Origin of the sequence: Frankia sp. AiPa1, from assembly GCF_023243075.1 — a bacterium.
Lineage (GTDB): Bacteria > Actinomycetota > Actinomycetes > Frankiales > Frankiaceae > Frankia.
Genome location: NZ_JALKFZ020000185.1, coordinates 1 through 57,671, shown reverse-complemented (window position 1 = coordinate 57,671; position 57,671 = coordinate 1). Strand labels below are relative to the sequence as shown.

Genomic DNA, 57,671 nt, shown 5'->3' with positions numbered 1-57,671 from the left:
AGGGCGGGACGATCAGGGAGACCGACTGGCCCCGCGAGGCCGGTGCGATCCCGTCAGCGGGGGGTGAAGGCGGCGAGGACGTCGTCGGCCAGGAGCTGTTGGAGGTCCTCGGTGGTGGGGCGCTCCAGGGCGCGCAGCCGTCCGGCCTGGCGGACGATGACGCGGTCGAGCACCTGGCGGGCGTACCGTCCGTTGCCGAAGGTCTCGCCGCGGTTGACCTCGCCGAAGTGGCGGCGCAGCAGCTCCAGAGCCTGGCCGTGTGGCTCGTAGCCGCCGGCACCGGCCAGCCGCTCGAAGATCGCGACGAGCTCGTCGGGGGCGTAGGACGCGAAGGTGATCTGGTGGCTGAACCGCGAGGCCAGGCCCGCGTTGCTGGCCAGGAAGCGGACCATGTCGCCGGTGTAGCCGGCCGCGATGACGACGATGTCGTCGCGGTGGTCCTCCATCAGCTTGACCAGGGTGTCGATCGCCTCCCGCCCAAAGTCGTGGCCCTGCCCGGTGCCGGACAGCGTGTAGGCCTCGTCGATGAACAGCACGCCGCCGCGGGCCTTCTCGAACACCTCGGTGGTCTTCACCGCGGTGTGCCCGACGTACTGGCCGACGAGATCGGCGCGGGCGACCTCGACGAGCTGGCCGGAGCGCAGCACGCCGAGCGCGCCGAGCAGCTCGCCGTAGAGGCGGGCCACCGTCGTCTTGCCGGTGCCGGGCGGCCCGGCGAAGACCAGGTGGCGGGACAGTGACGGCGCGGGCAGGCCCGCCTCGACGCGCGCCTTGGCCGAGGCGATGAGGTCGACGAGGTCCGCGACCTCCCGCTTCACCTCGGACAGTCCGATCATGGTGTCCAGCCGGGCCAGCAGCCCGTCGACGGTCCGACGCTGCTCGTCGCCCGCGTCCCGCCCGCCGTGCCCATCCGCTCCCCCACCCGGACCACCCGCGCCGCTGGCGCCACCCCCGAAACCTGGAGCACCCGCGAAGCCAGCGCCGCCCGAACCGCCGGACCTGGCTGAGCCGTTGCGTCGGGTGACGCCGAGATCCTCGGGCAGCAACCGGGCGAGTTCGAGTTCCGGCACGTCGGGGACGGCCGCCAGCCGGTACGCCTGCCGGCCGAGCATCTCCTCGAACACCTGCCGGGCCACCCGGGCGTTGCCGAACGTCTCCGACCGGGCCAGGGACGCGAAGTGGCCAAGCAGCTCGAGCTGCGTCTCGTACTCCAGGGCGTAGTGGTGGTTTCGACACAGCCGCTCGACGATCGTGACCAGCTCCTCATCCGAGTAGCTGTCGAACTCGATGGTCCGGGCGAACCGGGAGCCGAGGCCGGGGTTCGCCGTGAGGAACGAGCGCATCTGCGGCGAGTAGCCGGCGACCACGACGACGATCTCGTCCCGGTGGTCCTCCATCAGCTTGACCAGGGTGTCGATCGCCTCCCGGCCGAAGCCGTCCCCGCTGTCGCGGGTCAAGGTGTAGGCCTCGTCGATGAACAGCACCCCACCGAGCGCCTCGTTGAACCGCGCGGTCGTCTTGACCGCGGTGCCGCCGACGTGCTCGGCGACGAGGTCCGCGCGGGCGACCTCGACCATCGTCCCGGCGGACAGCACCCCCAGAGCGGCGAGGATCCGCCCGAACAGCCGGGCCACCGTCGTCTTGCCGGTACCGGGCGGCCCGGCGAACACGAGATGGCGTGACATCGGCGGCACGCTCAGGCGTGCCTCCCGGCGTCGCTTGGCCACCTGGTGTAGCCCGACCAGGGTGGCGACCTCGTGTTTGACCCCGTCGAGGCCGACGAGTGCGTGCAGTTCGGCCAGCAGCGCCGCCACCGTGTCCGTTCCCCCGGCCGGACCGGCTCCGCCGGGTGACGACGGTGCGGGGCCCTCGGGCGAGGAGGGCGCGCCCCCCCAGGACTCGTGCGGGGCGGGTGCGGCCGAACCCGGCCGGTCCGGCGACTGCCCGGTCACCGACCCGTGCCCGGGCGATCCGAACCGGTCGGACGGATGGTCCGCCGTACGCCCGGGGGACGCCGGGTGCGGCCACGGCGCGCCGCCAGACGCGGGCGGGAAGCCGGACGCGGGCGGGAAGCCGGACGCGGGCGGGAAGGACGACGGACCCGCCGCGGACCCCGAGCCGGGAGAGCCGGGAGCGGAGCCGGGCGACTCGACGGAGGGGCGCGGCGCGGATGGGGCGAACGGCGCGGGCGGCGCGGCCGATGAGGACGGTCCGGCAAAGGATGACGGTCCGGATGAGCCAGACGAGGCGGACGCGGCGGGGGATACTGACGGCGCCGCCCGCGACTGTCCGGCGGCGGCGGCCGGGGCCGGGGCAAGCGAACCAGCGTCAGCATGTGCCGGGGGGACGTCCCGGTATCCCACCGTGATGTTGTTGTGCCCGGTGTCGACGCCGATGATCCGCAGCCGGTTCGTCGGCACCGTCACCTCGACGGCCTCGCCGCCGTTGCCCCGCACCATGCCGCCGGAGATCGACACGTCCTCGGTGGTCTCGACGAGGATGCCGGCGCCGTGGTTGCCGACCACCTCGACCTCGGTGATCGTGGCCCTGCTGCCGGGGCCGAGGACCAGGCCCGCCCTGGCGCCGTCGTGGGCGCGGATGCCGGCCACCTGCGCCCAGGCGCGGTCACGCACGAGCATCCCGGCGTCCCGGGCGCCGTTGACCTGCACGGCGCGCAGCCGCGGCGTGGCCCGTTCGGCGATCTCGATGCCGACCCGGCCACCGGTGACCCACACGTTGTCGACCTGTGTCGCCGCGTCCCCCGCAAGGCGGATCCCGGCCCGGCGGACGTCGTGCACGGCGCTGTCCGCGATCCGCCCGGCGCCGCCGGTGGCGTGCACCCCGTAGGTGACGCCGTCGATGGACAGGCCGCTCAGGACGGGCGCCGCGGACCCCTCGATCGTGATCGCGACCGGGCTGTCACTCAGCCGCACGCCGTCCAGGTGTGCCGCCGACTCGCCGAGCAGCAGCACCGCGACGTCACCGCAGCCCACGACGGCGCCGGCGTGCAGCACCGGGCCGGCGTGCTCGTCCGCGACGACACCGGCCGCCCGGCTGGCGTTCACCTCGCAGCGTTCCAGCACCGGCGCGGACCGGCCGGCCGCGTGCAGGCCGTGGCCGGCGGGTGCCTCGATCGTGCAGTCGACCAGTCGCGGAACCGCCCGGTCGCGGGTGACCACGCCGTGGCCCGCCGCCTCGCGCAGCAGGCAGTGGTCGAGCACAGGGGCGGCGGAGTCGGTCACCAGCAGGCCGGCCTGACCCCCGCGGATCTCCGTGCCGGCGATCCGCAGCCGTGACTGCTGCTGGGCCAGGACGGCGACGCCGAGGGCCGGACCCACCTGGCAGCCCTCGAGCATCGGCGATCCGCTGCCGGCCGCGACCACCGTGACGCCGTCGTCGCTGCGGATCGTGCAGCCGCGCAGCACGGGCGCGGCCTCGCCGCCGACGGTGAGGGCGGGCCCGCCGGAGGCGTCCAGCGCCACGTCGGTGAGCTCCGCCCCGGCCCGTCCGTCCGCGACCAGCGCGGCACCCGCACCGTTGGTGATGCTCCCGCCCCGCACCGATGCCCAGCCACCCCGCAGGTGCACGGCGGCCGCCCCGTCCGCCCGGATCTCGCAGCCCTCCATTCGCAGCCGCCCGCCGGCGACCTGCAGCAGGGGGTAGTCGCCGTCGCCGCCGCGCAGTTCGAGGTCGCGCAGCCACACCTCGCCGCCGGCGACGAGCAGGGCGCTGCCCGCGGGCACCTCGATGACGACGCTACCCGGCCCCTCCTCGGCGACCAGGATGACGTCGCGGGTGAACACCAGCGGTTCCCGGTACCGCCCGGGGCGCACCGCCACCGTGTCGCCGGCGGCGGCGGTGACCAGGGCCCGGGCGATGCCGGTCACGCAGTCGGCGTCCGTCGCGGAGACGGACAGGACGGACGCGCTCATCACGGTCTCCTCCGGGAAAGCGTCAGGCGGGAACAGGCCGGGCGGCGGGGCAGACCCCGACGGGCAGCGCGGGGACGACCACCCCGGCACGGGACTCCCCGGCGACGGCCGCCCCGGCGACGGGCACCGCCCAAGCGGGTGATGCCACGACGGGAGCCGTACGGGCGGGTCATGGGGTCGGGCCCGGTTCGACGTCGGGTGCCGGTCGGGCACCGTCCGGGTCGAACAGTCTGCCGTCGGCGCTGATGCCGATGGCGGCCCGCGAGGCCCACGGCCGCGGGCCGGCGGCGTCGTCACCGTGATCCGCGCTGACGGGGGCGTCCCGCGTACCGGCGGGGGCGGTGTCGGCTCTGGTCTCCCGCAGCCGCCCCAGGATCCGCTCGTCCAGGCCGGGGTCGGCACGACGGCCCGCGAGCACCTCGCGCAGCAGCACCGTCACACCGCCGGTCTGCGCCGGGCCGGGCTCCACGGCGAGGACGACGAAACAGGTGCCGGCGCCGAGCAGGGCGTCCGGGGCGTCCGGACCGCGTCCGGCGAGATCAGCGGAAAGCAGACCGGTCCGCCGGGCCGTGGACGACCAGATGACGTAGCGCACCGTGCCCGGGATAGCCCCCACGGGGGGCGGCCCCGCGGACGGCGCGGTGGGCACACCGGGCGGCATACCTGGTGCCCCGGATGGCGCGGTGGGCACACCGGGCGACATGCTGGGCGCACCGGACAGCGTGGTCGACACCTCGAGGAACGCGGGCTCGGTGAGCAGCTCGCCGGGCCGGTAGTGCCTGATCACGGCAAGGTCGGGGACCGCGTCGTGGTACACCGCGCCGACGACCGCGGGCAGTCGGGCCAGGCCCACGGCCGCGCAGCGGGCGATCAGGAAGGCCTCGGCAGGTGTGGAACCATCGCCTCGCAGCGCCAGGTCCACCGCCCGTTCGGCCTCCGTCGGCGTGTCGTGCGCGTCGGCCCGGCCCGCGCCGGCCGCCGGGACGTGCGCTGCCAGGTAGGCACGCGTGCAGACCAGGCCGGTCAGGATCTCCGGCGAGCTGCCTGCGGACCGCAGGCCCGGGTGGAGGGCGAGCGTGCCGAGGACCGCGCGGGCGTGGGCCTCATAGCGCCAGCCGAACTGGGTCCGCAACCGGTCCCGGTCGGTCGGGGTGATCCGCGGCCGCACCTGCCACCAGCTGCGGCGGCCTCCCGGCCTTGGCACCGACACCGACTCGGGCTCTGGCTGCGACGGCGATGGTGCCCCTGGCCTCGCGACCGCGACCGCGACCGGCGCTGGCACCGGCATCGGCATCGGCATCGGTTCAATCACCGCTCCCGAGGCCGCCCATGGGATGGGCTCGGGCGCCGCACCCGCCCAGGGCATGTGCTCATGGATGGGCGGGACAGGCCGCACGGGCGGCACAGGCGGCACGACCTGGCCATTACGCATGCCTGGATGCGAGGGCCCAGCAGGGACCGAGGCCGGCGCTCCCCCCATCGGGCTGGGGGGCAGCGACCGGCCGCCCTCACCCGGCCTGGACTCCGGCGCTCCCATCCCGTAGCCCGGCGACGCTTGCCCGTGGCCGGATACCGCCGCCGTCCGAGCCGCGCCGTCCGCTCGCAAGGGGATAGCGTCCGGCTCGCCCGGCGCCTCTGCCTCGAAATCCGGCCAACCCGATGCCGGCGGCCAGTCGGAGTTTCGCGGCCAACTGGACGACCGCGGCGGATGAGCGCGCCACGCCTGAGGGTGGACTGTGTCCCGCTCGCCCGATTCGCCCGGTTCACCCGGACCGGGCGCCCCTGCCGAGGTAGCTGGGGCTGGGCCATGACCATGTCCGTGCGGAGACGGTGCCTGCGGAGACGGTGCCTGCCCGCGCTCGCCGCTGTCAGTCGGCCAAGGGTCGCTGGAGGTGTGCCGATCGGCGTCCGTCCGGCCTTCGTCGGCTGGCGCCGTCTCAGAGCCGTCCGCGTGCGGACCGCCGCGAGCCGCACCTCGCGGGCGTCGGATCGCCCAGCGCCGCGCCCGCCGTCCCGGTCGCCCGCGTCGCGTGGAGTCCCGTGCACCCGCATCGGACGGGCGTGCACCTGGCGAATCAGCATCCTCCGGATCCGCGCCGTCCTCTCGCTCCGCGGGCGGAGGCTGGTGGGGCTCCGGGGGCTGCGCGTGGAAGCCGAGTTGGGCGAGCAGATCGATCTGGTCCTGTGGTCCGGTCTGCGCCGGGTCCTCGCCATGGGCGGGTCCTGGGCCTGCGGCCGACGGCATCGACGGTGGTGGCCACGGCAGGTCAGGCGGCAGGCCCCGGCGCACCACCGCGGGCATGGACTCGAGCGGACGCGGGACCCACACGCCGTGCGACGGCACCGGCACCGGCACCGGCACCGGCACCGGCACCGGCGGAAGGGTGGCGCCCGGGGTGGTAGTGGCGGGAGGGGCGAAGGCACCAGCCGTGGTGGGGGTGGCCGATGTCGGGGCGATGGTCCCGCTGGTGGTGGCAGAGGCAGAGGCAGAGGCAGAGGCGGCGGCAGAGGCGGCGGTGGCGCTGGTGGCGGCGGCGGTGCTGGTGCTGGTGGCAGTGGTAGCGGTAGCGGCGGCGATGGTGGTGGTGCCAGCGGCCACGAGAAGGGTGCCGGTGGCGGGATACGGCGCGGGGGCCGCGGAGCGACGGCGGCGAGCGATGCCAACCCGCGGCCGGGCGGGGGCGGCTGTGGGCCGCGGCAGCCATGGGCCGACATCCAGGGCGACTGGCCCGCCGTTCGGGGCACGTTCCAGATGCCAGCGTCGGAAGGTGCCTCCGGTGAACACGCTGCCGGGCAGCATCCAGACACCCGCGTCCGCGGTGTGGATGGGCACCCGCAGGTCAGCGAGCAAGGCATGCACGAGCCAGGCGAGTCGCTCCGGCGCGGGCTGCGGCCGGGGCAGCAGCAGCAGCGGACGTCCCCGCCATTCCGGGCAGGCGCGGATCAGCCGGGCGAGGGTTGCCGGGGGCACCGGCCGTCCACCCGCCTGGAAACCAGCGACACCACTGCCGAGATGCACGACGAAAAGGCCGCACGGCGCGGCGGGCAGCCGGTCGGGGGCGGCCCAGGGATCGTGCAGGAACCGTCCGGCGACAGTGTTGATGCTCCCGGCAAGCAGCCGCCGCACGATGGGGTCGGCCGACGCCGGCGACCGGGTGGCACGTTTTGGCGTCCGTGGCTGCCCCGCCCGGCCCTCGGGCCGCTGGACGACCCGCGGCCATGGCCGGGGCCGACCATCGGGCGTCCAAGCCGCTCCCGCGCAGGTCGCTCCCCTCGGCTGGTCCTCACGTTCGGGACGAACCGCCGCCACACCCGCCGGACGGGCCAGGGACGCGGCCATCGACCGGGGCGGTCCTACACCCTCCGGATGGGCGGTGGGGGCTTGCGGCGGAAGGCCGGGGCGTGCCAGCCATCCGCTGTCGTCCGGCGGGATCCCCGGCCCATGGTCCACCGCCCGACGCGGGGCCGACGCGGGGTCAGCGGGGTCGGGCCAGGCCACGGCGCCCGAGGCCGGGGAAGCGGCCCGCGGACCGCCGAGGCGGACCGGCATCGCCGCGGGAAGGATCACGGTCATCCGTTCTCCGCAGGCCGCTGACCGCGCGCGGCGAGAGGCTCGGGCGCGGCGGGAGGCGTGTCCGGGACGCGCGGCCCGGCCGCGGCGTGGGACCCGTCCGGCCCATGTGACTCGTCCAGTGTCTGGGCACCGTCCGGGACGTGGGCACCGTCCGGGAGGTGGGGCCCGATGGGGCCATCCGTCCTGCCGGGAGTGGGTGTGCTGCCAGGGCTGTCCGGGACGGGCGGGGAAGACATCTGCGGCACGACCCAGACCGGCTCCTCGGTGGGCAGGCCGAGAAGCTGGGCGAGCACGCGGTGCAGAACCACCTCGTCGGCGAGACCGACCGCGGGACGCGCGGTGAGGTGCTCCACCAGCTCCGGGTCGGGAAGGACGCCGTGCTGGTCCAGGTAGTACGCGCAGGTGTCCGTCCACACCCAGGACCCGTCGGTGCGGAACGTCATCGGGACGACCTCGCCACGGTCCGGGTCGAGAATGTCCGTCATCCGAGCGGAGGTACCCAGGACGGGGGTACCGGCGTTGAGCCGGGCCAGCAGGTCCGCACAGGCCAGGGGGTCTGCCAGTCGGGGCCGGTCAGCGGCGAACCGCGGGCCCGAATCCGGATCGACCTCGTCGAAGACCCGGGCGACCGACGCCTCGACGCCGGGATCGCGCGCCCACAGCAAGGCCCCGCAGATCCGGGCGTTGACCTGGTATGACGGCGGCTCGACGCCAGCCGGGCACACCTCGACCTGCGGATCCGGTTCGCCCGCCTCCGCCAACGTCTCCCCCAGCCGGGCCGCGACGGCGACCGGCCCGGATGCGGGCGAGAACGCCGAGTGCGCCGGTGAGGAGATGAGGGCCGCGGCGGAGACGGTGACCACGTACACACGTTTCGGCGGTGGCCACGGAGCGCCACCAGCCGGTATCCGCCAGGATCGCCACAGGCCGACAGCGGTGGGCTCGGCACCGACCGCGGCCACCAGTGCCCGGTCGGGCGGGTCGAATCCCTCGGCGTGCCCAGACAAGGTCAGGTCGACGGGGATGGCGGCGCCCGGCCCGCTGTCCGACGGTTCCACCGGGTGGAACTGCCAGGCCGCCGGTGTCATCGGGTCAGGTCCGACCTCCTCGACGGCCTCGGCCTGGCCGGCGCCGTCAGGACCAGTGGGACCGAGGAGGCCGGCGTGGGCACCGAGTGCGGCGGCCAGATCGTCGTCACCGCCCGCGGCCAGCAACTCATCGCGGACCAGGCGCAGCTCGTCCCGTCCGCCACCGCCCTGGCCCGCGGTCACGGCGAAGGCGATGGCCTGTGCGACGTCGAGCCGCAGGCCCGCGGCGAGCCACGCTCGCGCCTCGCTGACGAGCTCGTCGGGAAGCCGTCCCGCCAGGCCCAGCAACGCCCAGTGCCACCGTTCCAGCGCGTCGAGATTCGCGTCGTCACCGGTCACGGGAGCGCCAGCGCCAGCACCAGCACCGATTGTCTGGGAGACCGAGCTTGGCCCGGTCAGCGTGGGGACGGCCGCCGCGTCGATGGGCGCGGGCATCGCGGCCGCACCGACATACGCGCTCGCGGCATCGGTCACTGCCCACTCCCTCCGTCTGGGCGCCCGCCGACCTGCGGTGGACGCCGCGGCCATGGCGGCTGGCGCCGGGTCCACCAGGTCCACCGGGCCCCTCGCTGCCTGCACGCGTCGGGGGGACCGGAAAGTTCACCACCGCGTCGTCGGGAACCACCGTGTCGTCGGGAACCACCGTGTCGTCTGGAAGGGTGTGGCCCCGGCTACGGGTTGCCGGTGCCCTTGGCGCCGCTTTCGGCGATCACCTCCGCGAGGGCGTCGGCCAAGGCATCGAGGGCGGGATCGGTCGCGGCTTCGGCGGGGACGGGCGGGAGGGCCGCGTAGGCCGGGGGGATCACGCCGGCCGCGTGGAGGGGAGCGGTGGTGTTGCCACCGGCACCCTGCACGTTCGCGGGGGTGGAGGCGCGGACGCCGATGCTGCGCAGGAACACCAGGGCGATGGAGCGTTCGGCCACCCGGATCACGAAGGACAGCAGGAGGTCGGCCGGGCCGGCGCGGTGGAAGTAGCGGCCGGAGCTGAGCTGCAGGATGACTGTACGCATGGCGCCCAGCACGATCCCGGACACCAGCGTGCCGGCCCCGGCGATCGCCCCGGCCGCGGCGGCGTCCCGCCCGTGCAGCTGGATGTACTTCGGCGAGATTCCGTAGGCGGCCGAGGTGCTGGCCGTGGCCGCGAAGGAGGCGAGGAATCCCACCAGCAGCGTCGCCTGGAAGTAGTCGTACAGGGTGGCCCGCCAGCGGGGCGGGTTCTCCGGGCCGGCCCACTCGTTGTCCCAGTGCTTGTCGTGGTTGGCCGGGTAGCGGGTGTAGTGCTTGCCGGAGTCGATGTTGGCGATGCCGTCCCGCCAGGCCTTCAGCGGGCTGCCCTGGATGTCGTGCAGGAGGGTGTTGCCGGTCTTGACGACCGAGGTGATCGCCGCGGCCGTGATGATGCGTTCGAAGTCGAGTTTCTGCAGTTGGCCGTAGTTGACGCCGGTGGCCGCCAGCATCCGGGCGGAGGTGTCGGTGAGGAACTCGATGCCGAAGTCGATGGCGAGACGCTGGGCGACCTGCCCCGGTCGGGCGGCGAACGTGCCGGCGAGACCGTCGGTCGCGGTGTACTCCAGGCGGTTGGACTCGCGCCACGACCGACTGTAGCCCCGGAACTGATTGAAGGTGCTGCGGTATTCCCACTCACGGCCGGCCTGGGTGTCAATAGCCCCGGTGAGGATCTGCCAGCGGCCGATCGGGCCACGCTCCCACACATTTCCCGACAGGGTGCGGAAACGCAGCAGATTCCCGCGGGCGTCCGTTTCCCGCCACTGCTTGTAGAATTTCTCCGTCTCCCGGAAAACGCCCGAGCCGGCAGGGGTTTCGACGCGTGCCCGGAAAACGTCGCCGTGGTCGTACTCCTGCCAGTTTCCGGTACCGCTCTTGTGGTCGGTGTGCCTCGGCGTCGTGGTGTATTCCCGGACCCGCCCGTCCACCAGTTCGCGCAGGACCGCCTGCCCATTGGTGGGAATGACGTCACGCCAGTCGGTGGCTGCGGTTCCCGGGGGAATATTTGCTTGCCAGCCGTTCCCATCCGGGGAACGCCATTCTCGCCGGGCCGTGGAATTCGCGACCGGGGCGCCGGTGGCGTCGCGCTTCTCGGACTGCCACGTGCCCGCCGCGTTCCGCCAGGCGAACAGTCCCGATCCCTTGGCAAGCGCGTACATGTCGCGGACACGCACCGTATTCCCACCGACGGTCTGGTAGTCGCGGAACGAGTCGTCCCAGCTCCCCTTCCACACTTGGTTGCGGCTGCTGACCCGCTTGCCGGTGTTCGTGCCGTCGGTCCAGGTCCAGTCCTTTCCACGATCGACGCTGCCCTGCCCGGTGACGGTGACGATCCCGCCCGTCGCCACGGCGACAGTGGGCCCGGTGGCGGCGGTGGCGGCGGTGGCGGCGAGCGCGCCGAGGGCGGCGGAGGTGGCGGGGGCCGAGGTGGCAGGGAACCGGTCGGTGCGGGCTACGATCTGGCCCATGGGGGTGCGGGTGATCGTGGTCTCGGCGCCGGTCGGGGTGGGACCCGGGATCCCGGCCTGGCTGAATCGGGGCAGGTTCGCGTCCAGATAGGACACGATGTTGCCGTCCGGATCGGTGTGCCGGACGACGAACTTCGGGGTAGAGGCGCCACCGGGCTGCACGGTGTCGATCCACGCGTGACCGCCACCGAGCATGTGCCGCTCGCCGGTGGTGCTGGTGCCGCTCTCCGTCCAGGGGAGGGTCCGCGGCGCGGCGGTGGGCTGGTTCCCGTCGAGCCCCTGCCAGCCCGTCGGCGTCTTCCCGATCGTCACGGTGTTGCCGTTGTCGAGTTTCACCTCTCCGCGGACGAACCACCCGTCGGTGCTGAAGTCGAAGAAGGAGTTGTCCGGCGCCACCAACCGGACTCCGCGTACGGCCGTGGCGGCCGTGGCGGCCAGACCACGTCGTTCCTTCCAGCGGAATACCTGGTAGCGGGAATCGCCGAACCAGACGCCGGACTGCGGGAAGTCGATCTGACCCCATTTCGCACCGAAGAAACGGGCGATCTGCCGATACGCGATGTTCGACACCGCCTCGGGGGTCTGCCAGAGCATCTGCGGCGGCTTCTGCTCGGCGTAGCGGGTGATTTTCAGGTAGTTCCCGTTCGCGACCGGCTCCAGCCGACCGGTCTCCTTGCCCTGCGGGGAGAACTCCTGGTAGGTGGGGCCGATAGTGGTGTTACCCGCGCCGTCGGTGAGGAGGCTGTACTCCCGGTAGTGCAGAGCGTGCTTGAACGAGTTCACCGCCGTGTAGTAACGCTGGGCGAACTTCACGGGGCCGGGATTACCGGGTGGTACCAGGTCCTTGACATGCCGACTGTCGTAGGTGCGCACGCCCTGCGTCATCAGGCGGCCGTCCTTGTTGTACCGGAACCATCGCCAGCTGCTGTCGGCCTGTTTCTCGGCGCGGACCTGGCCCTTGTCCAGCGCGGTTCGGCCCTCCCGGACGACGACGTCGCGGATCGTGCCGTGGGCGTGGTCGGTCCAGACCGCGCCGTCGGACTCGACCCCGAACGTCCGGGTGCCCCGGGCCACGTGCGCGCCGAGCAGGCCGGTGGGACCGGCGTTCCATTCGTGCCAGTAGCGCTGCCCGTCCACGGCCCGTAGCACCTCCAGCACGTGCCCGCCGCCGAGCACCTCCCGGGAGTAGAAGGGGCTGCCGTCCGCGCCGATCAGCCGCAGGCTGCCGTCCTGCATGACCGTCGCCGTGCCGGTGCTGTTGTAGGCCGCACGGGTGGTGCCGTCGGGAAGGGTGCTGGTGAACCGGCCGGCCGCGCCGTGGCGGGTCCATGACGGCCTCGCGGCGCTCAGGTCGACCCGCAGGTGCGTGCCGTCCGCATTGCCCCTGCGGTCCAGGACGGAGATCTGCTCGCCGACGAGGCGGCCGTCCGGGGTGACCTTCTGCCAGTCACTGCGGCCGCTTCGCCCGCCGGCCCCGCTGATCCGGTAGTAGCCGCCCGCGCGGCGCACGGTGACCGCCACCCTGGTGCCACCGCGCAGGTTCAGCGAGAACGGCCTGGTCGTGAAGGCCCGGTGGTTGAGGTGCAGGTAGCGGCCGTCCAGGACGGCCCCGCCGGGAGTGCGCAGTGGGATGTCCTGTTCGAGCAGGTTGTTGCGGCTGTCGAACGTCCAGCGTTCGTGGTTGCCGGGGCCGGACAGCCGGAATCTGCCGCCCCCGGTCGGGGTGACCGTCCACGCGCGGGTGGTGATCATCAGGTCGGTGCTGGTGGCCGTGTGCGTCGTCCAGTCGATCTCGACGTGGCCCATGTCCCGCTGGGCTGGGGTCGGATGGGTGGCGTGCGTCATCCGGACGCGTTCGGCGACCAGGGTCCCGCCCGCGTCGTAGGTCGGCCCGTCGCCGCGTGGGTCGCGCAGCTCGATGGCGCCGCTCGCGGTACGGGTCAGCGTCCACACGGCCGGGGCCGGAGCTGGGAATGGGAATGGCCCGGCGGCACCGGCGGGCGGGCCGGGGGGGTGGAGGGTGGCGGTGCCCGCGGCCCAGTCCAGGACGACGTTGCCGGAGGCCCGTCCGGGCCGCGCCCTGGTCCCGGCGGGGGGTGCCGGGTCGCTCAGGGTGAGCTGTTCGAGCACCAGCGTGCCGTGGGTGTCATAGCGGCGGTGGTCACCGGCCCGCCCGGGGGTGGTGTCCCGTACCTCGTAGCCACTCTGACGAGCCACGACGGTTCGTCCCGCCACCGGTGCGCCGCCACGGCGCAGGGTGTAGTGGCCGGCGAGTCCGACGGTCAGATCTGCGACGATCTCGTCCCCGGCGGTCTGGGCCCCGGTGGGGTCACGCGGGACGACGGTCTGGTGCGTCAGGGTGCCGTCGGGGGCGAACACCTGGCTTTCGGGACCGTCGTCGAGGCGCACCCCACCGCCGCCGCCGCTGGCCCGCCACGCGCGGGTCACTCCCAGCGGGTCGACGGTCGTCGCCGTGGACGTCGTCCAGTCGACGTCGAGGTGGCCGAGGGCGCGCAGCACGGCGGGGCGCAGCGGATGGGTGAGATCGAACCCCTCGCCGACGAGCCGCCCACTCGCGTCGAACCGCTGATAGCGCCCGCCGGGGCCATCCATCCGAAACCCGCCCCCGGACGTCGGGGTGAACGCCCGGGGCGGCGCGGGCAGCGTCGTGGGCGCGGCACCACCCATCGGGACGGTCCCGCCGACGGTGCTCGGGCCGGCGACGGTCGTGGTCACGGTGATCGCGGTGCCGGTGTGCCAGTCGAGGTCCACGTGGGTCAGGGTGCGTGCCGCCGGGTGGGGATGGGTCAGGTTCGCCGCGTCCAGCACCCGCCGTTCGGTGCGCAGCCGGCCATCCGAGCCGAACGTGCGGCGCAGCCCGCCCCGGCCGAGCAGGTGGAAACCCGTGCCGTCCACCCGCGCCTGCCAGGTGCGGGTGCTGCCCGACGGGTCGACGGTCGTCGCCGTGCCGATCGACCAGTCAATCTCGACGTGACCGAGCGGCACCGGCGCCAGGGACACCCCCGGTGCCGACGCCGTCGTCGCCGGGCCGCGCGGGACGGTCCCGACCGCGGCGGCGGGTCCGGTCAGGGGCAGCCGCTGGGCGACCAGCTCCCCGTCGACGTCGAGTGTCAGCACGTGCCCGCCGGGGCCGGTCACCGTCGTCCCACCGTCGGATTCCGGCGTGACCCGCACCGGTACCTGGGTGCCGTCCGTCCGGATCAGCGTCGCGGTGCCGGCGACGTGATCCGTCACCAGCCGCCCCCGGGGCCCGCCCGCCAGCCCGATCCCAAGGTCCGTCGCGAGCCGAGCGCCGTCGGCGCCATAGGTGCGGAAGTTCCCGCCGGGCCCGTCGACGCGCACCCCGCCATCCGGCTGATGGTGCACCGTCCCCCGCAGCACCGGCTGCCCGCCCGCGTCGACGATGACACCCCGCGGCGGCCGTCCGCTGCTGGCCGGGAACAGCGTCGCCCGCAGCCGCTCTCCGCCGCCCAGCGCCACCTCGTACGGGATGTCGCCGGCGCGGTCGGCGTCCCGCAGCATGCTGGGGTCGACCCCGGGCGGCAGGACGAAGCCCGCCGGCGGACCCGACGGCACCGGCGCACCGGACGGGCCCGCGACCACGGCCCCCGCTGTCGGATCGACGGGCACCTCGGTGGACGACCCCTCGGAGGGCACAAGGGTGGACGGCACGGCGGTGACGGGCGGCAGCGGAGGAGCTGCCTGTACCCCGATGCCAGACGCAACGGGCTGCACGGACTGCGGCGTCGGGGGGACGGCTGGCGCCGTCACACCCGTCGTCACGGCCATCGGGGTGACCGTCGAGGTAGCCGTCGGGATGGCCGGCCCGCTGGCGGGTCGGGGCCGCGATCCCCAACCGAACCATCCCCCGCCCCTGGCTCGTCCACCGCCGTTGAGCAGGGAGAGCAGCAGCCCACGCGCGCCGGGACCCTGCAGCTGCGCCTGCGGCACGGTGAACGTCCCGGTCGCGGTCGAGGGAAGCGGCAGGGAGTTGGCCAGCGACATTCCCGTCGTCGTGAACGTCGCGGCGGCTGGGGTCATGACGGCCGGCGCCACCGCCGCGCGCGGCGGCGAGACCGACCGGGCCAACCGGACCGGACGCGTCGTGACGGGCGCCGCTGCACCGACGACGTTGGACGATCCCGCCATCACGGTCGTGGAGGATTCGGCTCCGGTGAGGTTCGCGGAACTGGCGTCGGTGATGGTCGCCGACTCGGTCCCGCCAAGGTTCGCCGGGGCACCGACAAGGTTCGCCGGATCAGTGCCGCCGAGGTTCGCCGACTGGACCCCGGGAACGGGCGTCGACTCGTCCTCGGAGTCGGTCGCGGTGTTCGGCGGCTCGGGCTGGGGGCGCTGGGACGACTCGTCCGCGCCGCCTCCCAGCCTGCCCGGCGGCGCCCCCCGCAGAACGGTGGCGACCATGGGCGCCAGGGTGCGGGTCAGCGTCGACCGGAACCGCTGGTCGGCGCGAAGACCCTGGTAGGCGGCGAGGATCTGCTCGTCGGTGAACTCTGCCTGGCCGTCCGCGGGTTCGGGCAGCTCGCGGCGCACCCAGCGCAGCAGGTCCTGCTCCTGCTCGGACCGGATCGGAGGGGAACCCACGTCGGTGTCGGTGTGCTCCGGCTCCGGGCTCGCCGCGGACGACGCCGACGCCGACGGCCACGGGGCTGGCGAGATGTCCAGGTCGTCGGCCTCGGCCGCGCGTACGGCGGTCGGGGCGGGAGCGGGGAGGTCCGCCAACCGGACTCCCCGCACGTCGAAGGTCTGCTGCCGACCGTCGGGAGCCGTCAGGTGAAAGCCACCCTCGTCGCCTCGGGTCACGGCCCAGTCCCGCGTCACGCCGGACGCGTCGACGGTGCGCGCGGTGCCGGCCGTCCAGTCGATCTCCGCGGTACCCAGCGTCTCGGGACCGACCGAGGTGGTGGGAGCCGCGGACAGCCCGCCGCCGACCGGAGGTGGCCCGGTGAGCGTGATCCGCTGGTTCAGGTTCAGCCCGGTGCGGTCGACGTCCCGGTAGTCCCCGCGGTCAGGTCGGTCGCCGGTGACGGTGATCCGATAGCCGTCACCCTGCGGGGTCGCCTCGAGGTCGGGTGCCGCCTCCCCGTCGATGAGCAGCGTGAGCGGCTGGGTCTGCGCGGTGGGAACGTAGTTGTGCCGCACGACCATGTCCGCGTCGTTGTCGACTCCGGGTCCGTAGAGCTCGACGTCCTCCTCGTTCAGCTGCCCGTGCATCGAGTACAGCCGCTCACCGGCGCCACGCAGCCGGATGTCACCGTTGTCCTCGATCCAGAACGACCAGTCGCGCACGCCCCCGGCCGGATCGATGGTGGTGGCCTGCCCGGTGGTCCAGTCCAGGATGAGCCTGCCGGCGGACCGCTGTGGGTTGGACGACTGCCAGCTGTCCACGTCGTCGCGTGGCCCGGGGGCGGCTACGGGTTCGTAGGCGTTCATCTCATCGGCGAGCAGGGTGCCGTCCAGGCCGAGGCGCAGTACCCGCCCGTCCGGACCAGACAGCGTCATCCCGGTGGCGGTGCGGACCACCTCGGCATCGACCATGCGCCTGTCGGGATGCTCGATCACCGCCCGGTCCGGCGAGTCCTCGTCGAACGCGACGTGCCCCCAGGTCCAGGAGGGATCGTCGCGCTGCTCCGGGATCTGGATGGCACTGGCGACCAGCCGACCCGAACCGTCGTAGTCCTGGTAGGCGCCACGGCGGTCCTCGACGCGGAATCCCCCGTCGGGGCGATGCTCCACGATTCCAGAGATGATCGGCATGCCGGCACCGTCCTCGACGACGCCATGCGGCGGACCGGAATTCTCTGTACCGGCCGGGATGGGCCGCAGCCACCAGCCGTCGGACAGCTCACGGGTGTCAACGGGCCCCCGGGAGCGGGAGGGATCGCCGGCCTGCTCCGGGACCGGGGCGGCGCTGGCGACCAGGCGGCCGACACCGTCGTACTCCTGGTAGCCGCCACGGCGATCCTCGATCCGGAATCCCCCGTCGGGGCTATGCTCCACCGTTCCGGTGATGATCGGCGTGCCGTCGCCGTCCTCGACGACACCGCGCGGCGGATCAGGGCTCCCCAGCGCGGCCAGGACGCCCCGCAGCCGCCGGTCGTCGGTCAGCCCGCGGGCGTAGGGGACCTGGCCCAGCACGTTCGGCAGGCCGAGCTCGCCGATGTCGACGCCGGGCGGGAGCGCGACGTCGACCAGGCGGTCGAGCTGGCGGAGATCGGCCTGGTGCTCGAGCAGGTCGGCCTGCTCGCCCGAGGCCACGGCGAGCGCGTTCCCCGCATCGGCGAAGATCAGCCGGGTGCCGTCGAGCTGGGTGCGGGCGAGCTCGGCGGACAGCCCGAGCCCGCCCGTGGGGGCGTTCTGGGCTCGCCGGTACTGGCTGATCGCACGCACGTAGAACTGCCGGGCCTCGTTCAGGTGGTCGGCGGCCTGCTCGATCGGATGGGTCGACATTCGCGGGCGGGGTGGGCGGGCAGCGAAGGTGTCTTCGACCAGGCTCATCCCCGAGCTGAACGAGGGTGCCGGCTGCGGGCGGAGGGCCTGCGAGCCGGGAGCGAACGGACCGCGAAGAATGGTTTCCCACCGGCCTTGCCCGCTGCTGTCCGGCTCCGGCGGGGGATCCACGGCGGACGTGCTCGCCGGGGCCGTGGCCGACACAGGAGCCGTGACCGACGCAGGGCTCGTGACCGGCACCGAGGCGGAATCGTAGGGGGGCGGGGGGGCGGACGGACGCCGGTCGAACGGCTCCGCGACTTCCACCGGGACACCGAGGTGGTCCGAGAGCAGGCTGGCCGTGTTCGCCAGGTGCCGCCGCAGCGCCGGTTCCGGCACGGCTCCCCGGATCCCGGCCCGGACGTACCGGCTCCTCGACGTGTCGACGACGACCCAACCACCGTCCGGTCCGCGCATCAGCTCGCCGTGGGACCGCACCGGCCGGGCCACCGTGCCACCCAGCTCGTCGAAGCCGACCGCCACTGTCGGCAGCCCCTGTCCGGACAGGCCCGCGACGAACTCCGCCCGGCTGGGCACCGGCTCGCCCTGGTTCTCCCGCGCGCTCGCGGCCCAGTGATACAGCTCGTCGATCGCGTCGGGAGGCAGCAGCGACTGGGGGTCGGAGCTGCCGAGCAGGACCTCGCTGTCCCCGACCACCGCGAAGGTGAACACCGCGCCGGCCGGCGCGCCCTCGAGATGCTTGGCGGAGAAGTCCGCGAGCGGCGTCCAGAACGGGTTGATCCGGACGAACCCTCGGTCGTCATGCTCGCCGTCGCGGATCCACGGCGGGTACTCCTGCGTACCGAACCGCTCGTCCAGCTCGATCTCCCAGGGCCGCGCGTTCGGCGCGGGCGTGTATCCCGGCGGCGGTGAGTCCGGTCTGGGGGGCGGCACCAGCGGGTTCGGCGGCGCGGCGGCGGGCTCGCCCCCGGGCGCGGCGGCCGGTTGGAGCGTGGGCTGAGGAGCCGGCTGCTGCCCACCGCCCGCGTCGGTCGGCAGTTCGGGCTCGTCCTCCAGCGGCCCGTCGCTCGGGCGCGTGGACCCGAACGGCGCCCGACCGCCGTAGGTACCCGGATTCTGCCGCCGCCACTGACCCATCGCCTCCTCGTAGACCGAGCGCACGGTCTCCACCCGCGACGGCCTGCCGGTCACCTCCCCCAACTCGGGGAGGTCGGCGAGCGCGGCCCGCGCGTCCTCGAGATCACGCTGGGCGTCCGCCAGGGCGGCGGTGCTCTCCCGCTGTCGGGGGGTCTGCGGTTCCTTGCCGCGCCCGGCCGCCGCCGAGCTGGACGCGCCGTCCGGGCCGACCCGCGGAAAGGCCCCGTCATACCGCGCCTGGGCCTTCGACATCTCGAACTCGGCCCGCAGCACCTGGGCCAGTGCCTCATCGACCACCGCCACCTGCGCCGGCTCGGTGATCCCGAGCCGGCTCGCCCAGAACGACGCCGGCATGTGGCCCGGCAGGATCAGCGGATCCGTCTCCTGGGGCTGTGCCGTGTCCTGGTTGGTCGAGGCAGGGGTGTAGGGCGGTGGAGCTTGTTCCTGGGGATCCGGCGTTTCGAACAGTGCGTCAGCGGCCGGCACGACCCGCGGTGCCGGCTCGGGCTGCTCCGCCGGCGGCTCGGGAACCCAGGCAGGCCCGGCGGACGGACGGGCACCGCCATAGGTACCCGGATGATCCTTTTTCCATTGCGTGAGCGCCTGCTCGTAAGCCGATCGCACGGTGTCGATGCGTAACTGTGTATCGTCAAAACCGTGTAGCGCCGGAAGATCATAAAGGCGGTCCACCGCCTCGTTCACGTCGACCAGAGCGAGGGCCTGGGCGGCGATCGCCTCCAGCTGACGGCGCGTCAGCGGTTCCTTACCCAGACCGAAAGCCGCGGCGGTGGACGTCCCGTCCGCACCGATCCGCGGATGCGCCCTCACCGCCTCCTCATTGGCCTGGCGCAGCGCCTCCTCGGCCCGAAGCATCTGCGCCCAGGCCGCATCGATCGCCGCCACCGAGGCATCGTCGGTCACACCGAGACCACCCACCCAGTACCGCGGCGGCATCGTCCCGGGCAACTCCAGCACATCCCGCGTGGCCACCGCCGGACCGGCCGCCAGCTCGGCCACCCCGTCGCCAGGCCGCGTCGCCGTCTGCTCGGCGAGTGGGGCCAGCTCGGCGGGTGGGAGAGACGCCTGTCCGGGTGGGAGGGCGGCCTGTTCGGGGGGTGGCTGGGGTGGTGCGTAGGGCGGCGGGTCAGAGGTGACGGGATCCGCGGGTCCGGGCGGGGGCGGAGCCGGGGCGTGTTTGAGCATCTCGTAGACCACCGGCCGGCCGAACCGCTCACTGAGCCGTCGGGTCACCTCCTCCATCCACCGGGTCAGATCCTCCGTCGAGACGTTCTTGCGAACCTTCACGCTCATGTACCGGCCGGACTTGTCGTTGATGACCAGCACGCCATCCGGCCGCAACCGCAGCTCACCGCTCAGCCGCCCATCCCGCTGGACCGCCACCCCCGACTTGTCGAACCCAAGTGCGATCGTCGGATGACCCAACCCCGTCAAGGACCCCGTGAAACTCTCCAACGACTCGGTCTTCCCCGCATGAAAACTCTCCGCCGCCTCACCCAGCAACTCCCGCAGCGTCTCCACCTGCTCCCGCCCGACCACCACAGGAGAACCCTCGGCACCCTCCACCGGACTCGCGGGCAACGTGTCATAGAACGCCGCCAGATCCACCCCCCTCGCCGCCGCCTGCGCGATCGACTCACTAGCACGCACCGCCGCCAGCTTCTGCATGTCCTGAAGCTCACCCGCGGAAAGAACCACCGAATTCCCACCAGCAGCCAGCAGATCCGACAGCTTCGCCACCGCCGCGTCCGCCGCCGCGGCCTTGTCCGCACGCGCCCCGATAATCGTCTGGTGCAGGTCCGCGAACCTGTTCGGCTCAAGAACCGTCTCCGGCTCCTCGCTACCCAGATAGATCAATCCATTGTCCGCCACCGCATACTGCCACAACATATCCTGTGCGGCACCCTCGAGATGCTTGGGTGAGAAGTCCCGCAGCGCGGTCCACAGTGGATTGACCCGAAGCATCCCCTCCGGGTCCTTCTCTTTATCCTTCACCCCCTTCGCCTCCAGCGACGCACCAAGCGCGGTCGTATAACGCTCCGGCTGACCCGGCAGCCAGTCCGCCGGGGTCATCATGTTCCGCACCAACGGCCCAGCCACCTGCTCATACGATGGCGGCGCGTCGGTCATCACGACGTCATCCGCCGGCACATTCTGGGACTGGGTCTGGGCAGCGGTGGCAGGATTCGGGGCTGCGGGCTGAGTCTGGGTCACGGTGGCCGCCGGGGTGACGTACTTGAGCATCTCGTAGATCACCGGCCGACCGAGCTGCTCACTGAGCCGACGCGCCACCTCCTCCATCCACCGGGTCAGATCCTCCTCCATGATCTTCCCACGAACCTTCGGGCTCATATACCGACCCGACTTCTCATTGATCACCACCACACCATCCGCCCGCACCCGCAGCTCACCACTCATCCGCGTATCCCGCGACACCGCCGTACCCGACTCGTCGAACCCAAGTGCGATCGTCGGATGGCCCAACCCCGTCAAAGATGCCTTGAAATTCTCCAACGACTCGGTCTTCCCCGCATGAAAACTCTCCGCCGCCTCGCCCAGCAACTCCCGCAGCGTCTCCACCTGCTCCCGCCCGACCACCACAGGAGAACCCTCGGCGCCCTCCACCGGACCCGCGGGCAACGTGTCATAGAACGCCGCCAGATCCACCCCCCTCGCCGCCGCCTGCGCGATCGACTCACTAGCACGCACCGCCGCCAGCTTCTGCATGTCCTGAAGCTCACCCGCGGAAAGAACCACCGAATTCCCACCAGCAGCCAGCAGATCCGACAGCTTCGCCACCGCCGCGTCCGCCGCCGCGGCCTTGTCCACCCGCGACGTCACGATCTCCCGGTGCAACTCCTCAAGCTGACCCGGTGCGAGCACCTCCTCCGGCTTCTCACTACCGAGATAGATATTCCCGTTGTCCGCCACCGAATACGGCCACAGCGTGTCCTCCGACGACGCCTCGAGATGTTTCGGAGAGAAATCCCGCAACGACGTCCACAACGGATTCACCCGAATCACCCCCTCCGCGTCCTTCTCCGCGTCCTTCACATGCTTCGAGGTCAACGACGCACCAAGAGCAGTCGAGAAGCGCTCCGCCTGACCCGGCAACCAGTCCTCCGCCGACAGCGCGTTCCCCACCACCCGTCCCGCCCTCTGCTCAGCCGACGTCGGCGCATCGGCCATCACCACGTCCGCGGCCGGAGCGGCGGGCACGGCCGGAGCGGCAGGCACTGCGGGCTGTATCGCCGGGGCGAGATCGGGATTCCCCGTGACCTCGGGGCCCGGTCCGGCCATGCCCGGCTCGCGGGTGGTCGCGGCAAAGACGCTGGCACTCGCCGTGCTCACCGCGGGCAGAGCGGCGAACTGACCCTGGGGCGCGGTCAGACCGGTAGTGGTCAGACCGGTATCGGCGGCGACCCCACGGGCGTCCGGACCGGCCACCAGAACCCGCAGATCGACTGGCCGCAACGGCGGCCGGTGCAACGGCAGCACACGGTGCGTGCCGTCGAGCTGCGTCTCCAACCACACGAGACGATCACCGACGTTGAGTAGCCCCACCCCGTGCCGGGCAAGATCCGGCGGCCCCGCGACCAGAAACGCCGCCGCACCCGGACCGAGCTCCCGCACCTGATCAAGCACACCGTGCCAGTTCGGGATCCGCTGCCAGGTGCTGCCCACCAGCCCGGCGAGTTGCTGCCCGGGCCCGGTCGTGTCATCGCTGGACCGGCCCGTCGCGGTGATGCTGGGCTGGCCCGTTCCGGTGATACCCGCACCAGGGGCCCGCACCGGCCCCCACCAGGCGCGGGCCGCCTGGACCAGACGGACCATGCAGTCGGCGACGGCGCTGGGCCCGTCACCGAAGGATGCCTGTAGCGCCATGAGCACCGGCTCGACCCGCGCCTGCTCGGCCGCCGGTAGCTCATGCGCGCGGGTTGGTTGCGCGATCGGCGTCGGATACAGCTCGGGAAACAGCGTGGGGTCGACGACGCTCGGCAGGCTGTGACCCGGCGATGGCACCGAGGCGGTCAGCGTGGCGCTGCCCGCCCCGACCGGCACGGGCAGGGGGTGGCCGGCCGCGGAGAAGGAAGCCGTCACCACCGGCCCGGTGGACAGGAATGGCGCGTTGCCATTCCTGTCCACGTCAACACCAGATCTCGGCAGCACGGACCCCGCGTGCTGCTGAGTCTGATCCCAGGGCAAGCCGTGATCCACGCCGATGCTGTGGTTCGCCTGCGACGGGTGCACGGGCTGGAGCCCGGGATGCGGCTGGACCGCGGGATTCGGTTGGGCGGCGTGGGTCGGCTGGACGGCGGGATTCGACGCAACGGCGGAGGAGACCGCGGCGGACGGGTCGGGTTGGAGGAGCGGATCCGCCAACGGGTCGAGCGTCTGGACCGGCTGGGCGGTCACCCGCACGGGCAGGCCGGAGTTGGCCCCCGGCACTGGCTGCGCCGTTCCTGGCACTGGGTTGCCCTCGGCCGCCGGAGCGGGCGGGCTCACCGAGTGCGCCGGCATGGGCGCCGACACAGATGAGGACGCCGGAACGGGCGCCGCAACCGGGGGGGACGCGGTCGAGGACGCCGGGACAGGCTCCGGAAGAGGCGCCGGAACCGGTGCGGGCACCGACGAGGAACTTGGGACAGGCGCCGGAATCGGAACCGGCGGATTGGCCGGCGCCGACGGGGTGAGCGAGGCCGGCGCCGCGGCGGGCAGAGCCGGCCCGGTGGGTTTGGGTGTACCGGCCAGGACAGGCTGGCCATTCGGGCCCGTCACGCCGGTGAAGGCACCCGCCGCGACGTTCGGGCCCTCGGCGTCGAGCTCCCCCGTTCGGGCGATGTTGGGGTCCGTCGCAGCGGTGTAAGAGGTGTCCACGGTTTGGACGCTGAACTGCGATGCGTCATCCCGGATCGAGTTGGTCTCGGACCAGGACTCGTCAGGTCCCGCGTGGCCGTCGATGACTGAGTGCGCGTGCAGGTCGGCGCCGGGGAAGGCGCCCAGGTCGGGCAGGTCCCGGCTGGAGAAGACATAGGCCGGCGGCGCCTCGACCGGGACGTCGGGAACGTTCAGATCCGGCGCATGGCTCGCCGACGGCGCGGCCGCGGAAACGGGAACGGGGGGGATGGCCGGCGCCTCACGCCCGGGGACCGGTGGGACGGCAGAAGTCGCGGGAACAGGAACGGCCGGCGCCTCACGCCCGGGGACCGGTGGGGCCGCGGGGACGGTGGCCGCGGGGACGGGGACAGCTGGCGTCTCACGCGCGGGGACCGCGGGAATGGCCGGCGCCTCGAACTCGGGAACGGGAACGGCGGAGACGGGGACGGGGACGGCCGGGGAGCTCAGGGCGGGGGCCTTGAGCTCGGGAACCGTGGTGTCCTCGGCCGCGACGTCCGGGGCCGTGAGGGTCGAGGCGGCGATGGTCGGGGCCGTGAAGGTGGGGGCGTCGAACGTCTTCGGGTCGGGCACGCTGATCGTGATCGACGAGACGTCGTCGGTCTCGTCGATCTGGATCGATCCCGAGGCGCCCGTGGCCGAGGACTTTCCCCCTGCGCCGATCACCGTGCTCGTGCCGCCCGACGCCTTCGAGGCGCCGCCGGTACCGGAGTCAGAGTCGAAACCGCCGTCGTCGTCGACGTTCACCGTCGTCGCCGGGTCGGGCAGCGTCGGCACGTTCGGGAGGTCAGGTGGGATGATCCCGATGGCCTGGGCACCTTTGCGACCACCTCGGCCGAGGCCTCCCGCGGCGTGTTCGGTGCTGCCCTCGACGGCGCCGGAGATGGCGTCGTCGACCACCGAACTGAACCCCCACTGCCCGTCGACCACTCCGGCGGCGAAGATGCCGCCCCCGACCTCCAGCACGACGGAGAACGCCGTGCCGATCGCCATGCCCGCGATGGGGTTGCCCGCGCCCTCGCCGATGCCGATGGTCTTGAAGAATGCGTCGGCCTTGCCCATGAACGCCTTCATGCCGGGCAGGGCGAGCAGGCTCGACGCGCTGGCGGCCAGGCCGTACTTGACCATGTGGGCGAGCTCGCCGCCATCGATGCCGCCGCGCAGGCCCTGCAGGATCTGCCAGGCCTGCGCGACCAGCGACGAGCCGGGCATGAACAGCATCTGCATCGCCACGATGTGCGACGCCGTCTTCGCCGTCTCCTTCGAGAGCACCCGCTGGATGATCGTGCGGGTGGTGATGATCCGTTCGGCCGCCTCCTCCACCTGGCCGAACGCCGCCTCGATCGCCGCGATCGCCAGCTCGATCTGCATGAAGATGAACATCACGAAACCCTGCTTGCGGGTGTAGTCCATCTGCAGGTGCTGGCGACGCAGCAGTTCCGCCGCGGCCCGCAGCAGCATGCCGCCCTGCAGCAGCAGCTTCGGATCCTCGACGACGAACTGGGAGGTCTGCTCGACGAACTTCTTGCCGGGCACGCCGCCGACCGTGGCCTTGACCGAGCGGATGATCTGTTCGAGCTCGACGGCGAGCTGGTGGATGACCTGGTCGGCACCGGAGTCGAGGTCGTCGGCGAGCGACCGCATCACCGGGAGGCGCGCGCCCGGCAGGCGCATCCCGGTGAAGGAGTAGATCGCCTCGTCCATCGACTTCGACATGAGCTCAGCCCTTGGCCCCGCCAGACCAGCCGCTGGCGTGCGACGAGGCGCCGCTCTCGGTCTGGTCGCCGATCTGGCGGACGGCGTCGAGCCGGTCGCCCTGGACGCCGATCGCCGTACCGAGACTGGTGTAGATCTTCCCGAAGGCCGTCATGATCTGGTGGAAGGTGGCCTTCGCGTACAGCGTCGCCTCGTCCTTCGCGTCGCCGGCGAAATCGACGCCGGCGATGCGCGCGAGCCACGTGCCGAACGTGCCGTAGTCCCCCTGGAGGGTCTTGATCGCCGGCACCTTCGCCGCGATCTCGTCGCCGTCCTGCCGGATGAGGCGGTCACTCACGGCCGCTCCCGCCGCTCATCGCCACGCCCCGGGCTCGGCCGGCGGCACGGGCGGCTGGCCGTCGTCGGGCATGTTGCGGACGAACATGCCGGTCAGCTCGTCGACCAACTCGTCGATGGAGGCCATGTCGGCGAGCCGGCCGATGGGGGGCAGGCCGCGCATGAGCTCCTGCATGCCGGCGAGCGCCCGTGCCCGCGCCCCCTGACGGGCCTGTTCGAAGGTCTTCACCAGCAGGTCGGCGAGCTCGGCCGGGGCGAGCTCGCGGTAGGCGTCCCCGCGGAACCTCAGTTCACGGATCTCGCCCTGGCCACCGACGGTCACCGACAGCAGCTTGTTGCGATCGGTGGCCTGGAAGCTGACCTCGGCGCCCTCGGTGCGGATCCGCGCCGTGATCTCCTCGGTGCGGGCCAGTTCCGCGAGGGCCGACTCCATGAAGCTGTCGTCGAACATCGCCATCCGGTTACTCCTTTCTCTTGTCCCTGTTCGTCTGTTCCTTTTTTGTCGATGTCGTCGGCGTCGTCGATGTCGTCGGCGTGCCTGTCCTTCGATGGCCGTGGGAGGTCACCCGCGCCGACGGGTGTGGTCGCGGGACGGTGAGGTGGGGGACACGGGCGGGCTGTGGGGCGCCTCGGGGTCGCCGGCGGCCGGGCCGTCGCCACGTCCGATGACGGCGGGGGCGCATTCGGGGTCGGTGCCCCAGACGTCCTCGTCCTCGGTCAGCCAGGTGTTGCGCTGGCGTTCCCGGGACTGGCCCTGGGCGGCCTGGCCCATGCCGCCGCCCATCCCGCCCATGGGCATGAACGGCATTCCGCCGCCGGACGCGCCCGCACTGCCCGATCCGGACGCGCCCAGCGCGGACGAGGTGCCGGCGGCCCCCGCGGCGCCGGGCAGCCCCGCGCCGAGACCGCCGCCCAGCGAGCCGAGGCCCGCGAGTCCCGCCTGGGTGGCGACGCGGGCCGCCCCGTCGGGCATGCCGGCGGTGCCGAACGCGCCACCACCGCCGCCCGGGACGGTCTGGATCAGCGGCTGGCGGATGTCGCCGACGTTCACGCCGCCCGTGCCCCCGCCACTCAGGCCGCCCGGCCCGCCGACGTCGACCCCGTCGATCGTGGTGGGGAACGCGGTACTGGGCACCGAGGTGCCCGACAGATCGGACAGGCCCGACAGCCCCGCGCCGGAGGCGCCGGTGCCGCTGGTGGCGTTGGGGCTGAGCAGCCCGGCCTGCTGCAGGACGGCCTGCTCCTGCGGCGTGATCGGGATCGAGTCGAGCTGGCCGGTCTTCGCCAGATCGGCGAGCTGGGTGGGGCTGAGGTCGCCGAGCGAGTGGATGCCCTCGGCGCTCGGCCCGAGCAGCCCGTCGTGGCGCAGCTGATCGAGTTGCGCGCCGGTGACCGGCACGTTGTCCAGCGCGCCGGCCGAGTCCAGGGCGGACAGCTGCGCCGGGCTCAGATCGCCCAGATCGTTCAGCGCGCCGCTGGTCGAACCGAGCATCCCCGCCTTGTCCAGGGTGGAGAGGTCCTGCGCGGACAGCGGGACGTTGTTCAGCAGCCCGTCCTTCTGCAGGGTCTCGAGCTGCTGGGGCGTCAGGTCACCGAGGCTGCTGCCCGCCGCCGCGGGCATACCGGCCTGCTGCAGCGCTGCCGCCTGCTCGGCACTGAGCGGTAGGCCATCGAGCGCACCGGCCTGCTGCAGAGCCGACAGCTGCTGCGGGCTGAGGTCCCCGAGCGTCTTCGGCGTGCTTGCGCCCAGGCCGCCGCCCAGCCCGTCCAGGCCGGACGTCCCGGAGCCCGAGGTGCCGGTGCCCAGCCCACCCAGCCCACCCAGCCCACCCGGTCCGGCGAGTCCGGCCACGCCGCCACCGCCGTCCAGGCCGCCCAGGCCATTCAGGCCGCCGAGTCCGCCGAGGTCGCCGCCGAGACCACTGAGGCCACCGCCCAGGCCGTTGAGCCCCTCGCCAAGACTGCCACCCAGACCGTTCAGGCCATTACCCAGATCACCACCCAGACCGCTCAGGCTGCCGCCGAGACCGTTCAGCCCGCCGCCCAGCCCGTTCAGGCCATTGCCGAGGTCACCACCCAGACCGCTCAGGCCGCCGCCGAGACCGTTCAGCCCGTTACCCAGATCGCCACCCAGGCCGTTGAGTCCACCGCCGAGGCCGTTGAGCCCGTTGCCGATCCCGTTGAATCCGTTGCCGAGCCCCTCGCCGAGACCGTTCAGCCCGCCGCCCAGCCCGTTGAGCCCGTTGCCCAGCCCGTTGAAACCGTTGCCGATGCTGTTCACGAGGCTGTTCCAGTCGTCACCGCCGAGGCCACCACCACCCAGGTCGGTCGGGGGCGGCTGACGGGGAGGCGGCGGGGGTGGCATCTTGGCGAGCTTCATCGCCCCGCGGGCATCCCCGAACGCCTTGACCAGGTCGCCCGCCGCCGTCACCGACGGGGCGAAGGCGCTCTGCACGTGATCGGCCCACTGTTTGCGTACGGCGGCGTCGACGAGCAGCCAGGACGGCGGGCGCAGGACCGCGAAGTCGCCGGTGACCCCGCTCCAGGCCGGAAAGGTGATCATCATTTCCTGCCAGGTGCCGTCGTAGTTCTCCCCCAGCTCGCCGCGGATCCGGCCGGCCTCCCACAGCCCGCCGCTGTGGTTGAGGTCGGGGTCCGTCCCCTCGGTGTCCCACACCTTGGCCCCGTCGAACATGGCGACGATCAGGTTGAACGGATGCACCCACACGCCGGCCGGGCCGGGCAGGGCGGGCCTCGTCTCGCCCTGCGCCGGCTCGCCCAGCCAGTAGGCGTTGTCCTGCTGCAGCTTCGTCACGAACGTGCGCGCGGCCGTGACGGCCTTGTCCAGCGGCCCCTTCCACGTCGCGGCCGCCTCGGGAACGCCCTTGAGCCCGCTCTCGGTCGCGACGACCTGGTCGCGGAACGCCTGCGCGGCCGAGCCCTGGAACGCCGCCGCCTTCGTGTCGATGCCGGTGACGTCCTGGTCGAGGCTGGTCAGCACGCCGCCGGCCCAGGTGCCGATGCCCGCGAGCGCCTCGTTGACCCCTTCCAGGGTGTCGGGGTCGAAGGCGTAGCCCGGGCCGACCAGGCCCTTCGCGATCGCGCCGGCCGCGTTGGTCCACGCCGATCCCAGGGCCATCAGCGGGTTCGACGCCGCCGTGGCCGTGCCGGCCTGTTCGTCGGGGGTGGTCGAGTTGTGGTTGTCGTCTTCGGTGCCGCCCCGGGCACCGACCCACAGGGTCAGCCACTCGTAGTTGCTCATGGAGTCGCTGGACATCCAACGCCAGAACGTCAGCGCGCCCTTCTTGAAGCCGGGCTTCCCGCTGCCGAGCGTCGAGTAATGCTCCTGCCGCTTGTCGGGGATCAGCCACAGCGGCGCCGCGGCGCTGCGCACCGTGTCCGGGCGCAACTGCGCGTCGGTGCCGGCGCCGGTGTAGGAGCCCGCCCCGTTCTGGCTTCCCTGCCCCTGGTCCTGGCCCTGGCCGCTGTTGACCACGCCTCCGGTCGTGCCCAGGGTGTAGCCGAGCAGAGTGCTCAGCACGTCCTCGATCTTGTCGGTCGGCACCTGTCAGCTCCCCGTCTGGCCGCCGCTGCCCTCGGTGGCCGAGGTGGTCGAGACCGGGATGAACGACTGGAACTCCTGCGCCGACATCGTGGTCAGGTGCTCGACGGCGTCGGTGTCCTGGAGCAGGTACTCCAGGCCCCACCGCAGGTTCGTGGCGTCGGAGTAGGTGGAGTCGACCCGACCGGCGAGTTTCTCGCGGATCTTCCCGAGGTCCTTCGCCAGGCCCACCGCCTCGACGAAGTCGGCACCGCCGAGGCGCAGCGTGAACTCGTCACCCAGCGAGAGCCGCGAGTCCGGGTTGGTGCCCCACTGGTAGTCCGTCATCCTCGTGTCGATGTCGTCGAGCAGGCCCTGGTACTTGTTGCGCAGACCGATGAGGGTCGGCTCGTCGATGACGATGTTCTCGGCCACCGTGGTCTCCTGTCGCTGCCGTCGCCGGGTGGGAGGGGGGCGGTGCTGCCGCCGGGTGCGGTGGGACGACCGCCGGCGGGTGGACAGCGGCTGCGACCGCCACGGCCGGACGGCGCCGCGGGTGGAGGGGATCACCACGCGGTACCGCCCGGCCGCCGCCACGGCCGTCGCCGGGATGCCCGGCGTGGGGCGCCGGGCGCTCGGCCTAGATGAGCTGGCCGAAGACGCTCGCCCCGCGGTTGTCCCCCAGGACGTACTCGTTGTGGATCTCCTCGAGCCGCTGCTTGCCCAGGGCGAGGGCGGCGTTCATCTCGGTCTGGCCCTTGTTCCACTGGATCTGGGCCAGCCCGTAGTTCTCCGGCGCCTGGCCGGAGTTCGCGGCGGTGAAGGCGTTGACCTTCGCCACCAGGTCCGACAGCGAGTTCTCCAGCTTCGTGTTGACGAACTCGAGCTCGGAGGCGGTGTCCAGTGCGCCGTTCGGGCTGAACTGGTAGGTAGCCATCGATGTGCCTCGTTCCCTGAATCAGGTGTCGTCGGCGGGCCGGGTCATCAGGCGGGCGGCTCAGGTCAGGCCGGTGGCCCAGTTCGAGCCGAGCATCGCGGTGTTGTCCTCGGTCGACGTCGTGATCTTGGCGTAGCTGGCCATCGACTCGTTGATCATGTTCAGGCCGGCGCGGACGTCGTTGAAGCCCTGCTGCCAGGCGGCGATGGCATCGCGGTACTTGCCCGCGGCGACGCCGCCCCAGGTGGCGAGCAGCTGGGTGACGGCGCCGTCGATGGTCCGCTGGATGGCGTCGCACTCGTCCTGGGTGCTGTCGAACGCGAGGATCATGGCCACGGTGCTGGCCTCGTCGGAGATGAGAAGCGGATCCGCCATGCGGCTGTCCTCCTCGGGGTGGTCCCGCGTGCGGGAACGGGGGCTGGCTGGGTTACCTGGCCGGACGGCCAGGCGCTCGTGGGAACGGTGATCGTGGAACCTCGACGGACGGTCCGGGCACCGGCGCGGGAGGTCGCACCGTCACGGCGCCTCCTGACGCCGCGGGGTGGTCAGCGGCGGCCCGGCCGGCAGCAGGGCCACCAGCCGCGGTGGGACGACGGTGGCCTGCTCGGCGGTGAATCCGAGCGCCCGCAGCGCGTCGCCGTCCAGCCGGTAACGGACGCCGGCGCCGTCGACGAGCACCGCCCGCTGGTCGCGGGCCGCGACGTCGGCCCGGCCCACCAGCAGCGCGCCGCCGCCGGGACGCACCGAGACGGCGACGCCGCCGGGCGCGTGGGTGCCCGCCGTCGCCGGCGGCACACCGAGGACGACGTCCAGGGTGCCCGCGTCCGGCCGGCCGGCGGACTGCACGCACAGTGCCTCGCCGTCGGCCGGGGTGCGCAGCGGCGGCGGGGTGGCCGGCAGCGCCTGCTGGCCTTCGGGCAGCGTGGCGCGCGGGGTGGTGACGAGCTCGGTGGGGGTGAGCTGCCCCTCGGGTGCGGCGCCCGCCTCGCCGAGGGCGAGCGCCGCCTGGGTGGCGGACAGCGGCACCAGGCCCGAGGACAGCAGCAGATAGTGCACCTTCGCGGTGCCGCCCGGCGCCGTGGCCGCGAACAGCTGGCCCAGGGTGGCCGGCCGGCCGCCGACCGCGGGCCCCGGCCCGCCCCGGCCGGGCACGTCGACGGGAACGAGGTCCGGCCCCGCGGGCAGCAACGCCAGCCACACCGGGTCGACGGCGATCGGCCGGGTGTCGCCGTAACCGAGAACGTCGGCGGCCCAGGGTCGGCCCAGCGCCAGGCGCCGGCCCCGCCACAGCAGGTACTCCGGCCCGCCCGCCGAGACCAGCGCGCCGCCGTCGGCCAGCCGCCGGGTGGACGCCGGCCCACCGATGTCGACCCGCACGGTGGTCCCCGCGGCCGCCCCGCCCGTGGACACCCCGCCCACGGACACCGTGGCGCACGCCCGCCACACGCCGGTGTTGACCTTGTTCGCGGCGGGCAGCAGGTCGGGGGCGTCCAGGGAACCCAGCGGCTCCCCCCGCGGGACCTTGGCGAGCCGGCCACTGCTCACGCTCACCGGGTCGGCCGGGCCGTCGAGGGCGAGGCGGGCCGAGGCGAGGTTGCGCACGGGCCGCAGCTCGCCGTCCTGGAGCAGGAACCGGCTCCCGGTGGACTTCTCGATGATCAGTTTGCCGGGCTGACGCCAGACCGTGGAGCCGCCGGAGAACAGCAGCGCCCAGATCGCCACCACGCCCAGCATCAGGACGGCGAGCACCGCGCCGCCGACCAGGCCGCGGGTGTCGCGTCGGGTCGGCAGCTCCAGCGCGTCCGGCTCGGCCCGCACCAGCGCGCTGGTCAGCCGGGTCAGCAGGTAGTTGTGCGCGTCGACCTGGTCGCGGCGGGACTGCATCGCTAGCCGATCCGGGAGCGCACGAGGCCGATGCCGCCCAGCAGGGCGACCACCAGCGGGACGGCGAGGACCAGGGTGACGACGTGCGCCCAGTCGCCGACGCGGCCCCACATCGGGGTCATCCGGCGCCGGGGCAGCACGTGCGCGCTGACCGCGGCGGCGAGCGCCAGCAGCAGGGTGACGGCGAGGGCCGCGCCGGCGGCGCCAGGCCCGCCGGCGCGGACGGTGATCGCCAACAGCAGCCCGAGCAGGCCCGCGAGGGCCGGCAGCCCGAGCGCCATCCGGTGCCAGCCGCTGGTCATCGGCCGGGCGGCGAGCACCGCCGCGAGCGCGACCAGCACGACCAGTGCCGCCGGCTGCCAGCCGGGGCTGGCGGCCAGGCGGGCCTGCGCGGCCGCGAGGGCCGTACCGCCCGCGCCGTACAGCGAGGTCATGAACCGGTCGGCGGTGGCCGTGCGTTCCAGCACCTGCGGACCGGGCTCGGGCTCGATGTCGTCCTGCAGCTCGTCGGGTTCGACCGGCAGCGGCGGCAGGGACATCCCGGCGAGCTTGAACGCGACCATCGGCACCAGGGGGCGGGCCGCGACGCCCACCAGGGCGATCACCGCCGCTGTCCGGGTCGCGTCGAGCCCGGCGAGGACGTTCAGCCCGCAGGCCACGGCGACGACCAGCCCCGCGGCGAGCACGCCGACCCCGCCCGCGAGGGCGATTCGGCGCTGCGCGAGCGCGGCGAGCAGCGGCAGGGCGACCATGACCCCCACGCCGGTCCCGACGGCCAGCAGTTGGGTCGCCGAGGCGGTGTCGGCGAGCGCCAGCAGCGCGGTCTCGACGGCGAAGGCCACCGCGGCGGCCCCGAGCAGCCCGCCGACCAGGCGGTCCCGCAGGATCAGGCCGACGGCGAGGGCCGCACCGACCACCAGCAGCGCCGCGCCGGCCGCGCGGGCGAGCCCGTCGTGCCAGGTCCCGCCGAGGGTCGAGAGCACCGGCATGGCCAGGGCGCCGAGCAGCAGCACGGCGAGTACCACCGCGGCGGCGATCCGGTTGGTGCGCGGCCGCCAGCGCCCGGAACGGGCCCGCATGCCGGTGGCGACACCGTCGATGAGGTCGTCGAAGTCCAGCGGCGGAATCTGGTCGGAGCGGGGGCGCAGGTGCACCGCGTCGCCGTCGAGCAGCTCGTGGTCGGCGACGCAGAGGTCCTCGTCCAGCGGCGCCTCACCGAGGCGTTGGACCACCCAGCCGCTGTGCTCCAGACCGCGGTCGGCGAGGTCCGGACCGAGGCTGCGCAGCATCGCCGGCATCAGATCGGCCAGTGGAACGTGGGTGGGCACCGACAGGTCGACGCGGCTCGTCGGGCCGACGACGAGCAGCCGGCACACCTCCGTCGCGTTGCTACCTGCCATGTCTCCCGCACGTGCCGGCCCGCCGGAACCGTTCACACAGGTGACCCAGGTCACATCCGATCGGCCAACCGGGGGGCGCGGCGACGGCGTGTAGGAGGCATGTCCACCGTTCCGTTCCGCCGCCCCGCCCGCCGCACCGGCCCGGAGATGCCGCACGGGGACATCACTCTGCAGGAGCCCCCGGCCATCCCCGAGGTCACCTCCGCCGGCATGCGGACGCTGGTCACGGTGATCCCGGCGCTGCTGATGTCCGGCGGGATGGTCTTCTTCTACCTGGGCGGTTCGGCGCGCTCCGGCCCGGGCGGACTGATCATGATGGCGATGATGGGCACCGGCATGGCCGGCATGGCGCTGAGCCAGGTGCTCATGCAGTCGGGCAACCGTCGCCAGAAGGTCGGCGGCGAGCGGCGCGACTACCTGCGCTACCTCTCCCAGACCCGCCGCCAGGTCCGCCGCTACGCCGAGCAGCAGCGCGGCGCCCTCGCCTGGCGCCATCCCGACCCCGAGTCGCTGTGGTCGCTGGCGCTGACCAGCCGGCTGTGGGAGCGCCGGCCCACCCATCCGGACTTCGGCGAGGTGCGCATCGGCACCGGGTCGCAGCGCCTCGCCGTGCGGATCACCCCGCTGCAGACGAGCCCGGTGGAGGACCTGGAGCCGGTCTCCGCCAAGGCGCTGCGCCGCTTCACCCGCGCCTACACGACGATCCCGCACCAGCCGGTCGCGCTGTTCATCCGCGGTTTCGCGCACATCCGCCTGGACGGCGAGCGCGCGCCGGCCCTCGCCCTCGTCCGGGCGCTACTCGCCCAGCTCGTCGTCTTCCACGCCCCCGACGAGCTGCAGATCGCCGTGTCCGTCTCGGCGGGGCGCCGCGACGAGTGGGCCTGGGTGAAGTGGCTGCCGCACGCCCAGCATCCCCGGGACACCGACGCCGCCGGTCCCATCCGCCTGGTCGGCGAGTCCCTCGAGGAGGTCGAGCGCCTGCTCGGCCGGGACTTCGGCGAGCGGGCCCGGTTCGAGACGGGAGCGTCACCGTCGCGCGGCGAGCCGTTCGTCATCGTCGTCAGCGACGGCGGACGCATCGCGCCCGGCTCGCGTTTCCTCGTCTCCGGCTACCGCAACGCCGTGCTCGTCGACTTCGACGCGCATGACGGCGGCAACCCCCGCCAGGCCCTGCGCCTGGACCTCGCCCCCGCCGATCCGGCCACCGCCGCCTCGTCCGGCTCCGCCCCCGCCCCCGCCACCCGCTCCGCCGCCTCCTCCGCCGCTGCCGCGGCGGCCGGGCCGGACCTGTTCACCGTCGAGCGCGACCGGGTCGGCCGGGAGGTGCGCACCCGGCTCGCCGCCCCCGACCGGCTCTCCCGCACCCGGACCGAGGCGCTGGCCCGGGTGCTCGCCCGGCACAGCGCGGGCGCCCTCGGCGAGCAGGTCAACGACGGGCTGGCCGCCAACCTCGACCTGCCGGAGCTGCTCGGCGTCACCGACCTGGAACGGTTCGACCCGCGGCCCGGCTGGGCGGCGCGCGGCGGCGAGTCCCGGCTGCGGGTGCCGATCGGGGTGGCCGCCGACGGCTCCCCCATCGAGCTGGACATCAAGGAGTCCGCCGAGGACGGCATGGGCCCGCACGGCATGCTCATCGGGGCGACCGGCTCCGGCAAGAGTGAGCTGCTGCGCACCCTCGTGCTGGCCCTGGCCGCGACCCACTCGTCGGAGACGCTGAACTTCGTCCTGGTCGACTTCAAGGGCGGTGCCACCTTCGCCGGGCTCGACCGGCTGCCGCACGTCTCGGCGACGATCACCAACCTCGCCGACGAGGCCGCGCTCGTCGACCGGATGCGGGACGCGCTGCGCGGCGAGCTGGTCCGCCGCCAGGAGCTGCTACGCGCCGCCGGTCGGTTCAGCTCGGTGCGCGACTACGAGACCGCTCGTGCCCAGGGCGCCCCGCTGGCCCCGCTGCCGACGCTGTTCGTCGTCATCGACGAGTTCAGCGAGCTCATCGCCGCGCACACCGACTTCATCGAGCTGTTCGTGATGATCGGCCGCCTGGGCCGCTCGCTGGCCGTGCACCTGCTGCTGGCCTCGCAGCGTCTGGATGACGGGCGCATCCACCAGCTTGAAGGGCATCTGTCCTACCGGATCAGCCTGCGCACGTTCTCGGCGATGGAGTCCCGTTCGGTGATCGGCGTCCCGGACGCCTACGAGCTGCCCGCCGCCCCCGGCAACGGCTACCTGCGCTCCGACGTCGCGACGATCACCCGGTTCAAGGCGGCCTACGTCTCCGGCCCGTACCGGCTGCGCTCGGCCCGGGTGCGCCAGGAGGTCATCGCCGGCCAGGTCCTGCCGTACGACACCGCACCTGCCCCGCTCGCCACGCCCACCCCCCCGCCGGACGAGAACCCCGCCCGTCCGGAGGACCCCACCCGTTCGGACGATCCTGCCCGTTCGGAGGATCCCGCCTCTTCGCAGGACCCCGTCCGTTCGGGGGATCCTGCCCGTTCGAAGGATCCCATGGCGGGCTCCAGCGGCACCGTCACGTCCAGCACCGTGATGGAGGTGCTTGTGGGCCGGCTGGTCGACCAGGGGCCGCCCGCGCACCGGGTCTGGCTGCCGCCCCTGGACCAGCCGCCGCCGCTGGACCAGGTGCTCCCGCCGCTGCTGCCCGATCCCGAGCACGGGCTACGCCCCGTCGGCGAGGGCGGCGGGGCGGGCAGCGCCGGGGGCTGGCTGCGGACCCCGATCGGCGTGATCGACAAGCCGTTCGAGCAGGTCCGTGACCTGCTGGTGCTGGACTTCGGCGGCGGCGGTGGGCATCTGGGCATCGCCGGCGGCCCGCAGAGCGGCAAGAGCACGCTGCTGCGCGCGGTCATCGCCGGGCTCGCGCTCACCCACTCGCCGCGCGAGGTGCAGTTCTTCTGCCTCGACTTCGGCGGCGGGTCGCTCGCGTCCATCGCCGACCTGCCGCACGTCGGCTCGGTCACCGGCCGCCACGACCCGGAGCGGGTCGGGCGCACCGTCGCGGAACTGCTGGGCATCCTGCGCGACCGGGAACGGCGCTTCGCCGAGCTCGGCGTCGCCGGGATGACCGCCTACCGCGAGGCGATCGCCGCCGGGAAGGCGGCACCCGACGAGTTCGGCGAGGTGTTCCTCGCCGTCGACGGCTGGTTCGTGCTGCGCCAGGAGTTCGAGGCGGTCGAGGAGGCCACCCGCGAGATCGCCGGCCGCGGACTGAACTACGGCGTGCACATCCTGCTGACCGCCGGACGCTGGTCGGAGGTGCACCACACGATGCGCGACAAGCTCGGCAGCCGCCTGGAGCTGCGCCTGGGCGACCCGGTGGAGTCCGGCATCGACCTGCGCGCCGCCGCCGCCGTCCCCAAGCTGCCCGGACGCGGCCTGACCGACGCCAAGCTGCACTTCATCGCCGCCCTACCCCGCATCGACGGCTCGTCGCGGGTGGACGACCTGGCGCACGGCACCCGCCATCTGGTCGACTCGGTCGTCGACTGCTGGCCGGGGCCGCGGGTCCGCGCGGTGCGCACGCTGCCGGCGCTGCTGCCCGTCGAGCAGCTGCCCGCCCCGCCGCCGGACGGTGACCTGCGGGTCGCCCTCGGCGTGGACGAGGAGCAGTTCGCCCCGGTCTGGCACGACTTCGCGGCCCAGGCCCATCTGACCCTGCTCGGCGACAACGAGAGTGGCAAGACGAACCTGCTGCGCCTCATGGCCCGGGGGATCGTGCGCCGCTACACCCCCGCGCAGGCCCGGATCATGGCCGTCGACTACCGGCGCGGCCTGTTCGACGAGATCCCCGACGCCTACCGGCTCGGCTACTCCGTCTCCGCCGACAGCACGAAGGCCACCGTCGCCGACGCGGTGGGCGGCCTGCGCCCGCGCCTGCCCGGTCCCGAGATCACCCCGGCCCGCCTGCGCCGGCGGGACTGGTGGAGCGGCCCGCTGCTGTTCGTCCTCATCGACGACTACGACCTGCTCACCGGCCACGACAACCCGCTGGCCCCGCTGGTCGGCCTGCTGCCCCAGGGCGGCGACATCGGCCTGCACGTCGTCGTCGCCCGCGCCGCGGCCGGCGTGATGCGGATGTCGATGGACCCGCTGCTGCGCCGCATGCAGGAGCTCAACACCCCGGATCTGGCGCTGTCCTGCCCGCGCGGGGAGGGCCCGCTGCTCGGCGGCGCGAAACCCCGCGACCTGCCACCGGGGCGGGCGCTGCTGTGCACCCGGCGCGGCAGCCGGCTCGTCCAGACCGCCTACGTCATCCCCGCCACTCCCGACGAGACCGACGCGGGCGCGCTGGCCGCCTCAGGCTGAGCCCGCCGCCCACTGCCGGGCGAGCAGCTCGTGCGAACGCACCCGGGCCGCATGGTCGTGCACCACCGTGGTGACGATGATCTCGTCGGCCCCGGTGACGTCCCGCAGCGTCCGTAGCCCGCGCGCGACGGCGGACGCGGAGCCGACGAACTGGGTGTCCACCCGGTCCGCGACCAGGTCCCGGTCGCGCTGGGTCCAGTCCCACCCGGCCACCTCCGCCGGCGACGGGTAGGGGATGGTGCCCCGGCTGGAACGCGCGCTGGCCACCCACGGGCCGTAGCCGGCGGCGAGTTCGCGGGCGCTCGCGTCATCCTGCGCCACCATCACGTCGGCGGAGACCATCACCCAGGGTCGCGCCAGCGTCGGCGACGGACGGAAGGCCCGGCGGTAGGCCTCGACCGTCTCCAGCACGGCCGACGGGGTGAGGTGGTAGCTGGCGGCCAGCGGGAGACCCAGCTCGCCCGCGGTGCGCGCGCTCTCGCCCGGGCTCGTCGCGAGAATCCAGACCTCGGCATCCGTGCCCTCGGCGACCGGGGAACGTGCCGGCGTACCATCCGCGCCGGTGAACGTGCCGGCGGCGAACGCCTGGATGTCGCGCACCTGTCTGGCGTAGTCACCCTCGGCCGACTCGCGGAAGCCCACGAGGTCGAGGTGTTCGCGCACGCGGGCCGGGTCGAGGCGGACCGTGGGCGGCGGCGGGATGGTCAGGCCGCCCACCACCCGGCCGGTGCCGGCGGCCGCGGCCGGCCGCCGGGCCGCACCGGTGGGCGCGTCCGTGGGCCGGCGGCCGTGTGTGCGCACGCCGCGGCTCGTACCCGAGCGACCAAGGCCGAGATCGATCCTTCCCGGGTACAGCTGGGCCAGTGTTCCGAACGTTCCGCGATCACCAGCGCGCTGCTGTGGCCGGTCTGCACCGCGCCCGATCCCACCCGGATCGTCGTGGTCGCGGCCGCCACCGCGCCGATCAGGATCTCCGGCACCGCCGCCGCCACCCCGGGGGTCAGGTGGTGCTCGGCGATCCAGTACCGCGCGTACCCGAACCGCTCGGCCTGGCGGGCCAGATCCACGGTGTGCCGCACCGCCAGCGCCGCCGAGGAACCCGACACGATCGGGGACAGGTCGAGAACCGACAGCGGAACGGGACCACCGCCACCGCCGCTACCGCTGTATGGAGCCTGTCCGACCACCTCGACCACCTCGACTTCCCTCAGAGATCACTGTGCGTCACCGGCGTGGGCAGCGTGGGCATCGCCGCCAGCAGTTCCCGGGTGTGCTCCGCCCGCGGGCGGGCGAAGACCTCGGCCGTCGGCCCGGACTCGACGATCCGACCGTCCTTCATCACCAGCACCTCGTCGCACACCTGCCGGACCACACCCAGGTCGTGGGAGACGAGCAGGGTGGCGAGACCGAGTGAGGCGCGCAGGCGGACGAGCAGATCGAGGATCTGGGCCTGGACGGACACGTCGAGGGCGGACACCGGCTCGTCGCACACCAGCACCTCGGGACGGGCGGCGAGCGCCCGCGCGATCGCGACCCGCTGACGCTGCCCGCCGGAGAGCTCGCGGGGACGTCGGCCCAGCAGCCCGGGTGTCAGGGCGACCTGATCGAGCAGAGCGGCGAGCCGGTCCCGGCGCGGCGCCCCCCGGGTCCGCTCGACGGCCTGGGCCCGCTCCGCCGCCACCACCCCCTCGGCGAGGATCCGCTCCACCGTCCACCGTGGATCGAACGAACTCAGCGGGTCCTGGTAGACGGCCTGGATGCGGCGGCGCCACGGCCGGCGCGCCCGCTCGGGCACGCCACTCCACGTCCTGCCGGCAAAGTGGACCTCCCCCTGGTCCGGCTCGACCAGGCCCAGCGCGATGCGGGTCAGCGTGGTCTTTCCCGAGCCGGACTCGCCGACGATCCCGAGGCTGCTGCCGGCCGGCAGCAGGAACGAGGCGTCGCACACCGCGTCGCGCCACGTGCGGTCGGGCAGCCGGTAGCGCCTGGACACGTGTTCGACGACCAGCAACGCCTGCGGGCCGTCGCCGGCCGTGCCGGCCGTGCCGGCGGCGCGGCCCGGGTCACCCGCCGCCTCCGGATCGCCCGCGCGGCCCAGGTCATCCGGTCCGGCCGGGTCGCCTGTACCACCCGGGTCGGCCCCGGCCTGGATGAGCGTGACCGCCGACGCTGGCACCGGTCCTGGGTGCCAGCACAACACGCGATGCCGCACGGCGTCGGCCAAACGGTCGGCGGCTGGGCCGGCGGCGGCGGAACCGTCCGTGCGCGGGTGGACGGCGATGCCCAGGCCCGCGGGCACGCTCTGTTCGGCTGCGGGAAGGACGGCGCGGCACCGGTCGTCCGCCCGGGGGCAGCGGGACGAGAACGGGCAGCCCGCCGGCCCCGGCCCGGCACCCACGGGCGCGAAGGTCTCCGGCCGCGGGCGGGGCCCCGGACCGCCGGGAACGGCCGCCAGCAGCGCCTGCGTGTACGGATGGTGAGGATCGCGCAGCACCACGGCCGTCGGCCCGCGTTCGACCACGATTCCGTCGAGCATCACGACGACCTCGTCGGCCAGCCGGGCCACCGTCGCAAGATCGTGGCTGACCAGCAGCAGCGTCGTGCCGCGCCGGACCAGATCGGCGAACAGGCCCAGGACCTGCGCCGCGACCGTGGTGTCCAGCGCCGTGGTCGGTTCGTCGGCGAGCAGCAGGTCGGGCCCCGCGGCCACGGAGGAGGCGACCAGCGCCCGCTGACGCAGCCCACCGGAGAGCTCGTGCGGGTACTGGCGCGCCCGGCGGGCCGGATCCGGCACGCTCACGTCCGCCAGCAGGGACAGGACCCGCCCGCCCCGGGCGGCCCGGGGAACACTGCGGTGCACCCGCAGCGTCTCGGTGATCTCCGCGCCCACCCGCCGCAGCGGGTCGAGCGACCCGAGCGCGTCCTGGTGCACCAGGGCGATGCGCCGGCCGCGGATCGCGCGCCAGCCTGACTCGGTCATCGCGGTCAGATCGACGCCGTCGAAGGCGAGCCGTCGGGCATGCACACGAGCGCCGGGGCCGGCCAGCCCGACCAGACAGCGCAGCGTCACGCTCTTGCCGGAGCCGGATTCGCCGACCAGCGCCAGGCATCGCCCCGCGGTCACGGTGAACGACACCCCACTGACCGCCCGCACCGTCTCCTCCCGCAGGGCGAAGCCGACCTCCAGCCCATCGACCTCGACCAGCGGCGAGGCCTGTGCCTGGGCCGGGCCGCCGTCCCCGTCGTGCGACCCGCCCTGTCCGGCGGACGGGGACGTCACCGCGGACCCGGACGGGGGCATCGGCGAAGCCGTCGACGCAGACCGCGACGTGGGCCGAGACGAGGACGAGGACGTGGGCGAGGACGATGACGTGACCGGGGACGTGGGCGGAGACGAGGACGTGGCCGGGGACGCTGGCGGGAACTGCCTCATCGGGCCGCCCGACCGGACAGACGCAGCTGCACGGCCCGGCCCACCACGTTGACCGCGATCACGGTGACGGTCAGCACGGCCCCCGGGAAGACGCCCACCCACCAGGCGACCGAGAGGAAGTCGCGGCCTTCGGAGAGCATGGATCCCCACTCCGGTCGCGGGGGACGCGGTCCGAGCCCGAGGAAACTCAGCGCCGAGGACGAGATCAACGCGCCCCCGAACCCCACGGTCGCGACGACCAGCAGCGGCCCGAGGGTGTTGGGCAGAACATGCCGGGCGATCAGCCGCCCCCGTCCGAGCCCCAGGCCCACCGCCGCCTCCACATAGGTGGAGCGCCGCACGACCAGCGCCTCCGCGCGTACCAGCCGGCCGTAGGGCGGGATGAAGGCCACCCCGACGGCGACGACCACGGTGGCCGCTCCGCCGCCGAGCACCGCGACCACGAGCAGCGCGAGCAGCAGCGGTGGCAGTGCGAGCAGCACGTCCGCGAGGCGCATGAGGATCTGGTCGCCGAGCGGGCCGGCAAGACCGGAGGCAAGGCCCAGCACGGCCCCGCCGAGGACGGCCAGCGCCGTCGCGCCCGCGCCGATCAGCAGGGCGGTACGGGCACCGTAGACGATCCTGGTGTACACGTCCCGGCCCAGCTGATCGGTGCCGAACCAGTGCGCGCCGCTCGGGCCGTGCAGCGCGCCGACCGGGTGGGTGGCGGTCGGCGACTGGCCGGCCAGCAGGCCCGGCGCGACCGCGGCGAGCAGGACGAGGGCGAGCAGCGCCCCGGCCAGCGCCAGCACGACCCGACCCATCGTGATCGCGTCCCGGGCCCGGCGTCCCGCGCTCGGGTCGGCCGCCGTCATACCGCCACCGCCACGGTGCGCAGCCGCGGATCCACTGCCAGGTAGACCAGGTCCACGAGGGTGGACAGCACGACGAAGAGCAGGGCCGAGAAGACGACCACGGCCATCACCACGGGCATGTCCCGGCTGAGCACCGCGTCCAGCACGAGTGCGCCCACCCCCGGCCGGCCGAACACCGTCTCGACCGGGACCGCCCCGCCGAGCAGCGTCCCGGTCAGCCAGCCGGTCAGGGTGACCAGGGGCAGCGCGGCGTGCCGCACCGCGTGCCGCATCCGCACCGCGCTCTCGCGCAGGCCGCGGGCCCGGGCGGTGATGACGAACGGTTCGGCCAGGGCTGTTTCCAGGCCCTCCCGCAGCACCTGGGACAGCACCCCGCCCACCGGAAGGGCGAGGGTGATCGCGGGCAGCACCAGGGAGGACACACTGTCCGCCCCGGCCACCGGGAAGATCCGGAAATGGAACGAGAAGATCGTCAGCAGCACGATGCCCAGCCAGAACGACGGCGTGGACACGGCGACGAGCTCCACCACGGTGGCGGCCGCGCGCCAGCCACGCCGCCGGCCGGCCGTCGCGACCGCGACGACCAGGGCGCCGACCAGCGCGAGGGCCAGCGCGGCGCCGGCGAGCTGCGCGGTCGGGCCCAGCGCGTCCGCCAGCAGCGCGGAGACCGGCTGCTGGAGCTGGTAGGACTCACCCATCCGCAGGTGGACGAGACTGTCGAGATAGTGCAGGTACTGGACCGCGACCGGGCGATCGAAGAGGTAGTCGTGGCGGATCTGCGCCCGCACGGCCGGCGAGGCGGTGGTCACCGGCCCGAGCAGGCGCGCCACCGGGTCGCCGGGCAGCAGCGCCAGGCCCAGGAAGGCCAGCGTCGCCGCGCCGAGGACCACCACGGCAGCCGCCACCAGCCGGTGCACCACGGCCCGCAGCACCAGGCGGGCCGACTGGCCGGCCGAGCGCCGGCCAGTCGGCGCCGCCGGGACCAGACCGGGCCCGGCCGGCGGCGGGGCGGAGCGCTCGAGGGTGGCCATCTCAGCCACCCGTGACCCAGACGTCATGGAAGGAGGTCCAGCCGTTCGGGTCGATGCCCAGGTCGTGCACCCGGCGGTTCACCCCCAGCAACGTCGTCTCCACGTAGACCGGCACGACGGCGGCCTGGGTGACCACCCGCTGCTGCACCTGGCGGTAGAACTGGGCCCGCCGGGCCTGGTCGGTGGTGGCCGCGCCCGAGAGGGTCCAGGCGTCCACGTCGGCGTCGTGCAGGAAGGACGCGTTCTGACCGGAGGGTGGCCGGCTCGCACTGTTGAAGAACAACCGCAGGATGTCCGGGTCGAACCGGGTCCAGGCCAGATCCGACATCTGGAACTCGCCGGCCGCGCCGCGGGTGGCGTACTCCCCGAGGTCAAGACCCGGCCGGGTCACCTCGATGCCGATCTTCTTCAGATCGGCCTGGAAGGCCTGCCCCAGCACGTCCCGCTGTTCGCGGATGATCTCCCGCGGTGGCAGCGGCCAGACCAGGGTGAGCCGCTTGCCGCCCTTCGTCCGGAACCCCTGGGCGTCCCGGCCGGTCCAGCCCGCCTGGTCGAGCAGGCGGCCGGCCGCGGCCGGATCGAACCGCCAGGTGTTCACCAGCGCCGAGTCGTAGCCCGGGGAGGTCGGGGACAGCGGGCTCCAGGCCCGGTCGTACTGCCCGAAGTACACGGTGCGGACGTCGGCGTCGATGTCCACCCCGAGCTGCACCGCTCGCCGGACGCGCACATCGTCGAACGGTGCCCGCGTCGTGTTGAGGTAGATGCTGTACACCTCGCCGGGCTGGTTGGCCCGCACCACGCTGAGCCGGCGGTCGGCCCGTACGGCCGAGACGTTCACCGGTGGCAGCGCCCGGGCGATGTCGGCCTGTCGGCTTTGCAGGGCGCCGACCCGCACCGAGTTCTCCGGCAGGATGCGGAAGGTCACGGTGTCCAGGTAGGCGGGCCCGACGTGGCGGGAACCGTCCGCCGGCCATCGGTAGGCCGGGTTGCGCCGCAGCACGATGCTCTGGTTCTTGGTGTACCGCTCGAACGTGAACGGGCCGGTGCCGACCATCACCGGTCCCCCGCCGCACAGCTTGTCGGCGTTCGCGGCCAGCGTCTTCGGCGAGTAGAAGCCGAGGTAGGCGGTGCTGGCGGCCGGCAGGAACGGCGCGAAGGCGCGGGAGAAGCGGACGGTCACGGTACGTGCGTCCACGACCTGCGTCCCGGTGTACGGCCCGAGCAGGCTCGCCGCGTAACGGGACTTCGTCGCCGGGTTGGCGATCCGGTCGAAGTTGGCCTTCACGGCGGCGGCGTCGAAGGGGGTGCCATCGCTGAAGGTCACCCCCGTCCGCAGGTGGAAGGTGAAGCTGCGCAGGTCCGGCGTGATCTGCCAGGAGCTCGCGAGCCAGGGATGAAACGTCCCGTCGGGGGCGGCGGACACCAGCGAGTCGACGACGTTCCGACCGATCTCCGCGGTGACGTCCTGGGCATTCACGTGGAGATCGAAACAGGTCGGCGCGGTGTCAATGGCATAGGTGGCCGAACCCCCGGCGGCCGGTTTCCCGGAGGAAGCCGTCGAACCACTGCCGCCGCAACCGGCAAACAGCAGAGAAGCGACCGCGGCGGCGACCGCCACCCACAACCGGGTCCTGACTCCACGCATAGACATTCTCCCGAACTCGGTCGGCCGCAAAAGGCGCACCGCAACGCTATGTGGGGCGGTCGGACCTGAAAACCCCTAACCCCCCGGGCCGGGTTTCCCGAGGTTGACCCCGAAGGCGCGGACGGGCACCCCGGCATTCCGGAACCGGCTCCCGGCCACGGCGGTCCGCGATCCCCTGCACCGGCCGGATCCGGGTAGGGGTTATGGACACCCCCGGTTACGGGGAGGGGGCGGACAGCGGAGCGGCGGCGGCGGTCCGGGTCTGGTCGGCCGTGGCCGTGGCCGTGGCCGCGCCCGCCGGCAGCCGTTGCGCCGGCGGGCGCGCGATCTCGACAACACCGTCCGCGACCAGTCGGTCGATCTCGCCGTCGGTCAGGCCGAGAATCCCGCGCAGCACGTCACGACTGTGCTGCCCGGGCAGCGGCGCGGGCCGCGACGGCGGATCGGCAAGGAGCGTCGACACCGCCGGTCCCCCCTCGGTCGGCAGCGGCTCGGCCAGGCAGGGATGGCGCAGTGTGCGCAGAAAGCCGCGTTCGACCAGGTGCGGGTCGTCGATCAGGTTGACCACCCGCTGCATCATCCCGGCCGGCACGCCGACCGCCTGCAGTTCGGCCGCGGCCTGCCTTGGCGTGCGGCCACGCGTCCACGCGGACAGCGCGGCGTCGATGCCGGCCCGGCGGGCCCGCCGGGCAGCGGCGTCGGCGAACCGGGGATCGTCGCTGCCGGCCAGGGCTGCGTCGCCGAGCAGGCCGACGAGACGGTCCCACTCCGCGTCGCCGCGGATTGTCACCACGCACCACTCGTCGTCCCCCGCGCAGGGATAGACGCCGTGCGGGGCATCCGCTCCCGGCAGGTCCACCTCCGGTGCCAGCGCACCGGGCGCCAGGGATTCCAGGGCCAGCAGCGGCGCCAGCTGGCCGAGCATCACCTCGGCCTGCGCGACGCTGACCCGCCCGCCGCGCCCGGTACGCCGGCGCGCGAGAAGCATCGCGAGCACCGCGGTCGCCGACAGGCGGGCCACGACATGGTCCGGATAGATGGTCGACGCGTCGCTGTACCCGTCCGGATCATCCGGATAGCGCCACAGCGCGGTCAGGCCGGCCGCGGCGCGCACCAGGGGCCCGTAGCCCATCCGGTCCGCCCAGGGACCGGTCGACCCGAAGGCGCTGCTGTCCGCGACGATGATCCGCGGATTGACTCGGGCCAGCTCCCGCGGGCCCAGGCCCAGCGCCTCCAGGGTGCCCGGACGGAAGTTCGACAGCACCACGTCGGAGTGCGCGACCAGGCGGCGGAAGAGCCGGGCGCCCTCGGGGCTGCGCAGGTCCAGGCCGAGACCCAGCTTGTTGCGGTGGCCGTAGGCGAAGCCCGGGGACATCGCCGAGCCGTCCAGCGACTGCCGGCTGCCGTCCGGAAAGGCCCGGTTTTCGATCTTGATGACTTCGGCTCCGAGGTCGGCGAACAGGCGGCCGAGCTCCGCACCGACGACGATCACCCCCAGATCGAGTACCCGCAATCCCGTGAACGGACGCCCCCGGACGGCGGGGATCGCCTCCCCATCGGGCCATTCCCCCGCCCGTGCCCCGGCCGCCGCGACCGGCTCGGCCGGCTCGGCTCCCTCGACTCGTTCGGTCGGCGCGGCCGGTCGGTCAAGCTCGGCGAGCACCTGCGCGGTGTGCTGGCCGGCGGCCGCCGCGGGCAGGCGGATGCCGGCCCGGATGCCGTCGATCTCGACGAACCCGTCGGGCACGGTGGCCCGCCGCTGCCCGACTGGCAGCTCGGTGAAGGCACCGCGGGCCTGGAACTGTTCGCCGACCAGCACCTCGGCGGGGCCGAGCAGCGGTGCCGCGGGCACGCCATGCGCCCGGGCGGCGGCCAGGACCTCCTCGCGCCGCAGCGGTGCGAACAGCCGCCCGATCGCCGGGTAGATCCGGTCGACCGCGGCGAACCGACGGCCGATGGCCGCGAGCTCCGGGTCGGCGAACTCCGCCGGCTCGCCAAGCCAGCGGAACATCCCCTGCCACTGACGCCCCGAGAGGATGCAGATGCGGACCCACCCGTCCGCGCACCGGAAGATCGGGTACAGATGACGTGCGTCGGGACGTCCCCGAGGTCCGCGGAACGCCGGGGTCCCGCCCAGCGCCGTGCCGCTGATGCCGAAGCCCGGGTCGAGCACCTGCGCGGTCGCCTCCAGCACGGAGACGTCGACCAGCCCGCCCTGGCCCGTGCGCAGGCGTTCGGCGTAGGCGGCGAGCCCCGCCCACGCCGCCTGGGCGGCCGCCGACTCCGTAGCCGGGAATCCCGGGGGCAGCAGCGGCGGGCGACCGGGCAGCCCGGACCGCGCCAGCACCCCACCCAAGGCCAGATGCACCCCTTCGGTGGCCGCCCAGTCGCGGTAGGGACCGGTGCGCCCGAAGTCGGTCACCGACACCACCACCAGCTCCGGCCGGCGGGCGAGCAGGGCGTCCGGACCGAGACCGACCGCCTCGAGCTCGCCCGGGCGGGCGGTGGTCACCAGCAGGTCGGCGGTGGCGACCAGCCGCCACAGCAGCCCGCGGCCGGCGTCGGTACCCAGGTCCGCCGTCACCGAGCGTTTGTTCGCCCCGTGTGTCAGCGCGTACAGGCTGGTGGTGCCGGACAGGGGTGCGTGCCGGCGCGAGGCGGCCCCCCCGGGCGGCTCCACCCGCACGACGTCCGCGCCCAGATCGGCCAGGAGCCGACCGGTCGTCTCGGCGCCGCCGTCGGCGAGGTCGAGCACGCGCACGCCCACCAGCGGCAGGGACGGCTGCGGGCCAGCTGTGTCCACGGCAGATCTCCTCAGCTCGGCCCAGGCCCCGGCCTGGGCATTGTCAGGGGTTTCGCCCTAAGCGGCGCCGACGCCGATGCGGGCACGCTTCCCTCGGATTCCCACTGGCCCGTGAAAACTCGCGCTCGCCGGGCGGCAGCATCCGGGGATCGGCCCGACCGGAGAAAGGATAACCATCCATATCGGCCTTGCGCACCTTCTTCGAGCGCACCCGGGAACGCTGCGCCAACAACGATTCACGAAGCTCCGGGGCTTTAAAGGGCCGCCTTAGGCAGCCTTCAGAACGGGCCACCAGGATCAGCCGATGAATTCCCATTGAAAGCACTGACCGGCATCCGCGAAGCTGACCCACGCGCAGTGTCGTGGCGACGGCCCAAGAGCGAAGGACGAGGCACGATGAACGATGTCGCGCATATCGGGGAGTTCGCGGTGCCGCAGACCCCGGCAGTTCCCGCCGCCGGCGGTCCGGACCTCTCGGCGGGCCCGCCCGGGGAGGAGCCGATCGCCGTCGTCGGCATGGCGGTCCGGCTGCCCGGCGCCGCGGACCTCGAGGCGTTCTGGCGGCTGCTGAGCTCCGGCACCGACGCGATCACCGAGGTTCCCGCGGACCGCTGGCCGACCGACCCCGCCGACCCGGACTCCGTGGCCGCCGTGGCGGGTTCCGGCGCGCAGGACGCGGCGTCCGAGCTGGCCCGGGTGCGCCGCGGGGGGTTCCTCGACACGGTCGCGGACTTCGACGCCGGCTTCTTCGGTATCTCCCCGCGGGAGGCGGCGGCGACCGACCCACAGCAGCGACTCGTCCTGGAACTGGTCTGGGAGGCACTCGAGGACGCCGCGGCCCTGCCCCGCTCGCTCGCCGGAAGCCGCACCGGGGTGTTCGTCGGAGCCATGGCGAGCGACTACGCGGCCCTGCTGGAACGATACGGCTCCGCCGCGATCACCGCGCACACGCTGACCGGCACCCAGCACGCCGTGCTGGCCAACCGGGTCTCCTACACGCTGGGGCTCACCGGGCCGAGCATCACCGTGGCCGCCGCGCAGTCCTCCTCCCTGGTCGCCGTGCATCTGGCCAGCGAGAGCCTGCGCCGCGGCGAGACGGACATCGCCCTGGCCGCCGGGGTGAACCTGGTGCTCACCGCGCGCAGCAGCATCGCCGCCGCCCGGTTCGGCGGTCTGTCCCCCGACGGGCGCTGCTACACCTTCGACGCCCGCGCCAACGGCTACGTCCGCGGCGAGGGTGGCGCCGTCGTGGTACTCAGGCCCCTGTCCGCCGCGCGGGCCGCCGGTGACCGGGTGTACTGCGTCATTCGGGGCGGCGCGGTCAACAACGACGGCGCCACCCGCACCCTGACCACCCCCAGCAGCCAGGGGCAGGCCGCCGTCCTGCGCGGCGCCCTGCGGCACGCGCGCACCGATCCGGGCGAGGTCCAGTACGTCGAACTGCACGGTACCGGCACCCCGGTGGGCGATCCGGTCGAGGCGGCGGCGCTCGGTGCGGCGCTGGGCGAGGACCGCCCGGCCACGCTGCCCCTGCTGGTCGGATCGGCCAAGACCAACGTGGGCCACCTGGAGGCCGCCGCGGGCATCACCGGCTTCGTCAAGGCGGCCCTGAGCATCCGCCACCGGCAGATCCCGGCCAGCCTGAACTTCGCGAGCCCGAATCCCGCCATTCCGCTCGCGGAGCTTGGACTGCGGGTGGCCACCGCCCTGGGGCCCTGGCCGCGCGCCGACGAGCCCCTGGTCGCCGGAGTGAGCTCGTTCGGCATGGGCGGCACGAACTGCCACCTGGTGCTCGCCGAGGTGCCCCCGGGCGTCGCGCCCCTGTCCGCCCGCGAAGGGCGGGTCGTCGAGGGCCCGCTGCCGTATGTGGTCTCCGCCCGGACACCGGACGCGCTGCGGGCACAGGCCGGCCGGATCTCCGCACTCCTGCGGGCACCGGCTCCGCCCGCCCCGCACGACGTCGGCTGGTCACTGGCCACCACCCGCACGGCGTTCGAGCACCGCGGCGTGGTGATCGCCGCGGACGGGGAGTCCCTGCGCTCGGGACTCGACGCGCTGGCACGGGGCGACGACGCGCCCGCGGTGATCCGCGGGCGGGTCGGTGCCGGACGGGTCGCCCTGCTGCTGCCCGGCCAGGGCAGCCAGCGCCCCGGCGCCGGGGCGGATCTCTACGAGCGTCACCCGGTGTTCCGTGCCGCGCTCGACGAGGCCGCGGCGCTCCTGGACGACGAGCTGGACCACCCGCTGCGCGAGATTCTGTTCGCCGACCCCGGCTCGCCGCGAGCCGCGCTGCTCGACCGCACCGGATACACCCAGCCGGCGCTGTTCGCCCTCGGTGTCGCGCTGTACCGGCTGGTCGAGTCCTTCGGGCTGCGCCCGGAGGCACTCATCGGGCACTCCGTGGGAGAGCTGGCCGCGGCGCATGCCGCGGGCGTGCTGTCCCTGGCCGACGGCGCCCGGCTCGTCGCCGCCCGGGGCCGGCTGATGGAGTCGGTGACCGCCCCGGGGGCGATGGCGGCGCTGGAGGCGACCGAGGACGAGGTGGCGCACATCCTCGGCGCGTACGGCGGACGGGTGGACATCGCCGCCGTCAACGGGCCGCGGGCCGTCGTCGTCTCCGGGGACGAACCGACCGTCCTGGAGCTGCTGGCGCGGTGGCGCGGGGACGGCCGGCGCGCGACGCGGCTACGGGTCAGCCACGCGTTCCACTCGCCGCTGATGGAGCCGATCCTCGCCGACTTCCACCGGGTCGCCGCCAGCGTCACCTACCACGCGCCGTCCCTGCCGGTGGTGTCGAACCTCACCGGCGAGCTGGCCAGCGCCGAACAGCTGTGCTCGCCGGACTACTGGACGAACCACATCCGCGCCGCCGTCCGATTCGACCAGGGGGTACGTCGCCTGCACGGACTGGGCATCGACGTCTATCTCGAGCTCGGGCCGGACGCCGTCCTCAGCGCGATGACCCGCACCACCCTGGCCGCCATGGCCGGAACCGGGGCGCAGGCCGGCGCCGGAGCCGGGGCGCAGGCCGGGGCGCACGCGCAGGCGTCGCCGGACCCATCTGGAACAGGCGACGCTGCCGGCGCTGCCGGCGGGGGCGTCGCCGCGGTGACCGCCTCGGTGCTGCGACGAGGGCGCGACGAGACGGCCACCCTGCTCGGCACGCTGGCCCGCGCGCACGTCCACGGCGCTCGCGTCGATCTCTCGGCGGCCTACGCCGGCCTGGACGTTCGGCGCGTCGCGCTGCCGACCTACCCGTTCCAGCGCCGCCGGCTGTGGCTAGACGCCCTCGTCGACCGAACTGACCACCGGACTGGCGACCGGACTGACCACCGGACTGGCGACCGGACTGACCACCGGACTGGCGACCGGACTGGCGACCGCGAGGCGCTCTCGGGCCAGGCTGAGCCTTCCGTACCCGGGGAGTCCACCCCCCGGGTACGGGCGGAGGACCAGCGGGAGCTGCTCGCGCTCGTGCGAGCGCAGACGGCGGCCGTGCTCGACCATGCCAGCGGCGAGGAGATCGATCCGGCGCTGCCGTTTCGCGACCTCGGCCTCGACTCGCTGTCCGCGGTAGAGCTTCGGGAACGGCTGGCCTCGGCCACCGGGCTCGGCCTGTCCAACACGCTCGTCTACAACCATCCCACCCCGACCGCGCTCGCCGGGCACCTGTGGTCGCGGCTGCGGGGCGCGGCCGAGGCGGACCACGACGTCACCTCACCTGCCGGCGGCGACTCCCCGGCCGACGACCCCATCGCCATCGTCGCCATGGCCTGCCGCTACCCCGGCGGCGCACGCTCCCCCGAGCTGCTGTGGCAGCTCGTGGCGGACGGCACGGACGCGGTCGGCGGCCTGCCGACGAACCGGGGCTGGGATCTCGACGACCTCTACCACCCGGACCCCGACCATCCTGGGACGACCTACGCCCGTGCCGGCGGTTTCCTGCCCGACGCGGACCAGTTTGACGCGGCTTTCTTCGGCATCTCCCCCCGGGAGGCCGCCGCGATGGATCCGCAACAGCGCCTGCTGCTGGAGACCGCCTGGGAGGCGGTCGAACGAGCGGGGGTCGACCCGGCGTCGCTGCGCGGCGGCGACACCGGGGTCTTCGTCGGCGTGACGGCTCAGGACTACGGCCCGCGGCTGCACGAACCGGCCGACGGCCACGACGGGTACCTGCTGACCGGGAGCACGACCAGCGTCGCCTCCGGCCGCGTCGCCTACGCGCTTGGGCTGGAGGGGCCCGCGGTGACCGTCGACACGGCCTGCTCGTCCTCGCTGGTCGCCATCCACCTGGCCGGACAGGCACTGCGGGCCGGGGAGTGCTCGCTCGCCGTGGCCGGTGGTGCCACCGTCATGGCCACCCCCGGCATCCTGGTGGAGTTCAGCCGCCAGCGCGGCCTGGCCCCGGACGGGCGCTGCAAGCCGTTCGCCGCCGCGGCCGACGGCACGGGCTGGGCCGAGGGCGTCGGTCTGCTCGTGCTGGAGCGCCTCTCCGACGCGCGCCGTCGGGGACACCAGGTGCTCGCGCTGGTCCGCGGCTCGGCGATCAACCAGGACGGCGCCAGCAACGGGCTCACCGCGCCGAACGGACCGTCCCAGGAACGGGTGGTGCGCCGGGCCCTGACCGCCGCGGGGCTGCGGGCCGACCAGGTCGACGCGGTCGAGGCCCACGGCACCGGCACCACTCTGGGTGATCCCATCGAGGCAGAGGCACTGATCACCACCTACGGCCGCCGGCCCCGCCCGGCGCCGCTCTGGCTGGGCTCGCTGAAGTCGAACATCGGTCACACGCAGGCGGCTGCCGGCGTCGCCGGCGTCATCAAGATGGTGATGGCGCTGCGCCACGAGCGGTTGCCCGCGACCCTGCATGTCGATGCGCCGTCCCCGCACGTCGACTGGTCCCAGGGAGATGTCGCGCTGCTGTCCGAGGCGCGTCCGTGGCCGCGCGGGGAGACACCGCGGCGGGCCGGCGTGTCCTCCTTCGGGATCAGTGGCACCAACGCACACCTCATCGTCGAGGAAAGTCCCGACCCACCCGAGGCATCCGACGCTCCCGAGACACCCGGCGACACCGAGACGTTCAGCGGCACCGAGACGTTCAGCGACGCCGAGACGTTCAGCGGCACCGAGACGTCCGGCGGCCCGGCGGTGGCCTGGGTCCTCTCGGCGCGCAGCCCCGCCGCACTGCGCGAGCAGGCGCACCGGCTGGGCGCGCTGGCACCCGGGCGCGCCTCGGTCCCGCGGCCGGACATCGCCCGCCAGCTGGTGACGGCCCGTTCGAGCTTCGATCACCGCGCCGTCGTGGTCGGGCGCGACACGACGGCGCTGCGCGCCGGGCTGGACGCTCTCGCCGCCGGGGCGGCCGCGCCCGGCCTGGTGACCGGCAGAGCCGGGCGGTCGAGCCGCACCGTGTTCGTCTTTCCCGGCCAGGGCTCGCAGTGGCCCGGGATGGCCGCCGGCCTGCTGGCCAGCTCGCCCGTGTTCGCCGCCCGGTTCGCCGAGTGCGAGCGGGCGCTCGCACCGTACCTGGACGTCTCCCTGACGGCGGTGCTCGGCCGTTCGGCGGCGCCGAGCGACCAGGCGCCCGACGCCGCCGCGCTCGAGCGGGTCGACGTCGTCCAGCCGGCCCTGTTCGCGATGCTGGTATCCCTGGCCGAGGTGTGGCGGTCCCTCGGGGTGCACCCGGACGCGGTCGTCGGTCACTCCCAGGGCGAGATCGCCGCGGCCTGCGTCGCGGGAGCGCTCAGCCTGGACGAGGCCGCGCGCATCGTGGCGCTGCGCAGCCAGGTGATCGCCCGAAGCCTGGCCGGCCGGGGCGCGATGGTCTCGGTCGCCCGGCCCGCCGATCAGGTCGAGCCCGACCTTGGCCGCTTCGCTGGCCGGATCGGCATCGCCGTGGTCAACGGCCCCGACGCGACGGTCCTCTCCGGGGCTCCGGACGCCCTCGACGAGCTGGTCGCCGACTACGAGCGGCAGCAGATCCGCACCCGTCGGCTGCCGGTCGACTACGCGTCGCACTCGCCCGCCGTGGAGTCCATCCGCGCGGAGCTGCTCGACGTGCTCGGCGAGCTCACGCCCCGGACCTCCGACATCGCCTTCTACTCGACGGTCACCGGTGGGGTGCTGGACACCTCCGGTCTGGACGCCGACTACTGGTACCGCAACCTGCGCGAGACCGTGTGGTTCGACGCCACCGTGCGGGCGTTGCTCGCCGACGGTCATGCGACGTTCGTCGAGGCGAGCCCGCACCCGGTCCTCACCACGGCCGTGTCACGCACCGCCGAGGAGTGGGCCGAGGAGCTGACCGAGGCACGCGCGCATAGCGCGCCGACGTCCACCGCCACGCCCACGCCCACGCCCGAGGTGACCGTCGTCGGATCACTGCGTCGCGACGAGGGTGGGTTCGAGCGCATCCTGCTCAGCGCGGCCGAGGCGCACGTCCACGGTGTGTCGATCGACTGGCCCGCCGTCCTGCCGGTCGGGCCGGGACGACCCGTCGACCTGCCTACCTACCCGTTCGAACGGCACCGGTTCTGGCTCGAGCCGCCCGCGCCGCGGGCCGACGTGGCCGGGGCCGGGCTCGACCCGGCGGATCACCCGCTGCTGGGCGCGGCGGTGCGGCTCGCGGGCGGCGGTGGCGCACTGCTCAGCGGCCGGGTGTCGCTACGGCGACGGCCCTGGCTGGCCGATCACGGTGTGCTGGGCAGCACGGTTCTGCCCGGTACGGCCCTGCTGGAGCTGGCGCTTCGGGCCGGCGAGCTGGTGGGCTGCGACCAGGTGGCCGACCTCACCCTGCGGGCCCCGCTGCTGCTCTCCGGTGACGACGAGGTGGGATTGCAGGTGCTGGTCGGCGCCGCCGCGGCCGATGGCACGCGGCCGGTCACGGTGTACTCCTGCCCACGGGACAGCACCCGGCCCACCGAGGCCACCACCACTGCCCTGTCCTCGCGGCGGGCGGCGGGCGGGGCGCACTCCCACAGTCCGGAGCCGGCGTGGAACCTGCATGCCGAAGGAACCCTCGCGCCCGGCGCGGATGATCCGGACCTGGTCGAGCCGTCGACGGGTTCCGCCGACGCGTGGCCGCCGGTCGGCGCGAATCCGGTGGATGTCGACCAGCTCTACGAGAAGCTCGCCGCCCGCGGCTACGAATATGGTCCGGCGTTCCGGGGCCTGCGGGCCGTGTGGCGCCGGGACGGCACCCTGTTCGCCGACCTGCGTCTGCCCGGCGCCCCCGAGGCCGACGAGGACGGCTTCGTCGTCCATCCGGCCCTGTTGGACGCGGCTCTGCACCCGGTGGTCGGCCTGCTCGACCACACACCGGCCGGGGCCACCTCCGAGACCGCCGCCGGGGCTGACACCGTGCCGGCCGCCGCGACGCACTCCGGGGCGCAGCAGGTGCTGCTGCCCTTCGCCTGGAGCGGCGTGCGTGTCGTGGCCACCGGTGCCCGGGAGCTGCGGGTCCGCATCGAGCCACACGCGGCCGGTGCGACGACGTCGATCGGTCTCACGATCACCGACACCGATGGCGTGCCCGTGGCCTCCGTGGCCGCGCTGCGCCTGCGCCCGGTCTCCCCCGCGCAGCTCGCCGCGGGCCGCCGCGCGGATCCGCTGTTGGCTCTGGTCTGGCCGAAGACCCCGCGGCAGGCGGCCCGCGCACCCGAGCAGCCCGGCCGGACTGCCCACTGGGCCCTGGTCGGCACGGACGGCACCCCGCCGCGGCTGCCCCGACTGCCCGCCGTGCGGGTCAGCACCCACCCGAGCCTCGCCACCGTGGACAGCGTCGGCGCGGAACCCCCCGACGTCGTCATGCTGGACTGCCGCCCACGACGCGACGCGATCGGGCCCCCCGCCACGACCGACGACGCCACGACCGACGACGACGCCGAGCACGCTCCGGCCGAGCGGACCGCGTTCACCCACACCGCGTTCACCCACACCGCCCGGGTCCTCGAAGCTGTGCGGATCTGGCTGGCCGACGAGCGACTCGCCGCGTCCCGCCTGGTCGTGCTCACCCACGGGGGCGTGGCGGTCGACGACCACGACCCGGCGCCCGCCCTGGACCAGGCATCCCTGTGGGGTCTCGCCCGCACGGTGCAGGCGGAGAATCCCGGACGCGTCGTGCTCGTCGACACCGACGGCACGGCGTCCTCCCACCAGGTGCTGCCGGCAGCGGTGGCCGGCGGGCTGGCGCAGTGCGCCCTGCGTGACGGGAGTACGCACGTCCCACGGCTGGCCCGCGTCGAAGCCGGCACCAACACCAGCGATGACACGGGCACCAGCGACGATCCGGGCACCAGCGACGATCCGGGCGTCCTCGATCCCGCGGGGACCGTGCTGGTCACCGGCGGAACCGGCACGCTCGGACGGCTGGTGGCCGAGCGGCTGGTCAGCGGCCACGGCGTGCGTCACCTGCTGCTCGTCGGACGACGGGGTGCCGCCTCGCCGGACGCGGCCGGGCTGGTCGAACGGCTCGCCGCGCTGGGCGCCACGGCGACGGTCGCGGCGTGCGACGTCAGCGACCGGGCGCAGCTCGCCGAACTCCTGGCCGCCATCCCCACCGGGCATCCGCTGACCGCCGTCGTGCACACCGCGGGAGTCCTCGACGACGGGCTCGTCGGATCGCTGAGCGCCGAACGCCTGGCCACGGTCTGGCGGCCCAAGGCCGATGCCGCGCTGGCCCTGCACGAGCTCACCCGCGGCGCCGACCTCGCGGCGTTCGTGCTGTTCTCCTCCGTGGTCGGCACCGTCGGCAATGCCGGTCAGAGCACCTACGGGGCCGCCAACGCCTACCTCGACGCGCTGGCGACGCGCCGCCGTTCCCTCGGCCTGCCGGCGACGTCGGTGGCCTGGGGCCTCTGGCAGCCGCGCGGCGGCATGACCGAGCGGATGGGCCAGGCCGACGTGCTCCGTCTGGCTCGCGCCGGCGTCGCCGAGATGTCCGCGCAGCACGGGCTGGCCCTGTTCGACGCGGTCCTCGCCGGCTCCGGGGCGCCCGGCGCGGCGCCGTCCATCCCGGCCAGTGTCGTCGCCGCCCGCATCGACTGGGCCAAGCTGGCCACCCGGGCCGCCCAGGGCACCCTGCCCGAGCTGTTCCGCGATCTGGTGCGAACACCGCGACGCGGCGCCGGGTCACGCTCCGCCGACGCCGCGTCCGGCAGCGGCGGCGGCGAGCAGGCCTGGGCCAGCGCCATGCGCGCGCGGGACACGGCCGAGCGGGCCCGGGCCGCCGCCGAGCTGGTACGGACCCAGGCCGCGGCCATCCTCGGCCTGGACACCGCGGACGCGGTCACCCCGGACCGGGCGTTCCGGGAGATGGGCTTCGACTCGCTGACCGCCGTCGAGTTCCGCAACGCGCTCAACGCCGCGACCGGCCTGCGGCTGCCTGCCACGCTGGTGTTCGACCATCCCACCCCGGACGCGGTCACGCGGGTGGTGCTGGCCGAGCTGACCGGCACGGCGCCGCGGGAGGCGCCCGGACGGGTGGCGCATGCCCGGGATCGCGCCGAACCGGACGAGCCGATCGCGGTGGTCGGCATGGCCTGCCGCTTCCCCGGTGGCATCCGCAGCCCCGAGGACCTCTGGAACGTCGTCCTGCACGGCACCGACGCCATCGGCGAATTCCCCACCGACCGGGACTGGGATCTCGAGGCGCTCTACCATCCCGACCCCGACCATCCCGGCACCGTCTACACCCGCCACGGCGGCTTCCTGTACGACGCCGCCGACTTCGACGCCGAGTTCTTCGGTATCTCCCCCCGGGAAGCCGCCGCGATCGACCCGCAGCAGCGCCTGCTGCTGGAGGTGGCGTGGGAGGCGCTGGAGCGCACCGGCATCGACCCGAGCAGTCTGCGCGGCAGCCCCACCGGCGTGTTCGCCGGCGTGATGTACGACGACTACGGCCTGCGCGTCGCGGGCCGACCCAACCCGTACGAGGGTTACCTGCTCACCGGCAACACGCCGAGTGTCGCCTCGGGCCGGATCGCCTACACCCTGGGCCTGGAAGGCCCGGCGCTCACCATCGACACCGCCTGCTCGTCCTCCCTGGTCGCGGTGCACCTCGCCGCCCAGGCGTTGCGCAACGGCGAGTGCACGCTGGCGTTCGCCGGCGGCGCGACCGTGATGGCCACCCCCACCGTGTTCGTCGAGTTCAGCCGGCAGCGGGG

Annotated in this window: 22 protein-coding genes; 2 read left to right on the top strand and 20 right to left on the bottom strand. The window is 73.8% G+C overall.

From position 1 onward, the window contains the following. Positions 1-53: 53 nt before the first annotated feature. From MXD95_RS25200 to eccD, 13 genes are all read right to left on the bottom strand, one after another. Positions 54-3,932, bottom strand: coding sequence for an AAA family ATPase (locus MXD95_RS25200; RefSeq protein WP_250643221.1), 3,879 nt, complete (start codon positions 3,930-3,932; stop codon positions 54-56). A gap of 22 nt (positions 3,933-3,954) precedes the next feature. Beyond that, positions 3,955-4,080 (bottom strand): hypothetical protein, encoded by a 126-nt coding sequence (locus tag MXD95_RS28725; protein WP_285223768.1) that lies wholly within the window; start codon positions 4,078-4,080, stop codon positions 3,955-3,957. 21 nt (positions 4,081-4,101) lie between these two features. After that, the gene (locus tag MXD95_RS25195) at positions 4,102-5,100 is read right to left on the bottom strand and encodes a hypothetical protein (RefSeq protein ID WP_250643220.1); all 999 of its coding nucleotides are present in this window, start codon (positions 5,098-5,100) and stop codon (positions 4,102-4,104) included. A gap of 2,402 nt (positions 5,101-7,502) precedes the next feature. After that, positions 7,503-9,068: a hypothetical protein gene (locus tag MXD95_RS25190; protein WP_250643219.1), complete on the bottom strand. Its 1,566-nt coding sequence runs from the start codon at positions 9,066-9,068 to the stop codon at positions 7,503-7,505. A 197-nt stretch (positions 9,069-9,265) separates the two neighbouring features. Beyond that, a complete protein-coding gene (locus MXD95_RS25185; RefSeq protein WP_250643244.1) occupies positions 9,266-25,324 on the bottom strand; it encodes a hypothetical protein in 16,059 nt (5,352 codons plus the stop codon). Positions 25,325-25,328: 4 nt separating this feature from the next. Beyond that, a complete protein-coding gene (locus tag MXD95_RS25180; RefSeq protein WP_250643218.1) occupies positions 25,329-25,661 on the bottom strand; it encodes a hypothetical protein in 333 nt (110 codons plus the stop codon). A gap of 15 nt (positions 25,662-25,676) precedes the next feature. Next, the gene (locus MXD95_RS25175) at positions 25,677-26,117 is read right to left on the bottom strand and encodes a YbaB/EbfC family nucleoid-associated protein (RefSeq protein ID WP_250643217.1); all 441 of its coding nucleotides are present in this window, start codon (positions 26,115-26,117) and stop codon (positions 25,677-25,679) included. Between the two features lie 105 nt (positions 26,118-26,222). After that, positions 26,223-29,225: a hypothetical protein gene (locus MXD95_RS25170; protein ID WP_250643216.1), complete on the bottom strand. Its 3,003-nt coding sequence runs from the start codon at positions 29,223-29,225 to the stop codon at positions 26,223-26,225. Positions 29,226-29,228: 3 nt separating this feature from the next. After that, positions 29,229-29,636 (bottom strand): hypothetical protein, encoded by a 408-nt coding sequence (locus MXD95_RS25165; RefSeq protein ID WP_250643215.1) that lies wholly within the window; start codon positions 29,634-29,636, stop codon positions 29,229-29,231. Between the two features lie 205 nt (positions 29,637-29,841). Continuing rightward, entirely contained in the window at positions 29,842-30,138 is a 297-nt protein-coding gene (locus MXD95_RS25160; RefSeq protein ID WP_250643214.1) for a WXG100 family type VII secretion target, read from the bottom strand. Between the two features lie 60 nt (positions 30,139-30,198). Then, positions 30,199-30,513: a WXG100 family type VII secretion target gene (locus tag MXD95_RS25155; RefSeq protein WP_250643213.1), complete on the bottom strand. Its 315-nt coding sequence runs from the start codon at positions 30,511-30,513 to the stop codon at positions 30,199-30,201. A gap of 141 nt (positions 30,514-30,654) precedes the next feature. Beyond that, on the bottom strand, positions 30,655-32,022 hold the full coding sequence (gene eccB / locus MXD95_RS25150) for a type VII secretion protein EccB (RefSeq protein WP_250643212.1): 1,368 nt from the start codon (positions 32,020-32,022) through the stop codon (positions 30,655-30,657). A gap of 2 nt (positions 32,023-32,024) precedes the next feature. Then, positions 32,025-33,422: a type VII secretion integral membrane protein EccD gene (gene eccD, locus MXD95_RS25145; RefSeq protein WP_250643211.1), complete on the bottom strand. Its 1,398-nt coding sequence runs from the start codon at positions 33,420-33,422 to the stop codon at positions 32,025-32,027. A gap of 99 nt (positions 33,423-33,521) precedes the next feature. Between eccD and eccCa the strand changes: the two genes are divergently transcribed. After that, on the top strand, positions 33,522-37,742 hold the full coding sequence (gene eccCa, locus MXD95_RS25140) for a type VII secretion protein EccCa (RefSeq protein WP_250643210.1): 4,221 nt from the start codon (positions 33,522-33,524) through the stop codon (positions 37,740-37,742). On the opposite strand, the gene MXD95_RS25135 is transcribed toward eccCa, so the two are convergent. From MXD95_RS25135 to MXD95_RS25110, 7 genes are all read right to left on the bottom strand, one after another. Next, on the bottom strand, positions 37,734-38,543 hold the full coding sequence (locus MXD95_RS25135) for an LLM class flavin-dependent oxidoreductase (protein WP_480023994.1): 810 nt from the start codon (positions 38,541-38,543) through the stop codon (positions 37,734-37,736). The genes eccCa and MXD95_RS25135 overlap by 9 nt on opposite strands. Beyond that, positions 38,447-38,938, bottom strand: a complete 492-nt coding sequence (locus MXD95_RS29755) for an LLM class flavin-dependent oxidoreductase (protein ID WP_480023995.1) — start codon at positions 38,936-38,938, stop codon at positions 38,447-38,449. The genes MXD95_RS25135 and MXD95_RS29755 overlap by 97 nt, the downstream gene beginning before the upstream one ends. An 11-nt stretch (positions 38,939-38,949) precedes the next feature. Next, positions 38,950-41,043 carry a dipeptide ABC transporter ATP-binding protein gene (locus tag MXD95_RS25130; protein WP_250643209.1) on the bottom strand — a complete coding sequence of 698 codons (2,094 nt, stop codon included), beginning with the start codon at positions 41,041-41,043 and terminating at the stop codon, positions 38,950-38,952. 128 nt (positions 41,044-41,171) lie between these two features. Beyond that, entirely contained in the window at positions 41,172-42,029 is an 858-nt protein-coding gene (locus tag MXD95_RS25125) for an ABC transporter permease (protein ID WP_250643208.1), read from the bottom strand. Beyond that, on the bottom strand, positions 42,026-43,060 hold the full coding sequence (locus MXD95_RS25120; protein WP_250643207.1) for an ABC transporter permease: 1,035 nt from the start codon (positions 43,058-43,060) through the stop codon (positions 42,026-42,028). The genes MXD95_RS25125 and MXD95_RS25120 overlap by 4 nt, the downstream gene beginning before the upstream one ends. A 1-nt stretch (position 43,061) precedes the next feature. Then, a complete protein-coding gene (locus tag MXD95_RS25115) occupies positions 43,062-44,705 on the bottom strand; it encodes an ABC transporter substrate-binding protein (protein ID WP_250643206.1) in 1,644 nt (547 codons plus the stop codon). Positions 44,706-44,922: 217 nt separating this feature from the next. Next, positions 44,923-47,508: a CaiB/BaiF CoA transferase family protein gene (locus MXD95_RS25110; RefSeq protein ID WP_250643205.1), complete on the bottom strand. Its 2,586-nt coding sequence runs from the start codon at positions 47,506-47,508 to the stop codon at positions 44,923-44,925. A 396-nt stretch (positions 47,509-47,904) separates the two neighbouring features. On the opposite strand from MXD95_RS25110, the gene MXD95_RS25105 reads away from it, so the two are divergent. Further along, on the top strand, positions 47,905-57,671 hold a 9,767-nt coding region (locus tag MXD95_RS25105), incomplete at its 3' end, for a type I polyketide synthase (protein WP_285223767.1).

Bases quoted from the DNA above. Each gene is read 5' to 3' on its own strand.
- MXD95_RS25130 (WP_250643209.1), bottom strand. From the start codon at position 41,043: ATGCCCCCGTCCGGGTCCGCGGTGACGTCCCCGTCCGCCGGACAGGGC.
- MXD95_RS25175 (WP_250643217.1), bottom strand. From the start codon at position 26,117: ATGGCGATGTTCGACGACAGCTTCATGGAGTCGGCCCTCGCGGAACTG.
- MXD95_RS25185 (WP_250643244.1), bottom strand. From the start codon at position 25,324: ATGTCGAAGTCGATGGACGAGGCGATCTACTCCTTCACCGGGATGCGC.
- MXD95_RS25125 (WP_250643208.1), bottom strand. From the start codon at position 42,029: ATGACGGCGGCCGACCCGAGCGCGGGACGCCGGGCCCGGGACGCGATC.
- MXD95_RS25155 (WP_250643213.1), bottom strand. From the start codon at position 30,513: ATGGCGGATCCGCTTCTCATCTCCGACGAGGCCAGCACCGTGGCCATG.
- eccB (WP_250643212.1), bottom strand. From the start codon at position 32,022: ATGCAGTCCCGCCGCGACCAGGTCGACGCGCACAACTACCTGCTGACC.
- MXD95_RS25120 (WP_250643207.1), bottom strand. From the start codon at position 43,060: ATGGCCACCCTCGAGCGCTCCGCCCCGCCGCCGGCCGGGCCCGGTCTG.
- MXD95_RS25115 (WP_250643206.1), bottom strand. From the start codon at position 44,705: ATGCGTGGAGTCAGGACCCGGTTGTGGGTGGCGGTCGCCGCCGCGGTC.
- eccD (WP_250643211.1), bottom strand. From the start codon at position 33,422: ATGGCAGGTAGCAACGCGACGGAGGTGTGCCGGCTGCTCGTCGTCGGC.
- MXD95_RS25160 (WP_250643214.1), bottom strand. From the start codon at position 30,138: ATGGCTACCTACCAGTTCAGCCCGAACGGCGCACTGGACACCGCCTCC.
- eccCa (WP_250643210.1), top strand. From the start codon at position 33,522: ATGTCCACCGTTCCGTTCCGCCGCCCCGCCCGCCGCACCGGCCCGGAG.
- MXD95_RS25200 (WP_250643221.1), bottom strand. From the start codon at position 3,932: ATGAGCGCGTCCGTCCTGTCCGTCTCCGCGACGGACGCCGACTGCGTG.